Below are 57,671 nucleotides of genomic sequence, written 5' to 3' on the forward strand. Positions count from 1 at the left end.
TCCATAAGAAGGCGAAATTAAATCTTGTGCATTAATTGTACAACATACTAGAAGAAGTGCTAGTAATAAAAAAGGGTTTTTAATCATTGTTTTGGGTTTTTAGTTTTGCTTACTCTTACGATTTTCAGCTTCCTCGCTTATCTTAAAAGAGAAAAAAAATTAGCTCATCTCCTATATTTACTGGCTTTTTAGGCTATTTTTATAAATCATTTTCTTACCGTAAACTTAGCTATAAAAACGACATTTGCAAATGTTAATTTATTTTTTTTACAAGAAAATTTTCAAATAAAATCGTTAACCATTTCATAATAATTATTTCATTTTTCAGGAACTCTCTAATCGTAAATTATAGACTTTTTTCAAAAAAAAAAGAGTCGATAATTTACAATCATCGACTCCTAAATTTTTAAGACTTTATTTTTTATTTATTACGCTTACATTCTCTCGGGAACTTCGATTCCTAGTAAAGTAAAAGCACTCTTTATTACCTCAGCCACTTTTTGAGAAAGCTGTACTCTGAATATTTTCTTTGTTTGATCTACTTCTCCTAATATATGAACTGACTGATAGAAAGAGTTATATTCTTTTACCAAATCATATGTATAGTTGGCAATTAAAGCAGGACTATGATTTTGAGCAGCATTTTGAATTACTTCCGGAAAAAGTTCGATTTGTTTTACCAGTTCTTTTTCTTTTTCATGCAATTCTTCCGTATTGGTTTGTGCCGAAAAATCGAAATCGGCTTTACGGATAATTGACTGAATTCTCGCGTAAGTATATTGAATAAACGGACCTGTATTTCCTGCAAAATCAACAGATTCTTCCGGATTAAACAAAATACGTTTTTTAGGATCCACTTTTAAAATGTAATATTTTAAAGCTCCCAGACCAATTGTTTTATACAATTTAGCTTTTTCCTCTGCAGAATAACTATCTAGTTTGCCCAGATCTTCTGAGATTTGTTGTGCAGTATCTGTCATATCCTGCATTAAATCATCAGCATCTACAACAGTACCTTCACGGCTTTTCATTTTTCCTGATGGTAAATCAACCATTCCGTATGACAAATGATACAAACTTGAAGCCCAGTCAAAACCTAATTTTTTCAGGATCAGGAACAATACTTTAAAGTGATAATCTTGTTCGTTACCTACTGTATAAACCATTCCGCCAACATCAGGCATATCTTTTACACGCTGAATTGCAGTTCCTATATCTTGTGTCATATAAACAGCAGTTCCGTCTGAACGCAATACAATTTTACGATCCAGGCCTTCATCTGTTAAATCAATCCAAACTGAACCGTCAGGATCTTTTTCGAAAACACCACTATCCAGACCTATCTGTACAACATCTTTTCCTAATAAGTAGGTATTACTTTCGTAATAGTATTTATCAAAATTAACTCCTAAATTTTTGTATGTTATTGCAAAACCATCGTAAACCCATTGGTTCATTTTTTTCCATAGAGAAATAACTTCTTCATCACCGGCTTCCCATTTTTTAAGCATTTCTTGTGCTTCAATAATAATTGGGGCTTGCTTCTTAGCTTCTTCTTCGGTTTTTCCAGCTTCCATCAATTGAGAAATTTCAGCTTTATAAGCTTTATCAAACTCAACATAATATTTACCAACCAGTTTATCTCCTTTTAGACCTGAGCTTTCCGGAGTTTCACCATTTCCAAATTTCTGCCAAGCCAGCATCGATTTACAAATATGAATTCCACGGTCGTTGATAATCTGTGTTTTGTATACTTTTTTTCCTGAAGCTTTAATAATCTCAGCAACAGAATACCCTAATAAATTGTTACGAACGTGACCTAAGTGTAAAGGTTTATTAGTATTTGGCGAAGAGTATTCGACCATAATGGCTTTCTCATCAGGATTTGGAGTAAAATATCCAAATTTTTGATTTTCTCTTATTTCATTAAAGAAACTCAAATAATAACTATCGGCAATTACAATATTCAAAAAACCCGAAACAACATTGAAACGTGATACCTCAGGAAGATTCTCTACTAAATAATTTCCTATTTTATTTCCTAATTCTACGGGATTGCTTTTGATCACTTTTAGTAAAGGAAAAATAACCATAGTAATATCGCCTTCAAACTCTTTTCGAGTAGTTTGAAATTCGATTTTATCAACAGTAACATCAAATAATGCTTGTATTGCTTTTTGTATAGAAGGAGTAAGAATTTGTGATAATGACATGTAAACTTATTTTTAAAGTGAGCAAAGATACTGCTTATTCAGCAATTACAGAAAATGAAAAACATATAAAATACAACAAAACTCTTCAATATATGTAAAAAGTATTTTGTTTTGAATGTTAAAATTATCAAAAAATTAAAACGCTAATCTATTAAAAAACAGACTCTCTTAAAAAAAACATAATCTTTTTTGTTTTTTTCTGTAACATATCGGTGATAAAAGAGTCTTAATAAGAACTTTGAATTCGTTTGAAGAAAAAAAGAAACTAACAAAAAACAAAAAAACAATCATCATCAATCAAATCAAAATAATCGATACTAACATTATGAAATTAAAATTTTTTCTGTTCGCATTACTGGGGGTATTTGCAACAGCTCAGGCCCAGAACACCGGATCAGTTTCCGGAAAAATTACCGAAAAATCGAATAACGCACCTATCTCTTACGCAACAGTCTCGATCAAAGACAACGGAAAAGCAGTTACAGGAGTTAATACAGACGACAATGGAGGTTTTACCATTAAAAACTTAGCTTTAAAAAGTTATACGATCGAAATTCAATACATTGGATTCAAAAAATATACTGGTACGATTGTTTTAGGCGATAATAAAAAAACAGCTACAATTAATGTTTCCCTAGAAGAAGAAGCAACGCAACTTAAAGGAGTAAATATAGTAAGTGACCGCTCGACAATAGAACAAAAAATTGACCGAAAAGTAATTACCGTTGGTAAAGATTTAACCACGGCAGGAGCTTCTGCATCTGACATCATGAACAACATTCCATCAGTAAATGTGGATCAGGACGGAAAACTTTCGCTTCGCGGAAATGACAATGTTCGTGTATTAATTGACGGAAGACCATCAAATATTGATCCCGCTCAATTGCTAAAACAAATTCCTTCGACTTCTATCAAAAAAATTGAGTTGATCACCAATCCAAGTGCAAAATACAATCCTGAAGGAATGTCCGGAATTATCAATATCGTTTTGCATAAAAACACAAATACAGGTTTCAACGGGAGTTACAGTGGAGGAATCACCTTTGGAGAAACGGCTAAATACAATCAATCTTTAAACTTGAATTACAAAACAGGTAAAGTAAATTTCTTTGGAAACGCAGGACAAAATTTTGGAACGTATCAAAACGACGGTTTCATCAAAAGATTCGATCCTGAAGTTATTCAAAAAATCGATGTTTTGAATGATAATGATTCTTATTTATATAAAATTGGAATGGATTATTTAATCGATGATCACAATACTTTATCATTCTACACCAATCAGAATAAATCAAACGGAAAAGGTTTTGTAAATACTGCTATTGATTATAATAATGTAACTGATTCTGACGTTTCAAAAATCTTTCAAAAATCTAAATATTCGGGACCAGACCAGGTTGGTACATATAATTTAGCGTACAAACATATCTTTAAAAAAGAAGGACATACTTTAGATTTCGAAGGAAATTATAGCGACAATAAAGAAACTCAGTATTCCTCTTTTGATACTCAAACCATAAATACTGACAATACTCAAAACAATGTTATTTATGATGACTTTATAAAAGGAACACGTAAACTGACTACTCTAAACGTTGATTACGTAAATCCTTTAAACGAGAAAACAACTCTTGAAGCTGGTGCAGAAGCAAGAATCACTAAAACTGACAATGATTATATTACAGGAAATCCGCTTGCAACAATACCTGTTTCTAATTATACTTATGACACTGATATTTATTCGGCTTATGTAACATTTGGTCAAAAATTTAAAAAATTCAGTTACCAATTAGGAGCACGTTTTGAAAGCTATAAAGTAGCAGCTAATTTAAATCATGGTCTTGAAAAATTTAATGATGATTATATTACTTTATATCCATCAGCTTATTTAACGTACAACCTGAATGAGAAAAACACATTGCAATTTAGCTATAGCCGTCGTGTAGACCGTCCAAGTTTAGAGCAAACCAAACCTATCCGTGAGTTTTCGACCCCATTAGTAACATCGATAGGAAATCCTGAATTGCGACCACAATTCACCAACTCTGTTGAAGTAAATTACACTAAAACTTTTACAAAAGGAAGTTTTACAACTGGTGTTTTCTACAGAAGTATCAACGATCAGATTAGCAGAATTTTATATCCTGATGATACAGATCCAACAGGTAACAAACAAATCTTGACTTATACCAATTATGATCATAATACTTCTTATGGATTTGAGGTTTCTTTTAATTACAAAATCACAAAATGGTGGGATATCGCGCCATCTATTGATTTCTCAAGCATCAATCAACAAGGAGTTGTATTCGCATACGATCCTGTAACACAAACAAGTAGTCCAATTGAAAGAAAAGTCACTGTTGCAGCATTTAATGGCCGTATGAATTCCAACTTTAAAGTAAACAAACGTTTAAGCTTTTTATTATTTGGTTTTTACAGAGGTGGAGTTGACGGACTTCAAAATAATAGTCATGAAATGTACAAAATGGACATGGGTTCACGTTATACATTGTTAGACAACAAGATGAACATAAGTTTACGTTTCAATGACGTTTTCAATACTATGAAATATTCTTTTGATGCTATGTATCCTTATGCACATGAAGGCCAATTTAAATGGGAGAGTCAAACCGTTTATTTAGGTTTAACGTATAATTTTGGTGGAGCAAAAATCAAAAACTTAGAACGTAAACAAAGAGAAGATAACACTAGTAAAGGTGGTGGCGGAATGTTTTAATCCCACTTTTAATAGTAGATTTTAATAGTTCTTGTAGAAAAGAAAAGCCTGGAGTTTGCCAACTCCAGGCTTTTTTAGTTTATATCTATTACTTATAAAAAATTGCGCAATTCTTTTATTTCTTCCGGATTTGCTGTTTGGGTATTATTTGTAATTGCAGACGAATGATAAAAAGTAGGTTCTAGTTTTTCTTGTAATAATTTAATATTCGAAGATCGTAAACCTCCGCCCGGCATAATTTCTATTCGGTTTTTAGCAAGCTTTTGAATCTGTATCAGATCATCAATTCCTTCTTCGACATTTTTTCCTCTACCGGAAGTCAGAATAGTTTGAAAACCGCAATCAATAACATCTTCAAGACCTTTTTCTATAGAATCAACAACATCAAAAGCACGGTGAAAAGTACAAGAAAGCGGACTTGCCAAATGAACTAATTCCTGATTTTGTTTTCTATTGACACTTCCGTCCGAATTTAAAATCCCAAAAACAAAACCATCAACACCTAGTTTTTTAAAGGATTTTATGTCTTGTTTCATTTCGATAAATTCCTCTTCGTTATAAACAAAATCTCCACCTCGAGGCCTGATAATAACATTCATTTTAATAGATAACTTTTCACGAGCCCGTGCAGCAAGAACAGTATTTGGTGTTGTTCCGCCAAGTTGCATATTGTCACACAATTCGATTCTGTCTGCACCACTTTCCTGTGCTATTATCGCCGATTCATAATTGAAACAGGCTATTTCCAGTTGATTTTTTTTCATTTTTATTTGAGAGATGTTTGATCATTTGTCTGACTTAACAAAAATATTAATTAAAATCGAAATCTCATCCTCAAAATAAAAGACTTGCCAATTGGAACGTTGGCTTCGACTCCGCTCAGCCTGACAAATTGGTATAAAAAAACCTGCTCCAAAAAAGAGCAGGTTTTAAAAATATAATGCAAGATGAATTAATTTACCATTTAATAATTGCGCTTGCCCAGGTAAAACCACTACCAAAAGCAGCCAGAACAACTGTGTCTCCTGATTTAATTTTTCCTTGTTCCCAAGCTTCTGTTAAGGCAATTGGAATAGATGCTGCGGTTGTATTTCCGTATTTCTGGATATTATTATGAACCTGATCATCTCTTAATTTGAATTTGTTTTGAATGAATTGTGAAATTCTCAAATTCGCCTGATGCGGAATCAACATATCTATATCTGAAACTTGTAAACCATTTGCTTCCAGACCTTCATTAATTACCTCAGCAAAACGAACTACTGCATTTTTAAATACAAATTGCCCATTCATGTACGGATAATAACTTTCGTCATTTGGGTCATTATCAGCCAGAATATCAGTTACCCAGCGTGCTCCCATTCCTGGTGCCTGCAAAGATAATTCTTCTGCGTGTTGTCCTTCTGAATGCAGGTGAGTTGATAAAATTCCTTTTGTCAAATCTTCTTCACGGCTTAAAACAGCTGCTCCTGCTCCATCTCCAAAAATAACCGAAACTCCACGACCACGAGTAGTCATATCTAATCCTGTTGAATGTACTTCAGATCCAATAACCAAAATGTTTTTATACATTCCCGTTTTAATGTATTGATCAGCAACAGAAATAGCATAAACAAAACCAGAACATTGATTTCTGACATCTAATGCTCCTACGGTTCTTAATCCTAAATCGCGTTGTACTAAAACTCCGGGTCCTGGAAAATAGTAATCCGGACTTAATGTAGCAAAAACTACAAAATCGATATCTTCTTTGGCTACGCCGGAACGTTCTATAGCAATTTTAGCTGCTTTTACTCCCATTGTAGTTGTGGTATCTTCTCCACGAATAATATGCCTGCGCTCCTGAATTCCCGTACGCTCCTGAATCCACTCATCATTGGTATCAATAATCTTAGACAAATCGTCGTTGGTCACAACATTTGAAGGAACATAATATCCTAAGCCCGTTATTTTTGAATGATACATATTCTTTTATTATTTATTAAAAAATTGGATTGCAAATCTAAGTATACTTTAAAACATTAGTGTACAAATTAGTGTTTTTTTCGTTATTAGCAATTCAATATACTTTAATTATAAGGTCAATTAGAGCTTTTTATATCGCAAAAAAACAGTTTTCAGATCAAAACACTGAAAAGTATGAAAAATAACGCATAATATGTAACAAGTTTAAAGTACTTTAGTCAAACATTACAAATACCATTTTTAAACTCCTAAAATTCAAATTATGAAATTAAAGGTTACACTCCTCTTATTTCTTAACATTGGCTTTTTTGCCTTTGCCCAAGAAAACTTAACCTATCAAAAACCTTCTAAATCTATTTTAGATTTAGCTGATTACGAAAGAGCTCCTACAGTATCTATGGATACAAAAAAAGAGAACATGTTATTGTTGTACAGAAGTACTTACAAAACATTAGACGATTTAAATCAGGAAGAACTTCGTTTGGGTGGTTTACGAATTAATCTGGTAACGAATATTTCCAGTACAGTAACTTACACTATCAATCTTAAATTAAGAAAAATTAGTGGAAAAGAAGAAATACAAGTTTCAGGTTTACCTCAAAACCCCAAAATAAGCAATATTCTATGGTCTCCAAATGATAAGAAAATTTTGTTTTCGCATACTACAAATTCAGGTGTTGAACTTTGGGTATTGGATGTAGCAACTGCAAAAGCAACAAAACTTACTGATGCAACTGTAAATGCAAACCTTGGTAATCCGTTTAGCTGGTTTTTAGACAACGAAACTATTTTGGTAAAAATGCTTCCAAAAAACAGAAAACCTTTATTAGATTCTAAAAAAGATCTACCAACCGGACCAATCATTTCCAGTACAGCAGGAGCAAAATCTCAAAATAGAACATATCCTGATATGCTGAAAAATCAGAATGATGAAATTAATTTTGAAAACATCATCACGTCTGAATTGTATAAAGTCAACCTTAACGGAACAGCTACTTTATTCAAAGATGCGGCAATGTATGCCGGAGAAAGAATTTCGCCAGATGGCAATTTTATTATGGTAACTACAATTCAAAAACCGTTTTCGTACGTTGTACCCTTAAACAGATTTCCTTCTAAAACAATTGTTTATGACTCTAAAGGAAAAGAAGTTAAAACTGTTAACGAAGTTCCGTTAAACGAAGTAATCCCAAAAGGTTTTATGGCCGTTCGCAAAGGAAAAAGAGAAATGAGCTGGAGAAATGACAAACCGGCAACATTATCTTATGTTGTAGCATTAGACGAAGGAGACCCGGCAAACAAAGTCGATTTTAGAGACGAAGTTTATCTTTGGGATGCTCCATTTGCAAACAATGCAGCTTCATTAGCCAAAATACCGCAGCGTTACAGCGATATTGTTTGGGGTAATGATACTACTGCATTTCTTACGGATGAATGGTACGATACGCGTAATACAAAAACATATTTGATCAATCCGTCAAATCCTGCACAGCAGCCAAAAGTAATTACTGATAGAAATCAGCAAGATGTTTATTCTGATCCGGGAGTTTTTGAAACTAAGAAGAATCAATACAACAAATACGTTTTAGCGATCGAGAAAGATAATGCTTTCCTTATTGGTGAAGGATATACTAAAGAAGGACAATTTCCTTTTATTTCTGAATTCAATTTGAAAACATTACAATCAAAACGCATTTACACTTCAACTTATAAAGACAAAAAAGAAGATTTGTTAGGAATTGAAGATTTCAAAACCGGTAAAGTTTTAGTTCAGATTCAGTCTAAAAGTGAATATCCGAATTATTATTTCCGAAATATTAAAAAACAAAACAGCCTGACACCAATCACTTCTTTCAAAAATCCGTTTGAGAGCATTAAAAATGTCAGCAAAGAAGTCATCAAATACAAACGTAAAGATGGTGTTGAACTTTCAGGAACTTTATACCTGCCTGCTGGTTATGACAAAGTAAAAAAAGAGAAATTACCGTTGTTGATCTGGGCCTATCCTGCTGAATATAAAGACAGAAACAGCGCAGGACAATCGACTCAAAATTCAAATGAATTTACTTTTCCTTACTACGGATCGTTTGTATATTGGGTAACCAAAGGATATGTTGTTCTTGATGATGCGGCTTTCCCTATTATTGGTGAAGGAACAACTGAACCTAATGATAACTTTATTTCTCAATTAGTAGACAATGCTGCAGCTGCAATTGACGCTGTTGATGCTTTGGGATATATCAATCGTAAAAAAGTTGCGGTTGGAGGACATTCTTATGGCGCTTTTATGACTGCTAATTTACTAACACATTCTGATCTTTTTGCTTGCGGAATTGCCAGAAGTGGCGCGTACAACAGAACTCTGACTCCATTTGGTTTCCAGACAGAGCAACGCAATTATTGGGAAGCTCCAGAAGTTTACACCGCAATGTCTCCTTTTATGAATGCAGATAAGATGAAAACACCTATGTTATTAGTTCACGGTGAAGCTGATAATAACCCGGGAACTTTTACTTTGCAGACAGAACGCTATTATCAGGCACTAAAAGGTTTGGGAGCAACTGCCAGAATGGTAATTTTACCTAAAGAAGCACATAGTTATGTAGCAAAAGAAAATATCCTGCACTTACTTTGGGAACAAGATCAGTTTTTAGAAAAGTATTTAAAAAACTAATTCTTACTAATATCAAATTCGACAGGTTTCTAAAACCTGTCGGATTTATTATGTAAACGTTATCTGGTTTCAATTACTATAAACGATTAATCAGCATAAATGAGAAACCCCACAGATTTCTAAAATCTGTGGGGTTTCTCATTTTTATAGTTAAACCAATTCTCTAATTATAAATAATTTAATCCTAAAAATATCTCCTGATCTAAAGGCAAATCAATTTCACTTTCAAAAAATATTAGCTGTCTTTTATAAACAGTTTCGATTAGAAAATGATTTCCTCTAAAATAAGTTCTTCTTATTTTTACCTGCAAATTTGATTCTGCAACCATTTTGAACTGATGCGGATAAACTAAAGTTTTATGGGTTTGATCTTCATAAGAAAGCATCAAATGAGTAGGAACTTCATTTACTTCTCCAAAAAGTGATGCTACATATTTAGTTTCCGGATCTTCATAGATTTTTACCGGATCCCCTTTTGCAAGGACTTCTCCGTTTCGCATGACGATTGCCTCATCTGCAAATGATAGTGCATCTGTACTATCGTGTGTTGCAATAATACACGTAATCCCTTTTTGTTTTAAGTACCTGAACAAGTTTCTTCGTAAAGCATTTTTACGAAAAGCATCAATTTGGCTAAAAGGTTCATCCAGTAAAATTACTTCCGGCTCTAAAGCCAAAACTCTTACCAATGCCACTCTTTGTTGTTGACCTCCACTTAAAAATTTTGCTTTTACATTCGAGAATGCTTCCATTTCGACCATTTCCAGCAATTCCTGAACGCGAAGTTTTTTCATATTCGCAAAACCATTCGAAAGAAATTTTCCAACATTTTCAGCTACCGTTTCAAAAGGAGACAAATCAAAATCCTGGGCCAGATATTTCATATAAGGCATTCCGGGAATCAAATTGTACTTAGGACCTAAAATTGGCTTTTCATTATAAAAAATCTTGCCATCATCTAAGTTATACAAACCATAAATAAGTTTAAGGAGCGTACTTTTTCCGCAGCCGCTTTCGCCAATAATAGCAATATTTTCGCCTTTATTTATGGTAAAAGAAACGTTTTTTATAACAGGGCTGTCGGTATACGTAAAAGAGATATTTTGAATGTCGAGCATGGGTTGTATTTGAAAGCACAAATTTACAATGTTTAATTTCTAAAGTCAAAAAAAAGCTGCTTCAATTATGAAACAGCTTTTAAGAAATTTTATTGCGTTTGAAACTTATTTTCCAGCTTCAGATTTTGCATCATTTACCATTTTGTCATTTGCAGTAATAGAAAATTCTACACGACGGTTTTGAGCTCTTCCTTCCGGAGTATCATTTGTAGCAATTGGATCAGCGATTCCTAAACCTGAAGTTTTGAAACGGCTTGATTTTAATCCTTTTGCAACTAAATAAGCTTGCACAGAAGCAGCTCTTTGTCCTGAAAGCGTCAGGTTATATTCTGGTTTTCCTGTATTATCAGTGTAACCAAAAATCTGAATATCAGTATCTCCGTATTCATTGAATACAGGCACTAATTTATCTAAATTTGCTTTTGCCTGAGGAGTCAAAGTGGATTTATTAGTATCAAAACGAACAGAATTTTCATTTAAAGTTAAATGAATACCCTCTCCTACTCTTTCTACAGATGCGCCTGGTAAAGCCTGATCGATTTCACGGGCTTGTTTATCCATTTTGTTTCCAATAAGAGCACCAGTTCCACCACCTACAGCAGCTCCAATAGCAGCTCCTAAAGCAGCATTTCCACCGCGTCCTAAATTATTTCCTAAAATACCACCAATAAGACCACCGGCAACTACTCCAATTCCGGCACCTTTTTGTGTATTATTAGCGTTTTTCACTGAATCGCAACTTGTAAAGAAACTTACTAATACAAGTAAACTACTCAAACCTAAAACTGTTATTTTTCTCATGTTTTTATCTTTTTAATATTAATTAGCTCTCTGAAATTGGTAAGTCACATCCTTAACTTGTCCACCAACATTGATGTTATCGATCAATTGAAATGAATTATCAGTCAATCCCGCTACTTTAAGTAAGTATCCGTCTCTAACTTTTTTTGCTTTTATACCAGCATCAAGAATTTTAAGTACAAACATACCCTGATTGTTAATACTCCATACAATAGGAGAATTAAATGCAGTACAACTTGGCGCTGTCAGAGCCATACTTCCCTTATTATTATTTGAAATAAAATTCCATGTACTACCAATAAAACATTTAGAATCTGCAAGATCAAAAGAGTTTACTTTGATATACTCAGAACCAGGATAAGATACATTGGTTAAAACCCAATTTCCTTTAAGAGCAACCTGGCTTGGTCGGTCAAGTTTAGTCGATAGCGTTGTTGCTTCTGTTGAAGCTGTTGTAGACGAAGCTGATTTGCACGCAAAAAACATTGTGGCAATCATGCAAATGAAAATAATTTTCTTCATTTTGTACATTATTTAAGTTAATACTTACCCATTTAACAATTATTATACCACAAAGATACAATTCATAGGAATATCTTTTGTTCCAGAATCCGATTATTTTCTTTCAAAATTAACACTTACGCCATTTTGTCACTCAAAAAACAATTGGTATTCTATTTGAAGAAATGATACTCATCACATTAAACTAAAAAATTATAAAAATATGACAACAGGTAAAATTAATGTTTCAGTAGAAAACATCTTTCCCTTAATCAAAAAGTTCTTGTATAGCGATCACGAAATTTTCTTACGTGAATTGATTTCGAACGGAACTGATGCTACTTTAAAATTAAAACACTTAATAAGCATTGGCGAAGCCAAAGTAGAATTCGGAAACCCTGTTATTGAAATCAAAATTGACAAAGAGGGAAAAAAGATTCACATTATCGACCAGGGATTAGGTATGACAGCTGATGAAGTTGAAAAATACATTAACCAGGTTGCTTTTTCAGGAGCCGAAGAGTTCCTTGATAAATACAAAGACTCTGCTAAAGATTCGGGAATCATTGGTCATTTTGGCCTGGGATTCTATTCTGCGTTTATGGTTGCAGAAAAAGTAGAAATTATTACTAAATCATACAAAGATGAGCCAGCTGCACACTGGACTTGTGACGGAAGCCCTGAATTTACTTTAGAGCCGGCTGACAAAACTTCACGTGGTACAGAAATCATCTTGCACATTGCCGAGGATTCTCTTGAATTTCTTGAAGATTCAAAAATCAGCGGATTATTAAACAAATACAACAAGTTTATGCCTATTCCGATTAAATTCGGAACAAGAAAAGAAAAAATAGAACAAAAAAAGGGAGAAGAAGTTGCTCCTGAAGATGTAGATAATATTTTTACTGAAGTTGAAGTAGATAATATCATCAACAACCCTAATCCAGCGTGGACTAAACAGCCGACTGAATTATCTGATGAAGATTACAAAAGCTTCTACAGAGAGTTGTATCCAATGCAATTTGAAGATCCGTTATTCCACATTCATTTAAATGTAGATTACCCATTTAACTTAACAGGAATTTTATATTTCCCTAAGTTAGGATCTGATATGCAAATTCAGAAAGATAAAATTCAATTGTACCAAAACCAGGTTTACGTTACCGATAACGTAGAAGGAATTGTACCTGAATTCTTGACGATGTTAAAAGGAGTTATTGATTCACCGGACATTCCTTTGAACGTTTCTCGTTCTGGATTACAGGCTGATGGTGCAGTGAAGAAAATCTCAAACTACATTACCCGTAAAGTAGCAGATAAATTAAAAACATTGTTCAGCGAAAATCGCGCGGATTTTGAAGCTAAATGGAATGACATTAAAATCGTTTTAGAATACGGAATGCTTTCTGACGATAAATTCTACGAAAAAGCCGGTGCATTTGTACTGTATCCAACGGTTGATGACACTTACTTTACTCTTGAAGAATTAAAAGAGAAACTGAAAGAAAACCAAACGGATAAAGACGGAAAATTAGTAGTTCTTTATGCTGGAAACAAAGATGCACAGCACTCTTATATTGAAACAGCAAAAGAAAAAGGATACGAAGTATTACTTTTAGATTCTCCGATTATCTCACATTTGATTCAAAAAATTGAAGGTGATAATAAAGATGTAACTTTTGTTCGTGTAGATTCTGACCATATTGATAACTTAATCAAAAAGGACGAAAACACGATTTCTAAATTATCTGATGAAGAAAAAGAAACACTAAAAACTTCATTAGAAGCTTATATCCCTAAAGCATACAGTGTTCAACTGGAAGCTATGGACAGTCAGGCGGCTCCGTTTATCATCACGCAACCAGAATTTATGCGTAGAATGAAAGAAATGAGTCAATCTGGTGGTGGCGGAATGTTTGGAATGGGAAATATGCCGGAAATGTACAATCTGATTGTAAATACCAATTCAGATTTGGCAACCAGCATTTTGAACACTGAAGACAAAACACATCAGGAACACCTGGTAAAACAAGCTTTAGACTTAGCAAAATTATCGCAAAACCTATTAAAAGGAGAAGCTTTAACTGCTTTTGTAAAAAGAAGTTTTGAGATGATTAAATAATTTTTTTTATCTAATAAATATTCTAAAATCCTGTAGGCGTTGCTTACAGGATTTTTTTTATGCTTTTACTTTATAAACAAAAGAATCTCTGTTGTAAAATGGACTGGAATTTATTTTTCGCAAAATTTAAACACGACATCATTACATTCAAACTATTTTCTTTATTTTGCAGCAAAATCTAAAAAACCAATGAAAAAATCAATTATTGCTTTTGTTACTCTCGCACTATTAGCCTCTTGTAGCAAAAAAGAATCAACCGACAGTTTGCACCTTACAGGAAATATAAAAGGATTAAAAAACGGAACTTTATACATTCAAAGAATCGTTGACACTTCTCTTGTAGCTATCGACAGCATTAAAATAGACGGAGATTCATCTTTTGAAAGTAACATAAAATTAGAGTCTCCAGAAGTACTTTATTTATATCTAGACCGCGGAGTTACTAATTCATTAGACAATAATATTTTATTTTTTGCTGAGCCCGGAAATATCAATATCGACACCAACTTAGATAACTTTATTTACGGTGCAAAAATTACCGGATCTAAAAATCAGGAATTATATAATGAATACAAAAAAATAAATTCTCGTTTTAATGACGAAAGCCTTTCTATGGTTGAGTCAAGATTTAAGGCAATAAAAAGACAAGACCAAAAAGCTATTGACAGTATAGACAAAAAACAAGAGTCTAACACTAAAAGAAAATACCTGTACGCAACAAACTTTGCGCTTAACAATAAAGATCACGAAATAGCACCTTATATTGCTTTATCGGAGATCTACGATATCAATGTAAAATTCCTTGATACAATCCAGAAATCGATGACTCCAAAAGTAGCACAGTCGCTTTACGGGAAAAAACTAACCAAGTATGTTGCCGATATTAAAAAAGAAGAACAAAAGCAATAGACAACTACATAAAACAAAAAAGTCCTGAGAATCTCAGGACTTTTTTGTTTTATAGCAAATTCCAACTTTTTAGAATTCCAAATCCCAATTAAACCAATAGTATTGATTCTATCAATTGTTTAGAATTTGGAATTTTTAAAGTTTCATTTTATCTTCCTAATAAAGCTCCAAACATAGAAAGTACAAATAGTAATCCGTACAATACGAGAATTGCAATCATAAAAATCCCAATGAATTTATAATGCGATTTTAAGTAACCAAAAGAAGCCGTTAATGCTACATTATCATTGTCTCTAAAAGCTTTTTTTCCATTTGCACCAAATTTAAAAAGATAGTAAACCGGAAAGAAATAAATTGCACCAAATATAATATATATAAAAGTTATCACTACGCCAAAAGAACTGCCATAAGCCGCCATTCCTGGTATCGAACTTCCTAGTGTAGCAAAAATTGCACTTGCAAAAATTGCAAACACCAATATTAATCCAATGCCAACGAATCCTACTATTCCTAAAAAATATGCCCATTTAACGGTTTCCTTCAAAAAATCTTTTGAAGATTGATCGAGCTGTAACTCAAATTTCTCGAAAACTGAATTTTCTTCCATGTCTAATTTATGTTTTGGTTAAGAAACAAACATAAGAAAAATATTGTTACAATTTTTATTAAACTAGCTTCCAGATTTTAAATTCCAAGTAGCTTTACAACTTAAAAAATCTTAGGATCCCTCTTTCTCTACTTTTAATATCTGTTTTTACAAAAATATTTATTTTCTTTTATGAGTTTTCATAAATATTCCGCTTCTCTTTTTTAACATGAAGTAAACATTCATAAAGCTATATCAGTTTAGCAAGCTCAATGAAAGCTAGCTGATTTTAATATTTGAATTTACTAAAGTATTATCATTGTCATTATCTATACGACCAATAATATTAAAAATAACTTCTTCTGAAAAAATTCTTAATTCCTTCTAAAGTTAAACCTAGCACTTTTGCAATTTCCGTAAGTTTATATTGGTCAATAGTATTGTTATTTACTGCAGCCCAACAATCTACTAATTATTTTTTTTAGACTTCTGCCTACAGCTCCTAATTTTGCAAATTTTATAAAAGACAAATATTATCTACATTTTTCAATTACATTAAGTAAAGTTTCCGCCAATCTGCGTAAGTAATAAAATTGATATTTCTTTTTTTTCTAGTTAATGAAATCGAAAATAAGAAATATCAATTTTATTTCAGAGCCTTCACTTTAAAGCTTTAACTACAAAAAACCTTTTGAGAAATAACTATACTTGTTTTTGGTATAATGTTGTTAAATAGTGGATCGCTTTTCAACAAAAAATAATCCCATAAATCAATTCATAATTAAAAAGTCATTTCTAATAGAAATACAATTACAAATAAGCGTGATAAAACTATATTTTTCTTCCATCAAAAAAGGTATAAATACAGTTAATTTTTAAACACTAAACAAATAGCTCTAATGAAAAATAAGAAAAACGCTTCTTTTTATCTTATTAGCAATGAAAAAAGCCTGTTTTTTAAAAGTTTTAGCCTGTTTTTGGTAACAATCTGTAGAACAACCTGTTGTAATTTTGTTTTCGCTCCAGCTTCAAAGAAATGAATCGTAATCAAAATGGTTCTATTTTTTTGAGTTTACTAAAATTTTAAATTTCACGATTTATATAGGGGAAAAATCAGAATGATCTAAACATTTTACAATTATAGTCAACTTAACAATCAGAAAACATGAGATTAAGTATAGTAATTAAAAACATAATCATCAACACCGTTTGTATATTGTATACATCTTTATTTGTTTATGCAGCAGTAAGTAAATTGCTTGACTTTGAAAACTTCCGAGTACAATTAGGACAGTCACCTTTATTAAGTGCTTTTGCAGGTTTCATTGTCTGGATAGTCCCATTAGCAGAGTTGTTCATTGCCTTACTTGTCATGCCAAAAAAATGGAGATTAATGGGGCTCTTTGCATCTTTTAGTCTTATGATTATGTTTACTGCATATATCTATATTATTCTAAACTACAGTTCTTTTATTCCGTGTTCCTGTGGAGGCATTTTGGAAAAAATGGGATGGAGGGAACATTTAATTTTTAATTCAGTTTTCATAATTCTGGCAGCAGCAGGTATTCTGATACTGGCCGGTATGATGCCAAAAACGCATCTCATTTCAAAGCCTGCTGTTCTTGCCAGTGCTTTATCAATAACTGCTTTTTTTAGTATTGGTATTGTTGCATTTCTTTTTATCCTATCAGAAGACATCATTGAGCATCGAAATAATTTTGTACGTCGTTTTCCTGGCAATGCTGTAAAAGTAGGAGAAATTGACCTTCAGTTTAGTTCTTATTATTTTGCTGGAGCCACGAAAGAAAAGATATACTTGGGGAATTATACAGCTCCTTTACGAATCACAGCATTTGACAGCACCTTGCAAAAAAGAGATGATTTTAAGGTTCATCTAAATCGAATTGATTTTCCATTCCAATCTGTTCAGGTTCGTGTTTTATCTCCCAATTTTTATCTTATCGACGGTTCGGTTCCTGTTATTTATAAAGGTCTGATAAAAGACTGGAAGGCATCTGTAAAATGGAATGGAAGCAATACTTTTTCTCATTATCAGCTCATGGATTCAATTAACTTGGCATTTCGTTCCAATTCCAATACAAAAGGCGAAAGCATACTGGGATCAGTTCAATTTGGAGACAAACCACAGGTAATTTTTAATGCAAAATTATTACAGAAACAAATAGATGGAATTTTCGATGTCGACGGAACACTCAATTACGACAAAGATCTTCAAAGGCTGATCTACATTTACCTGTATCGCAATGAATTTATTGTAACTGATAAGTATCTTAATCTGAGCTATCGCGGCAAGACAATAGATACGGTGAATAAAGCCCATATCAAAGTGACGACAGTTGCCAGCAGGCAGGAAATAAAATTGGCAGCTCCTCCTTTACTAGTCAATAAAACAAGTAGCGTATTTAAAAATTTGTTGTTTGTTAATTCAGCATTATTAGGTAAATATGAACCTGCTGAAATGTGGAAGGATGCTAGTATTATTGATATCTACGACCTTAATACCAATTTTTATAAAGGTAGTTTTTATATCTATCATATCAAAAACCAAAGACTGAAGAACTTTTTTGTTCTCAATGATAATTTCTACGGTTTTATTGGAAAGTATATGGTTCATTACAAATTAAATAAAAGGCTAACGAGTGCCTATAAAAATAAAAGTCAAAAATAAAATCTCATCATGAAAATATACTGCAGTGTCAGGGAAAAGACCGAAAACCTGTAAAAGAGTAGGTCGCTAACATATTAAATTATAAATCATGAAAACAAAATTTTCAAAACAGGTTCTACCTGTTGCGGTATTTGCTCTTGCAATAGCAAGTGCTTTTACAACCCATGCCATGAATGTGCGTTCTAAAGCAGCTACACCAATTCAAGGGTACATCAAACTGAACCCACAAGGAACATCTTGTGAACAGCGTGATATGTGTTCTACAGACAGTAACGGATTTGTTTGTACCGTAGGACTCACAGCAGGTGGCGCCCAGTTATTTGGTAAAAATTCAGCCAATCAATGTGTTGTGCCGGTTTTTAGACCATAAGACTATTGCTTGTATAATGACAATGCAGTTCCAAATGGAGCTGCATTGTTTTTTTTATCAAATGGCTATTGTTTTACAACCACTCAGGTTTTGTATCCCTTTTTAAGTAATAGTCAAACCAATCTTCAATTCGCCGGGTCAGATCTTTTTGATTTTTTTTGTCCATAAGCACATGACCTTCTCCTGGATATAGCAGCATCGTATGTATTTTTCCTAGACGTCTTAGGGCCAGGTAAAATTCAATACTCTGATAATAATGCACCTGACTATCCTGTTCGCCTGTCCATGACAACAACGGTGTGTTCACTTTATGGGCGTGGTAAATTGGCGAGTTTCTCAAATACGACGCGAAATCTTCATACAGAGATCTCCCGATCCTTAACTGCCCAAATTCATACTGCCAAAAATTAGGTTTTTCAAATCCCCATGTTGCCCAAAGATAACCACTTACATAATCGGTAATAGCAGCACCTGCCACTGCGGCTTTAAACATATTGGTTTGCGTGATGATATAATCTGTTTCATATCCACCATAAGAGTGACCTATAAGACCTATACGGGTACTATCAATAGACGATTCACTGCCAATAACGTGCTTAGTTGCTGAAACAACACAATCTACCGCTGAAGATCCCGGGTCCCCAACTTGATAAACAATATCAGGCAAAAAAACGAAGTATCCTTTTGAATTAAAATTAGCAATATTAAATCCTGTCGGGTTTTTCTGTGATGGATTTACAAAGCGATACAATTCTTTCGATTGCTTTTCGTAAACTTGCACTACCATTGGGTATTTTGCACCAGCAAGATAATCTGCAGGATAGAACAAGACACCATTTAAAATACTTCCTTTGGAATTGGTATAAGAAATTAGTTTAGAACATCCCCAATAGTATTTTGCCTGTTGTGAATTGCTTTGAAAAAGCATTTTTGCTTTTGAATCTGATTTCTCTTTAATAAGCAATCTCGGCGATAAATTGTAGTTCTCTTCCTTATAAACATAACTATCATTCTTGGCTGATGCAATAAATTCACTCGTATACATCATCTTGTCTATCAAGGGCTGCAATCCAGCTTTTTTATCCCAAAAACAATAGCCTGTATATTCTAACGCTTCGGCCTTGATCAGCAATCTGTCTTTAGATTCAAATACCCCTTTGTAACTTCCGTCATAGTTCATTTTGAAAGACTGCTGAGTTGATTGAGCAACAATTCTGTAAGTGGTTTTATCTTCACGACCCCTAGTTAATCGAAGTGCACGTCTTCCATCTATTGTGATACTCCAGATATCATACTTATCGTAAACAAAAAGAGTTTTATCACCTTGTATCCATCCCGGATTACCAAAAGGACTGGCCTGTTCTGGCCTATCGGACTCGTTATCTGAAAAGAAAACCCCCAACTCTTTAGTAAGATTTTTGTGCTGGCCACTTACTATATCATAAGCCCACCAGTCTCTGTCTTTAAAATAAACAATGTATTTTTCATATAGAGAAATAGATATTGCCGCTTCCTTACCCAACTGATTCTGCAACAAAAGTTTGCGGGTACCTGTTTCCAGATCCAAAATGTAAATATCAAGAGGAGCTTCACGGTTTGCCTGCGGTTCATATTGCTCAGGATTGTAAAGAAAAGCATATTTTTGGTCAGCGCTTAACATCAATTTCGGAAATTCATTATCTGTAATACGCTTAAAACTATTCCGCTCAGGCCACCACACTGCTACTTTTGCTGCTCTGTCCCAACCATCAATCTGTACTTTAGCAGTATAAAGATATTTATCCTTTGTACTCCAAGTCTGCACCTGTGAGAGATCCACTGGAATTACAGCTTTCTCTAGTCCAAAGAATATTCTTTTACCATCCTCAGAAATGCTGAGATAGGCAAAAGAAGATGTGATTATTTCCATATCTTCGGGAAAATGATCCTGCGCAGACGGATTAAAACTATAAAACTTATCCTCTGCTATCCTATAGTACCCAACGCAAGTACGGTATATTCTTTTACTACCTCCCAAAGGATGTAGTAAAAAAGCTACGGACTTTCCGCTTTTTTGCCAAACAATATCTGAATATTGAAAAGCGTTAGGATTATTGTTTATTATAGTAGTGGTGTTATCACGTAAATTAAAAAGCACAATTGCTGTATTGTTTTCAGATTTTGTCGTGTAGATCAAAGCGTCTGTACCTGAGTTATACCAATAGTTTTCAATATCTTTTAAGAGCAGGGATTTCTTAGTGACTACATTTTTTAGTTCCAGATCTTTTTTGCCATCTGCCCTCTTTTTTAAAAGGATGATGTCTTTTGTCCCAACTCTTAAATCATACCGGAATACCTCTGCGTTAATCTCTCGTTTTGAAGTTAACAAATCAACAATTACAAGTTCACCTTTAGAGCTCATCGCAGAAAACCAATTATCAGCGATAAACTCTCCTTTACTTGCTCCAGGAAAACTATAGGTTTTGGTTGCAGAACTATTTTTAACAAATAGGGTATCTTCGCCACTTTCATAAAAAAGAGAAAAACTTACCCATTTTGCACTTTGGCTAAGTTTGCCCACTCTAAGATTACTCCATAAAGAATAGTCCTCTTTTGTAAGCTGTTTTTTAGCATTACCTTGTGCAAACCCAAAAGACGGTGTAAAAAGAGTGACCAATATTGTACATCTGACAATCAGTGGTATTCTTCGGAATAATTTATCTATATTGTATTTCATAAAATAGAGTCTTATTTTAATAACCAGGATTTTGAGGTTTTAAATTTGGATTAAGAATTAACTCTGACTCGGGTAGCGGCAATAACTTATCTGTTGTATCCCACCCTGTCTTTAATGGCGATAGCGATTCATCTAAATGATTTGCTCTTTTTAAATCAAAAAAACGATGTCCATATTCTGTAAAGAATTCCACTCTTCTTTCTTGAAGTATAGCCTTAAGCATCTCGGACTGACTCAGAGCCGTGGTTCCTGCAAGACCTGCCGTATGTCTGATTTTATCCAAATCTTCTCTTGCCCCTGCTAGATCTCCTTGCTCAGCGCGGGCTTCACTTCGAATCAGATATTGTTCTGCCAAACGAAATACTATAGAATATTCTAATGAACCAAAAGTATTTGATCTTTGTTTGTATTTATTGGCATGATACCAAGTATCAGTACCCGTAGTAACTTTTGCTATCCAATATTCTTTGCGCTGATCACCCGGTTCAAACGCGTTTATAAGGTTTGTACTTAGAGCCACAAGTGACGGCGGTCCTGCTGTAAATATAAACGTTTCACCTTCCTGCGTGTTTTGTCCATCAACACGAGGCTTAAATTGCCAGATTGTAGTGGTGCTTTCTTTCAAAAACATGTCGCTCAAATTAGTTTGCCAAGTGTATGTCTGGGTATTGTTTAATAGGTAAGATGCGGCATTGGCTGCTTCTGCCCACTGTCTGTTGTACAGATATGCTCTAGCCAACAAAGCCATCGCTACGGATTTATTGGGACGTATACGATCACTGGAAACATACTCTTCAGGCAATAGTGTTACTGCCAATTCGAGATCTTTTATAATATAGGAATACAACTCGGCACAGGGCATCTTTTGTGCTGTTCTATTTTTCTGATATTCGGTTGTAGTTATATAAGGTACATCTCCGTAGAGATTTAAAAGATAAAAATGCAGTAGGGACCTGACAAATAATGCCTCTGCTGTTAATTGGTTTTTATCTTTAAGTCCCAAAGCACTCGAAGCACTTACTGCTTCAATAATAGCATTTGCCGCATAAATCTGATTGTAACTGCTACTCCATGAGTTAAAAACCTCTGTATTGGAAGGCAGGATTGCATTGTTGTAAAAATCTCGAGTGGTACCGGAAATATCGCCGTAATAAACTAGTTCATCGCTATAATTTCCCATCTGATTGGACAGCCCTGAAAGATTTCCACTTAAGACACCACTATCTCGCATTTTGGCATAAATACTCACCATAGCAGCATTGGCAGTAGCCCTGTCTTCAAAAACCCCACTCTGGGTGAGCTGGGATGACGGAAGATCCACTTCAACAAAGTTGTCACAGCCCTGTGTAAGAATCATACCTAATATAAGCAATACAACAAGAAAGTTATTAAATGAGATCTCTATTACACTCTCTTGGATAAATAGAAAAATTGATTTCTTTTCCATAATATTTGAATTAAAGGATTAAAAAGTAAACTGAAGCCCTGTTGTAAAAACTTTCAATGGAGGAAGGGCTGTAGTAAATCTGGACTCTGGGTCAGCACCCTTAAAGGAAGTAAACGTAAAGAGATTTTGTCCCTGAAATACCAGTCTACATTTTACACCTTTAAGCACCTGCTCAGAGATGCTATACGATAAAGACAAATTCTTAAGTCGAACATAAGAGGCATCTGTTATCATAGCATCACTGGCATAATATTTATAAAATGCATCAACTGCCTGGCTATTAACTCCAGTTGAATACTTTTGATGGCTAGCAATATCTCCAGGATTTTGCCAGTGGTTCATCACCGTTACCGGTTGATTGGTCATAGTGCCAGGTAGGCCTGTACCATATGATCCGCTATAGTTTAGCTGCTTGACAAATTGAAATAGAAAATCCAACTGCCATTTTTTGTAGGTAATTGTATTTTGAAGACCTCCGAAATATTTCGGATTCAGATCACATATTACCTGTTTATCTTCAACGGCTGTAATTAAACCGTCAGCATTGTAATCTTCAAAACTGGTAAACACCTGTTTGTGCATTGATTCCAGTATAATGATATACTTTTTTAATATTTAGTGGCTCCCCAATTACAAACTGATTTTGATAAGTTGATCCTTCAAGATCTGGAAAAGAGAGTAATTTATTGCGAGCAATAGTCAAATTAAAATTACTTGTCCAATTGAAGAATTGTCTTTGAAAATTGACTGTTCTAAGAGTAAGTTCAATTCCCCTATTTTCAACGGTAGCTTCTAAGTTTGCCTGGATGGAATTAAATCCGGTTGTTGCCGGAAGCGGAATGCCAACCAATTGATTTGAAGATCTATTACTGTACCATCCCACCGTTATAAAAATACGGTCTTTAAAAAATCCCGTTTCGATTGCCAACTCCAATTTTTTATTGATTTCCCATCCAAAATTGGGATTAAACAATCGTATTGGTTCCAGACCGATAACACCTCCATAATTATTTCCTGTAGCCCCATAAGTGTTTAAAAATTGATAGTCCCCAATCTGGTCATTTCCAGTCGTGCCATAACTCGCTCTAAATTTTCCAAAGCTTAGAGAATCAAAATTTTCTTTTATAAACTTTTCATTTGAAAACAGCCATGCAGTACCTATGGCACCAAAGGTGGCAAATTGCCTACCTGGACCGAATCTGCTTGAACCATCCCTGCGTCCTGTAAAATTTAAAATGTAACGTTCATTCCATGAAAAATTGACTCTTCCAAAAAAGGCTTGATATCTATAAACCGATTCACTATGCACCAAATCAAAGACATTAAAAGCGGAAGAAAGATTATAAATCAAGCTGTTGCTACTGAATCCATTAGCTTCTTGTACGAGTTGATTAGCGTTTTGCTGTTGAAAAGTCGAGCCTATTAGAATTTCCGCTTTCCCTTTTCCTATTTTTTTAGACCATGATAATTGGGGTTCTATAATCCAGGATTTTCTTGTGGTATTATTGACATATATCGATGAAAATTCGCTTCCAACTTCGTAAGCAGGGTCATATATTGTAGAGGGCTGTGTACGACTGTCATTAAAACGAGTATCAATAAAGCCAAAACTGGTTTTGGCTATTAAACCAGGAGTGATTTTATAGGATAACAAGCCATTAGCAAAAAGATCGTTAGTTCTCGAAATGTACTCCCCTTCCAAACTACTAATGGGATTATTCCATGTACTGTTTTCCCAGTTTAGATTACCTTTCTGATCATATAAGGCCGGAGCATTAGGTGCTAAAAGAATTCCTTGTTGGGTAATATCCATGCCCGGCTGATTATTCTGTTGCGCGGTATATCCCATAGAAAAATTGACCTGGAATTTTTTATTCTCGGATTCATGGTTCATATTTGCAAGCAGATTACCTTTTCTGTAATTGTAATCTCCGGGAAATACAGTTGTTTCTTTATGGAAATTACCATTTAAGAGAAATTGTGTACCGGAAGAACCTCCTGATAACGATGCCTGTACATCGTTAATTTCTGAAGTGCCACCTATAAGTACTTTCTGCCAGTTGGTATAACGATTTTGATCCCATGTACCGTTTACATCATAATCTGTTGGACCATATGCTATACCATCATTTATAAATGCTTGTCTTCGCATTTGCAGGTAATGCTCTGTATTCATCAAATCCATGAGCCGGGTTACTTTTGCTAGTCCTCCAGATACATTTGCTGTGAATTGTGTTTTTCCTGCTTTACCCTTTTTGGTTGTTATAAGTACAACACCATTAGCTCCTCGAGAACCATATATAGCCGTCGCATCAGCATCTTTGAGAACTTCTATGCCTTCAATATCACCTGGATTAATACTATTTAATGGACTCGTTGATCCTTGAAGTACAATACCTGTGAGATCAGAACCTCCGGAATCCGAAGAATATGGAACACCATCAATAATATAAAGAGGTCTGTTTCCATTAGAACGCAAACTGTTTTGCCCTCTTATCTGAATATCAAAATTACCTCCAGATACTCCTGTATTTTGAGTTATACTCACCCCTGCCATTCTTCCCTGCATAGCAGCAAGTACATTTGTTACAGGTTGTTTTTCAATATCCTTTGAGCTTATTTTTGAAATACTTCCTGTACGCTGACTTTCTTTTACAGAATAATAGCCTGCATTGATTTTGACTTCCTGAAGTGCCGTCGCATCTTCCTGCATCTGAACATTAATTGTTAAATGTCGAGTAACTGGAATCTCTATGGTTTTGTAACCGATGTAAGTAAAAATTAGAATATCAGAAAATGATACCGTTATATTATATTTACCGTCAAAATCTGTAACGACAGTATTTCTTTGGTTTTTTATAGAAATAATCACCCCTGAAAGGGGGACTACACCATCAGTCACGATACCCGTGACCCGAATTTGTTGTTGCTGTTGTACAGGAGAGAATTGCAAGGTATTCCTTGCTAGGGCTGGCGTGCAAAAGAGATAAAACCCGAAAATAAACGGATACCAAAGTAGCACCAACCCTTTGCTCAATGAAAAAATTTTCATAATTTTGGGATTAGTTAATTTGAAACGAAAGTTTTTATTAATCAGCTCAGCTCTCTATACTTGTTTGATCGCCAGTTAGAGGGCTTTTTTGCTCAAATAAAGCTGGATATATGTGCAGTTTTAAAGCCTGCAATCGGTCTAATCTACTAATTCAAAATAAAGCTAAGACGTTACAGGCAGTAAATATTGCTTCAATTTTTTAATTCATAGTAATGGTTTTAGTTAGACACTATTTAAATACGGAACTATGAAAAATGAAGAAGATTAGCTAAGAATATAAGTGAATTTAACAGGCCTAGAATAAGAAATGGCGCAGAACTCATCTTACTGCCTTTGAGGTACTGGTATACCGAGGAACAATAAGTGAGCCCACGCCAATAGACGTGAGCATCTTACTTATCCTCTCGTTCCTAATTAAAAATTACCAGTTTTCAAAAGCGAGATTCAAAGCGAATGCTTCAAATATTTTTATGTGAAGATCGCAAATATATAGTTAATTGCAACAAATATAACAAAAAAAAGCAATCGTGGTATTTTATTACCACGATTTTTTAATTAAAATTAATCAAATTGCCTTAATATAAAGCGATAATGATTAGTAAAAACAAAAAAATTGAATTCTTAGCGCAATTTGGTAAGCGTTTGGGCGAAATAAAAAGAGAAAAAGGCATGTCCTATAGAGACATTGATGAAAATTGCGATCTCGATTTTAGTTTTATTAGTAAAATTCAAAAGGGAAAAGAAAATATTACTTTAGAAACGATACTCAACTTATCGATTGGTTTAAAAATACAACCAAAAGAACTATTTGATTTTTTAGTCAATTTAGAAATTGACGATAATAAAAAATAGGATCACCAGATTCCACAAATAAATATTAATGCTCCGTTTTCTTATTGATCCCTTTTGTGATTATGCAATCAGGTATTAAAAACTTTAATATTTTTCCAACTAGAAGTCAATTTAGAGGAGTGCGTAAAGTAGATTTCTTCTTATTCAGATTATCTAATCTTTTTGGCTAATCCCCAAGCTTTGCGTTTGATCCTCCGTTTGATCCCCGATCTGCACCTGATCCAAAACAATTTCAATTTATTCCAAAAAAAAACCACCACTAAAAAGTGATGGTTTTACGTTGAGCCGGCGGAGGGACTCGAACCCACGACCTGCTGATTACAAATCAGCTGCTCTAGCCAACTGAGCTACGCTGGCGACTCATTACGAATGCAAATATAAAGTGGATTTTTGTATTTTCCAAAATAAATTTACGGCTTATTTTATTAAAAAACCACCACTAAAAGTGATGGTTTTATTTTGAGCCGGCGGAGGGACTCGAACCCACGACCTGCTGATTACAAATCAGCTGCTCTAGCCAACTGAGCTACGCTGGCGACTCATTACGGGTGCAAATATAAAGCGGTTTTTCGTTTTACCAAAATAAATTTGCACTTTTTTATACTTTTTTTTGCTTACAATTCGTTGATTTTAGCAATCAATTGATTAGCAGTTTCTTCCAATTCAACATTGATTTGTTTGAAGTGTGCTTTTTTGTTTTCAACATTCTTAGCATTCACTTTTGTGATCAAAGTATCAAATGCAGCGATAGCCTGATCGATCAAAGCATTCGTTTCTGGAGTAGGATTTCCCGAAGTAGACATTTCGAATAAGTAAATTGCCTCAATAATATCTCCTAATACGAAGTTGATGTCTTTCTTTAAATTTTTAACGTTTGCCATTTTATTTTTATTTTAATTTGCGACTGCAAAAATACACATAATCTTTCTATTAAGTGCTATGAAATGTAAATTTCTAAAATAGAAGCTTTTCCGCTTAAAATAAATGCATTTATCTCAGCCGGAACTAAAACGGTATCTCCTTTTATATACGATTGTTTGAAACCATCAAATTCAATTTCAAAACTTCCCTCGATACACATATAAACAGTAAAAGTTTCGCCTGACTTAGAAACCTCAACTTTACCTTCTAACGGAATAAAGTTAGTGGTAAAATAAGGACAATCAACCACTAGGTTAGAAGTGTTCGCTTTTGTCTCGTATTTCTTTTGCGTCTCTACCTTATTATAGTTAATAGCATCGAGCGCCAGGTCTACATGAAGTTCTCTTGTATTTCCCTGAGCATCTTTTCTGTCAAAATCATACAAACGATACGTAATATCTGATGTTTGCTGAATCTCGGCCACTACTAATCCTGCCCCAATAGCATGAACCGTTCCCGTTTCTAAAAAGAAAACATCGCCTGCTTTTGCTTTTACATCATCTAAAATCGAAACAAGTGTTTTATCATTCAAATGTTTCAGATATTCTTCCTTGCTTGAATTTTCCTTAAAACCTACAATGATTCTTGCATCAGCATCGGCCTGCATTACATACCACATTTCGGTTTTACCAAAAGAGTTATGACGTTCTTTTGCCAATTTATCATTTGGATGTACTTGTATCGACAGATCTTCACGGGCATCTAAATATTTAAAAAGCAACGGAAACTGTTTTCCAAAACGACTGTAAACTTTTGTTCCCAGAATTTCATTTGGCATTTCATCAATGAGTTCCATCAATGATTTACCTTTCAGCAATCCGTTTGACACAACACTTACATCACCTTCTACCGTAGACAATTCCCAGCTTTCGCCAGTTATCTTAGAAGAGATTGGTTTATTCAAAATTGTCTTTAGTTTTTCTCCGCCCCAGATTCTATCTTTCAAGATGGGTTCAAATTGTAATGGGTATGATTTTGGTTTCATGTTTTTTAAGGCTAGTTTCTTAAATCAACAGCAGATTGCTACTATTTTCTAATATTACAATACTAATTCTTTGACTGTTTCAAGTGCTTTCGGAATATGTTTTCCTGCATTCATACTGTCAAAAATCAAGATAACAACCCCATTTTTATCAATTACATACGTTACCCTTCCTGGCAAAAGACCAAATAAAGTGTCGCGAACGCCAAAAATGTGTCGTAATTTTTTGTCTTCATCAGACAAGAGTATAAAAGGCAATTGATGTTTGTTCGCAAATGTCTCATGCGATTTTACACTATCGCTGCTTATACCAATAACCTCAGCACCAAGATCCTTAAAATCTTCGTATTGATCTCTAAAACTACAAGCTTCAGTAGTACATCCGGGTGTATTATCTTTTGGGTAAAAATAAATCACCAGAGGTTTTCGCCCCAAAACACTTTGGCTTTCAAAAACTTCTCCATGACTATCTTTTGCAGTAAAATTCGGAACTATATCTCCTATTTTTAGTGACATTTATTATTCTCCTTTATAAGTTACAAAATTGCGGTCCGTTTCATTCAGAACGATTTCTAAGTCGAAATCTGCCTGAATTCTTTTTCTAATTTTATTCCATATCACAACAGCAATATTTTCGGCTGTTGGATTCAAATCTTGAAATTCCGGAACATCCAGATTCAAATTTTTGTGATCGAACGGAATTTCCACTTCTTGGTGTATAATATCCGCCAATACTTTCACATCTACAACAAAACCAGTTTCGGGGTCAATTTTTCCTGTAACACTAACTGTTAAACCATAATTATGACCATGAAAATTGGGATTATTACATTTTCCAAAAACAGCATTGTTCTTTTCGAATGTCCAATCTTTTCTGTGCAATCGATGTGCAGCATTAAAATGTGCTTTTCTTGATATGGTTACTTTCATTTGGGTGGTTGGTTAGTCTGGTTAAAGTTTGTGATCTTCTAAATAATGATCAAATTCATCAAAAATTATTTTAAACCACACGGTATAAATTTCAGGATTTTTCTCAATGTCAGCTTTTACATCTTCGATTTTCATCCATTTCCAATCTTCTACTTCTTCAGGATTTATGGCCGGATCATCATTATAGTATCCTATCATAACATGATCTAACTCATGCTCTGTTAAACCGTTATCAAAAGGTGCTTTATAAATAAAATGAAAAAGCTCTTTCAAATCTGCTTTAAAACCCATTTCTTCAAACAATCTTCTGCTCCCTGCTTCGACATTTGTCTCTCCTTCGCGCTGATGGCTACAACATGTATTAGTCCAGAGTAAAGGCGAATGGTATTTGTGATGAGCACGTTGCTGCAGCATTATCTCATTTTTATCATTTAAAATAAAAACTGAAAAAGCGCGATGTAAAACTGCTTTTTCATGTGCTTCTAGTTTTGGCATTAAGCCAATTTGCTCATCGTTTTGATTTACTAATATTACGTTTTCTTCTATCATAGGGCTTATTGATCAAACAAAAATACGAAAAAAGAAATGGCTTGAAAATCTCACACGAGATTGTGAAAAGTTTAACGAGCCTGATATTTTGCAAAAATCTGAATAACAACAAAATACATCTAATTAAAACTCAAAAATCCTTTAAAAATGAGACTTAAAACTAAAACAATATATTTTACGTACATAATAAAAGTTAAAACATACTTAAAAAAATCTGAATTGTAAAGCAGACGACATTTCAGGGCGAAATGTAGTCGTATCTTTGAAAAACAGAATTAAAGCACATAGAAATAATGAAAACAAAAACCCAAATTATCAGCCTTTGCTTTTTAATTCCGCTCTTTATTTTACAGGCATGCGGACAAAACGCAAAAAAACAAAATACAAAAACAGTAGTTATGGAAAACAAAATCACTAAACCCGGAAATCCTTATTACTCTAATACAGATACAACAAAACTCAATGTGAGTAATGATGAATGGAAAAAAGTACTCCCGGAAGATGTTTATGACGTAATGCGAAATGCAGATACAGAAAGGCCTTTTACAGGCAAATACTGGAATACGGATGAAAAAGGCACTTATTACTGTGCTTCATGCGGAAACTTACTTTTTCGTTCCGGTGCCAAATTTTCGAGCAGCTGTGGATGGCCAAGTTTTTTTGAGCAAGAAAACAAAAACAGCGTAGTTTATAAAAAAGATAACTCTCTTGGAATGGAAAGACTCGAAGCATTATGCGGTCGTTGCGGCGGACATTTAGGTCATTTATTCGATGACGGACCCGCGCCAACCGGAAAACGATATTGCATGAATTCGATTGCACTTGACTTTGTTCCTGACAATAAATAAAATTAAGATGAAAAATATAGCCCTTATTTGTATTTTGGCACTATACCTAAACGGATTTGCACAAAGCAATAAAACAAAAACCACCTCAAATTTAGAAACTATCACCCTTGGCGGAGGCTGTTACTGGTGCGTTGAAGCAGTGTACGAAAATCTCGAGGGAGTAAAATCTGTAGTTTCCGGTTTCTCCGGAGGAAAAGTCGCCAACCCAACTTATGAAGAAGTTTGCACAGGCACAACCGGTCATGCCGAAGTAGTCCAGATAACTTTTGATAAAAATGTGACCGATATTAATGAAATATTTAAAATTTTCTTTACTGTTCACGATCCTACAACGCTAAACCGACAAGGTGCAGATGTAGGAACTCAATATCGTTCTGTAATTTTTTATAAAAATGCAGAACAAAAAAATGCCGCAGAAAGTATTATTGCTGAATTGAATAAAGCAAAAGTATACAACAGCCCGATTGTAACAAAAGTAGAACCTTTTAAAGCATTTTATAAAGCCGAAGATTACCATCAGAATTATTATGCAAACAATAAAAACCAACCGTATTGCAAAATGGTCATTCAGCCAAAAATCGAGAAGTTTGAGAAAGTATTCAAAGACAAGCTAAAAAAGAAATAATAGACTTTTATATTGGTTAATAATAGTTGCCGTTCATGAAAATGAACGGTTTTTTTGTGTTTTTTTTTGCCACGAATTACACCAATTTAAACAAATTAAAATTAAAGATCAGTAAGAAAAAAAATTAGTGAGAATTAGCGAAATTCGTAGCAAGCCATTTTTTATAATAATACCTTTTTATATCACGAAAGAATTTTACCTTACTTTGCATTATCAAAACAATTCAAAATGAAAGCACTTACCTTTTCTTCTTTCGGAAATTCTGATGTTTTAGAATATATCGAAATTCCAAATCCTGAATTAAAAAGCGATGAAATTCTGGTAGAAATGAAAGCCATTGGTTTAAATTTTGCCGATGTTTACAGACGAAAAGGAAACTATCACCTTAAAGGAAACCCACCTTTTATTGCAGGTTATGAAGGTGCAGGAATCATAGTCGACACTAACAATCATCCCGAATATAAAATTGGAGATCGTGTGGCTTTTGCCGATGTTCCTTTTGCGAACGCAGAACTGGTTGCGGTAAACATAAATCATGTACTTCCTTTACCGCAAGCCATTACTTTCCAAACTGCTGCCTCTATCTTATTGCAGGGTTTAACAGCTCATTATTTAGCAACCGACAGTCACAAAACCACAAAAGGCGAAACGGTATTAATTCATGCTGTTGCCGGCGGATTGGGGCAATTCCTGACTCAAATCAGCAAATCATTAGGCGCAAATGTCATTGGCTTAACCTCATCTCCAGACAAAGCAAAAGTCGCCATCGAACAAGGAGCCGATCATGTTTTTTTATATAATGAAGATTGGAAATCAGATGTTTTTAAAGTGATTCCAAATGGTGTTGATGTGGTTTACGATAGTATCGGAAGCACGTTAATGGATAGTTTTGAAGTCACTAAAGAATGCGGACAGGTTGTTTTCTTCGGAATGGCAGGCGGAGATCCTGAACCTGTAGACCCGAGAATGCTAATGGACACTTCAAAAACCTTAACCGGTGGAGATTTGTGGAGTTACTTAAATTCTAAAGAAGAAAGAATCAAAAGAGCCAATCAATTATTTACCTGGATCATCGAAGAAAAAATCAAGCTTTCTGAACCAACTTCTTTTAAACTATCCGAAGGAAAACTAGCGCACGATTATCTGGAAAGCCGAAAAAGTACGGGGAAAATTATTTTGATTCCGTAAATAATAAATCAAACCTGAAACATTTAAACAGTTTTCAGTACCAGTCTCAGTTTTCAGTCTCAACTGGATCTTATCATTTCGACGAAGGAGAAATCACATTAGAAGCTCCACAATCAAAATCGCCAATCTTTGTCGATTTACGAGTGTGATTTGCTTCGCCTGTTCGCTATCGCTTGGGTCTCCTTCGTCGAAATGGCAAGATTGAGTAAAAAATAATATAAAATCTGTTTTTATCCGCGTTTTCGCGAAGCGAATCCATTTTATCTGCGTACCTTCCCTATAATCCCTTTGCAATCTCAGAGCAAACGAAATACGCATACTTTGCGTATCCAGATAGCCATCGGGATTGCGACCTTTGCGGCAAAATTCAATCCAATTCTACAATTGATCAACCTCAATTTTAGTCAATTCAGATAATTCCAAAATTCTGGGAACATCCTTTTTATTGGCCACAAAAAACAAATAGTTATCTCCATGAGTATCGTAACTCATTAATTCAAAACCTCGTTTCTCTAAAGCTGACTGAATGTAAGGAAACAAATCATGACTATAGGTTTCTTCCGGATAATCGAAATTAAGATCTTCGCCTATCATTTCTGAGATAAAATATTCAGCATCTTCAGGATCAAATTTCCAGTCGCTGTTCCAGGCATCGATACTTTCGAAGAAATCCCATTGTTCTTGCACTATCTCATGATATTCTGTATGACCTTTTTTAAAATTCTTCAAAAGTTTCTTAGATTGCTTTTGAACCAATTTTTCGTCGACATCGCCTCTTGAAACTAATTTTATAAATTCTTCAAAAGTCCCCTGCGTAACCTCAACCTCTTCAGGTAATAAATTTTCCTGCGAAGGAAGCTCAATACTTTCTGGTAATTCGATATTTAGATATTGACAAATTCCCTGTAAAATCCTTTCAAACTCTTTGAAACCTATTTTCTGAATATCATTTTTTGGTTCGTTTATATCTATAGATTCTGTATCCAGTATTCCTCTAGTATAATCAAGGAAATAACTATTGTTGTATAACATCTTAAAATCATTAGTTTCTAAACTATTGGTACAACAAAAAAAGATAACAAAATTATGCAAAACGTGCTTCAGGTATTTTTTCGTTTCGGGAGTTGGCTCTGTATAAAATTGAATATGAATATAGTCGTACTCTAATTCCTGAAGCATTTGCTCCTCTGAAACAGGCCCTATATTAATCCTTTTATAGATTTCGTTTAAAACTTCGTAAGCATTTTTAAAACCGCTTTTCTTTATCTCAGCTCTTCCTTCGTCATGATCAAAAGAACTTGGAAAAGAATACAGACTTACAGAAATCGTATCATGAACTCCTTTCATTTTAAACTCAAAACTATTTTTCTCATTATACAACTGAGAATAAACTTTATCTATAACATCAAAAGAAACAATCGATTTTGGGTCATTATTTCTGCCAAACAAATTCAAAAAAAAGTCTTTCATTTAACCGTATATTATTTGATTCTAAAAATTAGAATATTTAAAACTTTGATCCATTTTTTCAAAAGGAATGTTTTTATCTAACAGCGATTTGAGTTCAAGATCTGTCAATAAACCCCTTGCAGGCTCTTTCATTCTGGGAAGTACAATTTCGTAATCTATGATTTCACGAGTTAAAATATCTTCAAGAATATTGATTTGTTGGCTCGTTAAATACTTTTTGTGAGACTTAAATACTGATGCTATATCACTTCTAAATTCTTCATCACTGATTTCATTATAAATATCCTGATTAGACATATCTGTCAATAACATTTTAAAAATAAAATCCTGCAGGTTTCCTGCCAGATAATCCGCCTCATTTGAATCATGCCAAAGATAAACGATAGGATATTCACCATCATTTTCTTCATTCAGGAAAAAACAATAATGATCTGCTGCACCACTTTTTGCAAAAGCAATAAATTTAAATTGTTTATCAATGTTCCGATAATCTTCAGGATCAGACAAATCTCCTATTTCTTCGTCTACAGATTTCAAATTCAATAATTCAAAATCATAAGAGTGCAAAAGCAAAGGCGGATTTTCTTTTAATGTTGGATAAACTTCGGCATACCATTTAGGTCCGTATTCTCCAATATTAAGCATCCCGTCAACATCTAATTGTTTGTATAAATGTGGAAATTGAAATCCGTATTTTATTTCTATGTCTTGTAGTGTCATTTTTAAAAATTGTGGAATAATACTATAACCTGAATATCAAATATAGTATTATTTTTACCACAAAAAAAGGCTAACTATTTCAAAGTTTCTGCAATCATTAGCGCACATTTTTCACCATCTATTGCCGCAGATATAATTCCGCCAGCATACCCTGCTCCTTCTCCACACGGATACAATCCTTTTATTTGCAAATGCTCATAAGTTATTGGATCTCTGGGAATACGAACCGGTGATGAAGTTCTGCTTTCCGGTGCATGCAAAATTGCTTCATTAGTCAAATAACCACGCATAGATTTTCCGAATTCCTTAAATCCTTCACGCAGAATCTGTGATAAAAACCCAGGAAAAACCTGTCCCATTTCTACCGAAGTCGTTCCCGGAACGTAAGATGTTTTAGGAATATCTGCCGAAACTTTGTTTTGGGTAAAATCGATCATTCGTTGTGCAGGAACTTTTTGAGTCTCTCCAGCCAAATGCCACGCTTTTTGTTCGATACTTTTTTGGAATTCCATTCCGGCCAAAGCACCAAATTTTTCAAAAGGTTTAAAATCTTCTAATTTCAACTCGATTACAATTCCTGAATTTGCCGTAACCTGATCACGCTTCGATGGCGACCAGCCGTTTGTCACTACTTCTCCAGGACTTGTCGCGCAAGGTGCAATTACACCGCCTGGACACATACAGAACGAATACATTCCGCGACCGTTTACTTGTTTTACGATAGAATATGGTGCGGGTGGTAAATGTTCTCCGCGGTAATCACAACTGTATTGAATACCATCGATTAATTCCTGTGAGTGTTCTGCGCGAACTCCCAAAGCAAAAGGTTTGGCTTCGATAAAAATTTTCTTCTTATCTAATAATTCAAAAATATCTCGCGCCGAATGTCCGGTTGCCAAGATCAGTTTATTAGACAAAATCTTATCTCCGTTTTGAGTTACAATTCCCTCAACTTCGTTATTTTTAACTAAGATATCCGTCACTCGGGTGTCAAATAAAACCTGACCTCCAAATTCGATTATTTTATTTCGAATATCTTCTATGATTTTTGGCAATTTATTAGTCCCGATATGTGGATGCGCTTCTACCAAAATATCTTCAGAAGCTCCAAAAGCAACTAAAAGTTCCAGGATTCTGGTTACATCTCCACGTTTTTTAGAACGCGTATATAATTTACCATCTGAATAAGTTCCTGCTCCGCCTTCACCAAAACAATAATTAGAATCTTCGTTAACCAGATGATCTACATTTATTGCTTTTAGGTCACGTCTACGCCCACGAACATCTTTCCCACGTTCGATAACGATTGGTTTTAAACCTAATTCTATTAATTGCAAAGCAGCAAAAAGTCCGGCCGGACCAGCCCCAACAACAATTACTTCCTGAGCCGAAGAAACGTCCTTATATATAGGTAGCTCTATTTTAGTTTCCTGAAAGGGTTCGCCTTGCAGATAAATGATTACTTTCAGATTGATTTTTATCGCTTTTTGGCGCGCATCAATTGATCGTTTTAAAATAGTGATATGTTGAATTTCCTTAGGAGAAACTTTTATTTGTTTAGACAAATAGTCTTTTAGCAACAATTCGTTTGCAGCTATTTCCGGAGTTACCTGAAGTAAAAGTTCTCTTGGCATTTTGTTTTATTTATTCAATTAGCTTTTCTATTTATGAAAAGAATATACAAAAATAGTATTTTGAACTGACTTTATATAATTAACCGCAAAGTGCGCAAAGATTTTTTAAAGGTATGGTTTTATAAAAACACAAAGTTCGTAAAGCTTTATGTTGATCTAGCTTTGCGAAATTCGTGTCTTAAACACCACCTTAAAAAAAAAAATTGCGCTTAATTCTACAATAAGTTATTAATCCTGTTAAGAAAGACTTTGTACCTTTGTACTCTCAACCTTTGTACCTTAAAAAAATGTCTAGAAAAATAAAATTGATTTGGGATTTTCGTGGTCCGGCTTCGGCAAAAACAGCTGAGCATCATGAAATTCATTTAAAAGAATATATCGCCATAGAAAAGCTTCCTTTAAATATTACAGGATTTAAAATCATAAACGACATGCACGCCACAGCATTTATGGTTGTAACCGATGAAAATATGATTCCGGTAAGAGATGCTTTGAAACCGCATCGAGGGGAAATATTTGAAGAGTAAGTCAGTCGCAGTTTTCAGTCTCAGTAAAACTATTTTTATTTCAGTCTCAGTTTTCATTCTCAGCAAAAACTAAAAACTAAAAACTGAGACTGTAAACTTTTTTAATTCGCTACTTCACTGATAAATTTAATACGCATCAAACGCAATTCATCAATATCATAATCGCCATCAAATTCTTTAAGGGCGTCTTCGATTTTATCCGATTCTGATTCCATGAAATAATCATGAATTTCTTCCTGCTGATCTTCATCAAGCATATCATCGACCCAATATTTGATATTCAGTTTTGTTCCGGCGTAGACAATTTGCTCCATCTCTTTTATTAAAGCATCCATCGAAAGTCCTTTTGCAGATGCAATATCACTTAATGGTAATTTTCTGTCTATATTCTGGATGATGTATAATTTATTTACTGAATTAACTCCGGTAGATTTCACCACCAGATCATCAGGACGAGTAATATCATTATCCTCGACATAACGGTTTATCAAAGTAATAAACTCATTACCGTATTTCTTGGCTTTTCCTTCTCCAACACCATGAATATTATATAGCTCGGTTAAAGTAATTGGATATTTTAAAGCCATATCTTCAAGAGAAGGATCCTGAAAAACAACAAAAGGAGGAACTCCTAATTTTTTGGCGACTTTTTTACGTAATTCACGCAACATTCCCATTAAAACTTCATCAGCAGTTCCTGATGATTTTGATGCTGTTACGATTGCTTCATCTTCGGATTCATTGTATTCATGATCTTCAGACATCATAAATGAAACTGGTTTTTTGATAAAGTCCAAACCTTCTTTAGTGATTTTCACCACACCATAAGTCTCAATATCTTTAGAGAGATAACCCGCAACAAGAACTTGTCTCAATAATGCCATCCAATATTTCTCATCATGATCTGAACCTGATCCAAAAAAGGATTGTGTATCTGTTTTATGCGCTTTAATTACGGCATTAACTCTACCTATTAAAGTAAAGACAATTTCTTTTGATTTGTAAATATGCTTGGTATCGCGAACAATTTCAAGCAATTTAACCGCCTGATCTTTCGCCTCAACTTTAGTTTTAGGATTACGAACGTTGTCATCCATATCTGCACCTTCACCGGTTTCGCTATCAAATTCTTCTCCAAAATAATGCAATAAGAATTTCCTGCGCGACATTGAGGTTTCAGCATAAGCAACAACTTCCTGCAATAAAGCAAAACCTATTTCTTGTTCCGCAACTGGTTTTCCGGACATAAATTTCTCCAGCTTTTCTACATCTTTATAAGAGTAATATGCCAGACAATGTCCTTCTCCTCCATCACGTCCCGCGCGACCGGTTTCCTGATAATAACTTTCGAGCGATTTTGGAATATCATGATGAATTACAAAACGAACATCGGGTTTGTCAATTCCCATACCGAAAGCGATTGTTGCCACAACCACATCTACGTCTTCCATCAAAAACATATCCTGATGTTTGGCTCGGGTTTTAGCATCTAAACCTGCATGGTAAGGAACGGCACTGATTCCGTTCACTTGTAAAACTTCGGCAATCGCCTCTACTTTTTTACGGCTTAAGCAGTAAATAATTCCGGATTTCCCTTTATGCTGTTTGATAAACCGAATAATATCCGATTCTATATTTTTAGTTTTTGTACGAACTTCGTAGTATAAGTTGGGTCTGTTGAATGATGCTTTGAAAGTATTGGCATCAGACATATCCAGGTTTTTAAGAATATCTTCCTGAACTTTTGGGGTTGCAGTTGCAGTAAGCCCAATAATAGGCACCTGCCCTAATTGTTTGATAATATTTTTCAGGTTTCTGTATTCCGGCCTGAAATCATGACCCCATTCTGAAATACAATGTGCTTCATCGATAGCCACAAACGAAATAGGCACACTTTGCAAAAAAGCCACATACTCTTCCTTAGTCAGAGATTCCGGCGCCACATACAAAAGCTTGGTCAAACCAGAAGTAATGTCTTTTTTTACCTGCGCAATTTCTGTTTTAGTAAGGGAGGAATTTAGCACATGCGCAATTCCGTTTTCTGAAGAAAGACTTCTAATAGCATCAACCTGATTTTTCATCAAAGCAATCAAAGGCGAGACAACGATAGCTGTTCCGTCCTGGATTAAAGCGGGTAATTGATAACAAAGAGACTTTCCTCCACCAGTAGGCATAATTACAAAAGTATTCTTTTGACTTAAAATACTTGTAATGACTTGCTCCTGCAAGCCCTTAAATTGGCTAAAGCCGAAATACTTCTTTAATTCCTTGTGTATTTCAATTTCGTTTGAATTCATTCTTTATATTAAGGGTATTTTGTATAAATTTGCAACACATAAAGATACAACTTTCTTTTATACATACAAATTTAAAATATCCAGTTTTGATCACAAAAGAAAATATATTGGCGATTGCCAAGAAAACCATACTCTCTGAAAGTGAAGCAATTACAAAGTTAATTGATTTTTTGGACGAAAATTTTTACGAAGCTGTCCAGCGTATTTACGAAACTAAAGGTCGTCTGATCGTTACCGGAATCGGAAAAAGCGCGATAATTGCTCAAAAAATGGTAGCCACTTTTAACTCTACCGGAACGCCATCTATGTTCCTGCATGCGTCAGAAGCCATTCATGGTGATTTAGGAATGATACAAAACGAAGATATCATTATCTGCATTTCAAAAAGTGGCAACAGTCCCGAAATAAAAGTTTTGGTTCCGTTATTAAAACGCTTCGGAAACACCTTAATCGCAATAACAGGAAACACAACTTCATTTCTGGCAAAAGGCTCTGACTACGTGTTGAATACAACCGTTGAAATGGAAGCCTGCCCAATAAATTTAGCACCAACAAACAGCACCACGGCACAACTTGTAATGGGCGACGCGCTGGCAGTTTGTTTGATGGAAATGCGTGATTTTAAACCGGAAGATTTTGCTGTTTATCATCCGGGCGGAGCTTTAGGCAAAAAATTATTGCTTCGTGTAAAAGATATGATTGAACATTCGTTAAAACCAATGGTAACGCCGGATACCTCAGTTAAAAAAGTTATTTTTGAGATCTCTGAAAAACGATTAGGTGTAACAGCTGTTATCGAAAATGATAAAATTATCGGAATTATTACTGACGGAGACATCCGAAGAATGCTAAATGACGTAGATACTATTGCTGACTTAACTGCAAAAGATATTATGTCAAGAAATCCTAAATCAGTATCCTCAGAAACTATGGCGGTTGACGCCTTAAATATTTTAGAAGATTTTTCGATTACGCAACTGATTGTTGCAGATAATGGTGAGTACAAAGGAGTATTACATTTACATGACATTTTAAAAGAAGGAATCGTATAATGGCAAAAAAGAACCTTGGCGAGATGTCGTTTTTAGACCATCTTGAAGAATTAAGATGGTTATTAGTGAGAAGCACCATTGCAATATGCATCATGGCATTTTTTACTTATTTTATCAGTGATTATTTATTCGATCAGATTATTTTAGGCCCAATCCGACCAACATTTTTTACTTATGTATGGTTTTGTGATTTATCTCATGCACTGGGTTTCGCTGACAGTATCTGTATTACTGAACTGAATTTTATCATTCAGAATACAGAAATGGAAGGACAGGTAAACATTTTTGTCTGGATGTGCCTTTTAGCCGGTTTCATCCTTAGTTTCCCTTACATTTTATGGGAACTTTGGAAATTTATCAGCCCCGCTTTATACGAGAAAGAAAGAAAAAATGCCAAATTATTTATATTCACTTCTTCCCTGCTTTTCTTTTTAGGAGTGTTATTTGGCTATTATGTCGTGATTCCGATGTCTGTCAATTTCGTTGCCACTTTCTCTGTAAGTGATGTGGTAAAAAATCAATTTACACTTGATTCTTATATGGGAATGGTAAAAACAAGTATTCTCGCGAGTGGATTGTTTTTTGAATTACCAATTATTATTTATTTCTTAACCAAATTAGGATTAGTTACTCCTGATTTCTTAAGAAAATACTGGAAATATGCTGTAGTAATTATATTAATTGTTGCCGCTATTGTAACTCCTCCGGATGTAGTTAGTCAAACTATCGTAGCAATACCAATGTTGATTATCTACGAAGTGAGTATCCTGATTTCAAGGATTGTCTATAAAAATAAACTGAAAGAAAATGTCTGATATCATACAAGAATTTAACGATTATCGTTCTAAAATGAACGAAAAATTACTGGCTGACAACAACAAAATTGTAAAGCGAATTTTTAATCTTGACACGAATGCTTACGCTCCCGGAGCTCTTGACGTAAAAACAAAAGAGCTTTTAGGATTAGTTGCATCTGCAGTTTTACGTTGTGATGATTGTGTAAAATATCACTTGGAAACCAGCCATAAAGAAGGTGTTACGAAAGAAGAAATGATGGAAGCAATGGGAATCGCAACTCTGGTTGGAGGAACTATTGTGGTACCTCATTTACGCAGAGCTTACGAATTCTGGGAAGCTCTTGAGGAAGCTGAAACTAAATAATTGTTAATAGGTTTATTTGTTGAATCGTTTATTCGTTAATTTGTGGCGAATAAACGATTCAAACGTTTAAACGATTAAACTAAAAAAATGAAATTAAGAGCCGATAATTTAATCAAAACCTACAAAGGCCGCAGCGTCGTAAAAGGAATTTCCGTAGAGGTTAATCAAGGAGAAATTGTTGGACTTTTGGGACCCAATGGTGCCGGAAAAACAACTTCTTTCTACATGATCGTAGGATTGGTAAAACCAAATTCAGGAAATATCTATCTGGACGATCTGGATATCACCGATTATCCGATGTACAAACGTGCGCAACAGGGAATTGGCTATTTAGCTCAGGAAGCTTCTGTTTTTAGAAAACTAAGTATCGAAGATAATATCCTTAGTGTTTTGCAATTGACAAAACTTTCTAAAGAAGAGCAAATTGCAAAAATGGAAAGTTTAATTGAAGAGTTCAGCTTAGAACATATTCGCACTAACAGGGGTGATTTACTTTCAGGCGGAGAGCGTCGCCGTACTGAAATTGCACGTGCTTTGGCAACAGATCCTAAATTTATTTTATTAGATGAGCCTTTTGCAGGAGTTGACCCTGTTGCAGTTGAGGACATTCAGAGAATTGTGGCACAATTGAAAAATAAAAATATCGGAATCTTAATTACGGATCACAACGTTCAGGAAACCTTAGCAATTACCGACAAAACCTACTTAATGTTTGAAGGAGGAATTTTGAAAGCCGGAATTCCGGAAGAATTAGTTGAAGATGAAATGGTGCGCCGTGTCTATCTTGGTCAAAACTTTGAACTTCGTAAAAAGAAACTTGAATTCTAAATCAGTATACAGTCGCAGTTTTTAGTTTACAGTTTTCTGAAATTGAAAATAGTGACTGAAAATTACAAAAAAATGATACCACAAAAACCAACTCAACAAGATTACAATAATTGGCATAATGACCCAAACAACTGGCATTTGGGAATGTTTTATCACAACAAACAAGACAAAAGAATGTTTGTTCCTAAGAAATTAAAATGGGCCGGTTTCACTATTAATTTTGCAAATCAGAAAGCGATCCTCATTACAATTGCATTTCTTTTTTTCCTATATACGCTTACACAGCTTAAATAAAAAAGTTTTCAGTCTCAGTTACGGTCTCAGCAAAAACTGTAAACTGAGACTGAATAGTAAATTAATCCACTGTTATAAACTGCAACTGCTGCAGATCACCGTTGTAAATATTCACATCTACACGATGTTTGATTCCCGGCAATGATGCTTTTTCTGTAAATTGCCAAAAAAGCCAATCGTCTTCGATCTTTTCCCTATAGAAATTGTAATTGGCAATCCAAAACAAGTATTCCCCAAACTCTTCTTTCAGAAAATCACTATAATAACGCTCTCCGGAATAAATTATAGGACGCACCTGATAATGCGCTTCAACTTTATTTAACCAGCGTTTGAGGCCTTTTTTCAAACTATCCAAAGGTTGGTTCTTAGGCAATCTTTCAATATCTAAAACCGGAGGTAAATCGCCTTTATGCAATTTTACTGTTTTAATAAAAAGATTGGCCTGCTCGATAGAATTTTCGTTTGGCCGGTAATAATGGTAGGCTCCACGAATGATTTTGTGTTCTTTTGCTCCTTCCCAATTTTTTTTAAATTGTCTGTCCACTCTGTCATTTCCTGCAGTCGCACGGATAAATACAAATTTTACAGGATATTTTTCATCCAGGACTTCCACTTCATCCCATTGCACTTTTCCCTGAAATTCAGATACGTCAATGCCTATTACTTTTCCTTTATGATTTTCGAGAACCCGGATATTACGAACGTCTGAAAGATGTTTATCAACCGCATCTTCATCTAAAACTTTGTTCGATTTAAAACCCAAATAATACGCCAGTCCATCACGATAATGATACACCGCAGCAAAGAACAGTAATACAAAAAAAGAATAAATAATGAAACGAATTACTCTTGCTAAAATCGATTTCTGAGGTTTCGCTTTTCGGGAATATGGAGTTCGTCTTGTCGTTTTTCTTGCCATTAAAATAAGACTACTTTTTCAAAAATATATTATTCACAACTGATAACAACACGTAAAAAATGATAATTAACGGAATTGCAATATATTGAAGCGTAATTAACAATAATAATGAAACCAGTAAAAACACAATCTGAAGGACATTATCTTTTACCGTAAATTTCTTGATTTTTAAAGCAAATAAAGGAATTTCAGCATTTAAGATATAAGCGCTACATACTGTTATACCCAATAAAACCCAATGATTGCTCAAAATTTCGAAAATCACTAAAGAATCTGAAAATTGTAAAACCAAAGGAAGGCTCAGAATAAACAAAGCATTTGCCGGCGTTGGCAGTCCAATAAAAGAATCTGTCTGACGCGTGTCAATATTAAAATTGGCCAGTCGATAGCAAGAACCCAAGGTTACAATAAATCCTAAAAAAGGAATAATAGAAGATGCCATCAGATCATTAGGATTGGCACTTTTCAAAAACATAGTATACATAATATAACCCGGTACAACACCACTGGTTACCATATCTGCCAAAGAATCCAATTGCAAACCAAGCGGGCTGGAAACTTTAAACAATCTGGCAAAGAAACCATCAAAAAAATCAAAAAAGATTCCTAAGCAAACCATGTAAAAAGCCATTAAATAATCAGCTTGTGAAACAAAAACAACAGCGATACAACCACAAAACAAATTGATTAATGTGATTAAATTAGGAATGTGCTTTTTAATATTCATGGTCTATAGTTTTATTTTTTTGCAACGACAAATTTCGCATAATTATATGAACAATTCATACTATTCTCTAAAATAATCAAAGTAAAATCAAAATGAATTCATCAGAAAGATTGTGTGATTTTGACAAAACTATTTTACAGTAAGGAGTTTTTGGTTTTAAATTTCGACTTTCAGAATATTTATTAAAAGGAAGAAGTTTGATGACCAAAATATTATATTTTTGGTAAAAATTAAAACACACTCGGGTTTGCTAAAAAATAACCACCGAAGTACGTTTTTGCATTTTTATTATTTTTCAAATTGTATATCACAATACGGACAAAAAGTTCCGAAAATATATTTAGTTATCTTTAGATAAAAATTACAAAACCATAAACTTCTTAAAATTTTAAATCATGAAAAATGTCATTTTCAAAAAAACAGTTTTTAGTTTACTATTATTACTAGGTTTTATTGGTTTTAGCCAAAGCTTGCCTTTATCGAAAGAGGCAAAAATAAGCGTAATTACATGCGGATTAGGCAATGAAACCTATTCGTATTTTGGTCATACTGCTGTACGCGTTGCAGATCCCGGAAACAATATTGATATCGTTTACAATTATGGGAATTTTGATTTTAGGACACCCAATTTTGTTGCCAAATTTGCAAAAGGAGATTTACAATATTTTGTAAGTGTGCGTTCGTTCTCTGATTTTATAAATGATTATACCACTGAAAAAAGAAGCGTTTTCGAACAGGAACTTCTTATTTCCAAAGATCTAAAACAAAAACTTTTTGACAATTTAAATGCTACTTTAGCTCCTGAAAACCGCTATTATACTTATAAATTTATTGATAAAAACTGTACTTCAATGGTGGCAGATATTATCAATAAATCACTAGACGGGGAAGTCATCACCAAAAAAGGCGATACAGACCAAACATACCGTTCGATTTTATTTCCTTATTTCAATGGCCATTTTTACGATCAGTTGGGGACAAGTATTATTTTTGGAACAAAAGTAGATCAGCCCGGCACTAAGATTTTCCTGCCGTTTGAATTAAAAAATAGCTTAGAGAAAACTACTTATCAAAACCACCCTTTGGCTGCTAAGAGTAAAACCTTATTAAGTTTCGAAAAAGAAACTCCTAGATCATGGTGGAACAACGTTTATACTTACCTCATCATATTAGGTTTTGTAGTTCTGGCGCACAACAAAATAGTAGACAAAATCTATCTTTTGATTTTATCTTTTATCGGAATCTTGTTTGTTGCAGTTGGATTTTATTCCCTTCACCAGGAACTGGCAATGAATTATAATGTGCTTTTATTTAGTCCATTATTGTTGATTTTGATTTTCTTCTCTCTTATAAAAAACAAAAGATGGACGTATCGCTTTGCCGTTTTACATCTGTTATTCTTAATCTTTTACACCATTTTCCTGATCAACAAAGCACATTTTCTGATTGTTTTACCAATGATCATTACCAGTGGATTTGTTCTGGTAAGAGTGGCGATTCGAAATAAAAAACGTATTCCGATAATTATCTAAACCGCTTATGGCTTTGGCAGAATAAACTTTTAAAAATCACCAATTGGTGTAATCGTTTTAACACATAGAAACATAGCTTTTTTTTGTAACTAAAAATAAGGCGTTTCACTTGTTTAAAATACACAAAGTACACTATGCGAAAGAAAGATGTTTCTTTTTTTCGCATTCTCTTTTACACACATTACCTATGTTTCTATGTGTTTAATCAAATATTTATTAGTATCGTATTAAACAACCTATCAGCTGAATACAACTAATAAACACGGATTAGTACTGATTTTCTAAGATTAAAAAGTTTATTTTTTTCCAAAAAAGTCAGCCAATATTCGTGCTGTAAAAATTCTAGCTCCGGCATCATTCATATGCCCACAAGAAGAAAAGTATTTATCTTCCTGCACTACGTTTTCATAATTATGAATTTCAGGATATGCTTTTTTTACTTTATCAAAATAATTCATTCCTTTTACATTCTCGCACATCGGCGTCATTACGGCGATAAAATTAATATTATTCGCTTTGCAGATATTTTTGATTTCTTCGTAATACTTATTCTTCGGCAACGGATTGAGATTAACAATATTATTTTTCATATTGCCGTTCTTATGCTTCACCAGAGGATAATATCCCAAATTGTCTAAAGCATTTGTCGACTCGCCTTTTATGATCTTATAAACCTCTCTAAAACCTATTTTAGAATCGTATTTTATATATCTGTAGAATGGCAGATAATACAATTCATTAAAATTATCCTGAGCCGAGAAATGTTTTTCTATCACTTTTGAACTATGAATGTACGGTAAAAATTTTGCCGCAACTCCATCAGATTCCTTATCGTTAGAAAGATTCAAATCAGCTTCCAGAATAACGTTCTTAATTTCATATTTTTTTTCGATCATTAGCTTAAGCATTAATGATGCTTCAAACAAGTGCCCTCCACTCATTCCGTAATTAAATGTTTTCAAACCTTTGTCTTCGAACATTTGCGATACAAAATGATTATTTGCACGTGATGATCCCAGGATAACTACATCAAACTTTTTTGCTTTAGAATTAAAGACCGTTTCAATTTTTCCTCTGTTTTTAGACTGCAAAAAAACATACGTATACATACCATCCAATGCAACAGCAATCAAAAGTGTGATGATTAAAATTCGAAGCGCATAAAATAAAAACTGTTTCATTAAAACTGAAAATATATAAATTCTTTATAATCCGAAAAGGTCCCAAGAGCTATAATAGCTGCAATTGCCAAAGCTACTTTTAGCATGCTTCTTTTACCTGAAAGAGGTTCTACTTTGGTTCTGTTATTCCACTCCACTAAAACAAACAAACCAATTACAAGCAGTAATTCATAACTGTAACGTTCATTATCCAGATATTGAAAACTAAAATCCCGGTTCACAATCATGCGTTTTAAATACAAAACAGCATCTGTAATTGTCCTGGCCCGAAAAAACACCCAGGCAATACAGGTTATTGAGAAGGTTATCAAAATATTAAAAATCACTTTTACACAATCAAAATTCCAGGATACCTTAATTACGTCAATATTATTCCGATTACTATTTGATAACAGTAACGGTAAAAAATAAATTGCATTTATAAATCCCCAGGCCAAATACGTCCAATTGGCACCATGCCAAAACCCGCTTACTATAAAAATGATAAACGTATTTCTAATTTTCATCCAGATCCCTCCTTTACTTCCGCCTAAGGGAATATACAAATAATCGCGGAACCAGGACGAAAGCGAAATGTGCCAGCGTCGCCAAAACTCCGCAATATCTCTTGAAAAATAAGGGTAATTGAAATTACGCAGTAAGTCTAACCCAAACAATTTTGACACTCCTAACGCGATATCTGAATATCCTGAAAAATCGCCATAAATTTGAAAAGCAAAATAGATTGCCCCAAGAATCAATGAAAACGAGTTCATAGTGGTATAGTTATCAAAAATAGCGTTAGCATAAGTCGCGCACGTATCAGCAATAACCACTTTTTTGACCAATCCCCAGATGATCTGATAAACTCCTTCTTTAGCCGTTTGATAATTAAATACTCTTTTTACTTTTACCTGGGGCAACAAATGTGTCGCTCTTTCTATTGGTCCTGCAACCAGCAGTGGAAAGTAACTCACAAATAAGGAATAATCTACAAAGTTATATTCGGCTTTTATACGCTTTAAATAAATATCGATGACATACGACAATCCATGAAACGTATAAAACGAAATTCCGACCGGAAGAATGACATTTAACAATATAGGACTGGCTTGTATCCCAACCGAGTTTAATAATTCTGAAAAAGAAGCAGCAAAAAAATTGTAATATTTAAAAATCCCAAGAAAACCTAAATTGGTTAATACACTCAGCCAAAACCAAAATTTCCGACTTCTGTCTGATTTACCTTTTTCAATCTGAATTCCGGTATAATAATCAAGAAAAGTAGAAAAGACCAATAAGAACAAAAATCGCCAATCCCAACAAGAATAGAAGTAGTAGCTGGCAACGATTAACAAAGCATTTTGGGTGCTTTTTGTTTTATTAAAAACAAACCAATACAGAAAGAATACGATTGGCAAAAAAACAGCAAATGCTAAAGAATTAAAAAACATATTTTACTTTAAAAAATGGAATTTGAAGTTGCAAAGAAAAGAATAATTCTTTACAAATAATTCTTTTATCGCTATGTGAGCAGCTTTAATTATTTGTCTCCTATACAGAGATACTACTTTAAGAACTACACTAACAACCTCCTTTAAGATTTAATCTAAAAAACAAAAAAGGCGTTTTCCTAAAAAAACACCTTTTAATATCATTTGAATCTAAAATTCAATTTACAATAAGAAACTACTTATCCAGAACTTCAAAAGCAGAATTCATACTTTTAAATTCAGGAACAATTTTTTTCATTTTGGTTACAATATCGTCATTATCATAGAAATCAGCGATACCAATAAGCTCATCAATTTCAATATGCAAATTTTCATATTCGTCTTGTATTTCCTGAGCAATCATAATTTTATTATGATAGGTTGGTAATGTTTTTGACGTATCATTCAATAACTCCTCATAAAGTTTCTCTCCGGGTCTCAATCCAACAATCTTAATCTTGATCTCCTTATCAGGAATAAATCCTGCCAGTTTAATCATTTTCTTGGCCAGATCGATAATTTTCACTGGTTTACCCATATCAAAAATATAAATCTCGCCTCCGTTACCCATGGCACCAGCTTCTAAAACCAATTGACATGCTTCCGGAATGGTCATGAAATAACGAATAATATCCTGATGGGTTATAGTAACAGGTCCGCCTTCAGCGATTTGCTTTGTAAATAAAGGCACTACTGATCCGTTTGAACCTAAAACATTTCCAAAACGGGTTGTGATAAATTTAGTAGAACCTTCTACATTCTCTCTTTGATTTTTCAAAAATAAAGATTGCACATATTTCTCTGCTATTCGCTTACTGGCTCCCATAACGTTACTAGGATTAACCGCTTTATCAGTAGATACCATTACAAATTTCTTTACATGGTATTTACAGGATAAATCAGCCAGATTCTTAGTTCCCTTAATATTGGTCTGGATAGCCTGAGATGGATTCTCTTCCATCAAAGGAACATGTTTGTATGCTGCAGCGTGAAAAACGACATGCGGACTGTAGTTTTTGAAAACTTTTTCTAAAGCTTTTTTGCTTCTTACATCGGCAATTACAGCAATAATTTTTGCCTCTGAACCTAAGGCTAGTGTTTCTAAACACAAGTTATGAAGCGGCGTCTCGGCATGGTCTAATATAATCACCATTTTAGGATTGAACCCTAAAACCTGTCTTACGATTTCACTGCCTATTGATCCGGCAGCTCCGGTAATAAGAACCGTTTTATCTTTTAATTGTTTCGAAATCGATTTACTGTCCAGGACTATCGGTTTTCTTTCCAGTAAATCTTCAATCTGAATGTTTTTTACTTTTTGAGAAATTTCTTTTTGGTTCTCCCAGTCTGAAATAAGCGGTACTGTATATACCCTATAATTGAATTCTAAACATTGATCAACAATAATCAATTGTTCTTCTTTAGACAAACTTTTATCAGCAATAATAACACCTTCTGCAGCTACAGAGCGCATTAAGGCAGGCAATTTTTTTCTTAAAATCAGAATAGGCAAATCTAACATTCGCTTTGACGCATTCTGGTTATTTTTATCTACAAATCCAACAATTTTAAAACGGGAAGGAGTTTCGAATTTCAATGCATTGGCAACGGAAATCGCATTAGCATCTGTTCCGTAAATTACTGTTCTGATTAACTTAGAATTGGTTTTCTCAGAAAAATATAATTCAAAAGTTTGCTTTACTATCACACGATACAAAAACAAACCACAAAATGATAATACTAAATTAATGAAAAGGGCAGTATTTAAAAAGGCTTTATGTCCGGTATACAATTCAAAAACTAAATTGAAAAATAAAAAAAACACCAAAACCGACATTTGAGAAAACAGCAATTTTATCGCATCAATATAGGAAGAGTGCCGAATAATACCTGAATAAGTCCTGAACAACCAAAAGAAAAATACGTTTATAACAATTAGACTAGCAACAAAATAAAACTGATGAGACGTAATAATATACCCCAATGCAGTTCCTTCAAACAGCATATAAGTAAATGTAAACGAAAAAATCAGCACCATTACATCTATTGCAATGATGATCCATCTAGGCAGATAGCTCAGATTATTAATGCTCGTTCTTAGATTTCTTGGTGAGAGAAAATTATGCAACAAAGAGGCTATTTTGGTTTGTTTATCTGTATCCAATTTGGTATAGTTTAATTTTGTAAACTTTGTCTGTCTTACAAAAGTACAAATTAAAGGTTTTAAAAAATTATTTCCTGATCTAAATTAGATTTTAACACCCTTTTTCTTTTGTTTCAAAAATTCCAGCAAATAAGTACCATATCCGGATTTCACCAAAGGCAAAGCTAGTGCTTCAAACTGAGTATCATTTATAAATCCTTGTCTCCAGGCAATTTCCTCAATACAGCCCACTTTTAGTCCTTGTCTTTCTTCCAGAACCTGAACAAATTGTCCTGCCTGCATTAAACTATTAAAAGTCCCGGTATCCAGCCAGGCAGTTCCTCGGCTTAAAATACCCACTTTTAAAGCTTCTTTTTCCAGATATACTTTATTCACATCCGTAATTTCATATTCACCACGGGCACTTGGTTTGATATTTTTGGCAATCTCAACCACCGAATTATCATAAAAATACAATCCCGGAACTGCAAAACTGGATTTTGGTTTCTCAGGTTTTTCTTCGATAGAAATGGCTTTAAAATTTTCGTCAAACTCCACTACTCCATAACGTTCCGGATCTGAAACATGATAAGCAAAAACAACTCCTCCGTTTGGTTTTGTGTTTGATTTTAAAAGTTCCTGCATATTAGATCCAAAAAAGATATTATCGCCTAATATCAAAGCTACATCATCATCGCCAATAAACTCCTCCCCAATAACAAAAGCCTGAGCCAAACCGTTAGGAATTGCCTGTTCTGCATAGCTAAATTTACAACCTAGAGATGAACCATCCCCTAATAGTTTTTTAAAATTTGGTAAATCATGTGGAGTGGAGATAATCAATATTTCATTAATACCTGACATCATCAACGTAGACAACGGGTAATAAATCATTGGTTTATCGTACACCGGCATCATTTGTTTGCTCATCGCAAGCGTCAATGGATGTAAACGTGTACCAGAACCTCCGGCTAAAATAATTCCTTTCATTTGGTTAGATTTTTGGATTTTTAGATTTTTGGATTTTTGGATCTCATTATGTTTATTTGCAAATAAAAACACCTCATCCTTAACCCTAAAATCATTTATGACATTAAATATTTTTTCAAACTTTCTTTATACTCCGGAACATCAATTGCGTATACCTTTTTAATTTTACTTTTATCCAATAAAGAAAAAGAAGGACGTTTTGCAGGAGTTGGATAGGATGCTGATGGTATCCCGCCCACATTACAACTGTATTCTCCCAATTCTTTTATACTCAACGCAAATTCATACCAGCTTATTTCACCTTCATTTGAATAATTGTAAATTCCTGGAATCCATTGCGGAAATTCTAAAATAGCAATCATGGCCTGAGCAAAATCAGCTGCATAGGTAGGCGATCCAATTTGGTCGTTTACCACATTAATAGCCTCTCTTTCCTGCATTAATCGTTGCATCGTTTTTACAAAATTATTTCCAAATTTGCTATAGACCCAGGAAGTCCTTATAATAATTGAATCTGGGTTTTCTTTCAAACAAGCAATTTCACCCGCTCTTTTACTCGCTCCATACACATTGATTGGATTCGTTTCTTCCTCTTCATTTAAGGCGATTGAAGAAGTACCATCAAAAACATAATCAGTAGAAATATGGATTAATTTCACGTTATTCTCCTGACTATATTTTGCAATTAATTCTACTGCTCTATGATTTATTATAAAAGCCAGTTCTTTTTCAGTTTCGGCTTTATCGACTGCTGTATAGGCACCACAATTGAAAATTACATCTGGTTGAATCTGATTTAATTGAACTTTAAGAACATCTAAATTATCTAAAGTAATTTGAGTTCTGTCAGCAAAAATCCATTCGTATTGCGCATAATTTGCTGATAAAACCGCTAATTCAGAACCCAACTGCCCGTTTGCTCCTGTTACAAGAATCTTTTTCATTAAAACAAACTATTACAACTGTCAATAAAAGGAAGTACTTGATCTTTTTCAGAAACAATGGCATCTTTGAGATCCATTCCCCAATCGATATTCAATGATGGATCATCAAATTTAATTCCACCTTCAGAAGCTTTATTATAAAACTGATCACATTTATACATCACTGACGCCGTTTCACTAATAACTGAGAAACCATGAGCGAAGCCTTGCGGTACTAATAATTGTTTTTTATTTTCTGCAGATAATAAAACACTAAATGCTTTTCCGTACGTCGGAGACTCTTTTCTTAAATCAACCGCAACGTCTATAATTTCTCCTTCTAAAACACGTACCAATTTCGTCTGAGCAAAAGGAGGATTTTGGTAATGCAACCCTCTTAAAGTTCCTTTTTTTGAAAATGATTGATTGTCCTGCACGAAATCTATATCAATTCCTAAACCTTCAAATTTAGTTTTACTGTACGATTCAAAAAAATAACCTCTCTCATCACCAAATACAGTTGGTTCTACAACTACTAAATCTTTTATAAACGTTTCTTCAATTTTCATATTAAAATATAATTATTATTTTATTTGTTAAAGAAGTACATCATCACTTCTTTTATTCTGCTTTCATTTTTTTAATCTTATTAAGATGATCGATCTGCAAGATAGCTTTCTAAACTCTTACATGGTCATCAACATTTGGCTCACTTGAAATGATCCAATTTGTTTTTAAAGTTATTGAACATACTCTTGTTCAAAAATGCTTTGCCCACACAAGCATAAATAAATTCGTCTATTTTCCATTAATTTCCCAATAATCCGAAGCATACCGAATATCGTCATCCCCAACATTTACAAGCGGTAATGTTGAAAAAGAAATTAACTTTGAATCTTTTTCTAAAGATTCTATGGCATTCGCATAACCCGCGGGAATATGTACTATCTTACTATCATTAACAGAAACGAAAATGTTTTCTACTAGTAATTCTTTTGACGGATTTTCCCAATTGTCAATTTGTACAAAATAAATTTTAAAAGAACCACTTATACAATAAAAGTTTTTAGCATCTAATTTATGCCCTTGCCACGCACGAATAGGATTTTTTTCAGAATTGCTAATAATATAAAACCTTTCGATATCTGTAAACTTAAAATCATTAACATACGAAATCGTTCCACGATGATCGGAGAAATTCCCTCCCTGAATTATTTTTGGGATCATATATTTGCCTTTAATCTGTTTTTATTCAACAAGTAAAATTTTAATGTATATAGAGCAATTAAGGGCAATAATATTATTACAAACAAGATAACATCATGAACTTTTTGATATAAAAAAATTATCACAATAGAAACTATAATTTGAACTACTGCATAATATGCAGCAACCAGTCTATGCTGAATTTTGTATTCGTTACTCAAAACCTGGTAGAGATGTAAACGATGGGCTTCGAAGATATTTTGTTTTAAATACAAACGATGTATAATTGTGCAAATAGCATCCACTCCATAAACAGCTAAAAACAACAACCAGATTAAAGAATCTGTTCTTAAAATAAGCTTCAAAACCAAATAGATTACCCAAAATGCAATGGCAATACTCCCAACATCTCCCGCAAAACATTTTGCCCTTTTTCTATAATTAAAAAATAGAAAAACGAGACTGGCCATCATCGCATATTTTATAAAACTACTATCCGCAAAAAGTTGAATTTCTTGATTGATGTACAACAATGACCCCATAACTACTAAAGTGTATAGTCCTGTTATTCCATTTATGCCATCCATAAAGTTATAGGCATTAATCAATCCTATTGCGAGGATATACGAAATAGCAACTCCATAAAAAGGCATCAAGGTAAATACTCCTAAATCATAAAAAATCAGAGTAATGGCTGAAAAATGAACTAAAATTCTGACTTTGTTAGACAGACTCTGAATATCATCCCAAAAACTAACTAAACTAACCAAAGTAATCCCGGTAAAGAAAAAATAATTCGTCTGAATATTTTGTAAAAAATAAATTAAAGCAGCGAACCAAAAAATGATTCCGCCACCTCTTAAGGTAATTTCAGTATGTGAACTTCTTAAATTGGGTTTATCTATTATGTTATAACGATTGGCTACTTTAAAATAAAGTAGCATTAAAATCATTAAAATTATCCCTAGTATTGTATATTCCATTGTTTTAATTAATCCCTTTTATCCAAATATTTGGTTCACTGCTCACAAATAAGCAAGATAGCCAACCTTTCAATGACATTCGCTCATATAAATCCTTGTTAACATCTATGTAATCTGACTCAAAGAACTCTTTATTCAGCTGAACATCCTCTCTATCTATAATTAAAATATTATTAGGATTGTAAAACATATAATTTTTAACTTCATTATTTGTAGTAATCATTTTTCTTCTTGAGCCAATAGTTTCAAAAGTACGCATGGTAAGTCCTTTTTGCCCAGGATGATTGATATCTAAAACAACTCTTGATTTTTGATACAACTTAAATAGATCTTCTGCATTTAAACTTTCAAAACTTAATTTATTATAATCGAATTCTTTAAAAGTCTTATCGAACATTTTTTTATAGAAATAAACAAATCTTCCTTGCATATAATAATAGCAATATGACTTCAGTTTGCGTTTATCACACCAATCTGCAATACTATTGCTTATTTTATATCTATCAGAATGAGCAGTTCCCAAAAAAAGTAAATCATTATCTATTTCTAATTCCGGAATTGAATCAATGTCTTTGTAAAAATCTAAATAAAAAAGAGGTCTGAATTCTAATCCATAATTAACAGCATCATCCGGATCAAAAGAAAATTTCCTATGAAAATATTTCAAAATACTAAGAGCATTTTTATTATTAAAAAAAGAATCCCAAGTATAAAAAATGCATTGACAGTTGGGGTGTGTTTGCTGAAATTCTTTTAAAAAGAACTCAGGTACAACTTCCCCTTTATTTACAAATAAAAAATCATACTTTTTATTCCTTATTTCAAGCAATATTTTATTGTAATACTTATTTATTTTGATTTGAAGTAAATTTCTTTTTAGTCTGATAATCCCCTTGGTAAAATTATTGTTTGAAGGTCTTTCATCATAATAATTCACGTTTGCGCCCAATTGTTCCAACTTTTTGATAATCTCTTTTTCGAGATTAAACGTTTGAACAGAAAAGAATAAAATATTTTTATCTTTAAGAACTTCCTCAATTATCATTTCAGGAGACCTTTCTTCTTCATTTCTTCTAATGATTTACTTAATCTATCCTCTTGAATTTCTTGTTGTAATACCCAAGCAGAAAATCTCTGAATTCCTTCTTTAAAATAAACTGTAGGTTCAAACCCTAAACGGGATTTAATTTTAGTTAAATCTGCATAATTATGACGTATATCACCTAATCTAAATCTTCCGGTTACAGTTACAGGGACATCAATATTATAAGCTTTTATCAATGAATTCGCCACTTCAAGAACATCTGTAGCAACTCCAGTTCCTACATTAAATACATGTCCGTTGGCTTCTTCTTTTTCAATTCCAAGGATTGTAGCTGCCACAACATCATCTATAAAAACAAAATCTCTTGTTTCTTTCCCATCTTCAAAAATCTGAATTGGATTATTATTTCTAATCTGAGTTGAGAAAATAGACAAAATTCCTGTATACGGGTTAGATAGTGATTGTCCGGGTCCATATACATTTTGATATCTGAAACCTACAGGAGCAATTCCTATTGTTGGACAAACTGTCATAATCATTTGCTCTTGATTTTGCTTGGTAATTCCATAAACAGATGAAGGATGAATTTTAGAATCCTCATCAGTCGCTAACAATTCAAGTTCTTGATTATTAGAAAAGGTAAGTTCAAAATTACCCGCTAACATATCACTTTCTTTCCTATGTGTTGGGTATACAATTCCTAATTCAGGATGTTTATATTTTCCTTCGCCATAAATAGATCTAGAAGAAGCAATTACAATTTTTTCAACAGAATTTTTGCTATTTGCTAAAATATCAAGCATAATTGCGGTACCCTGAATATTCACTTCTGTATATTTCTCAATACAATACATTGATTGACCAGTTCCTGTTTCAGCAGCAAAATGTACTACAACATTTTGATTTTCCAAGGCTTTAGTCCAATCTTCTCGTGAAGTAACAGTGCCATTAATGAACGTAACTTTATCTTTTATACTTTTAAATAATGGAGAAGTAATTTGAGGTTTTTCTCCGTGTATCTGCTTTGAAAGATTATCCAAAACTGTAATTTTATGTCCCTTTTCTATAAGCTTTAATGCTAGGTTACTCCCTATAAATCCAGCTCCCCCGGTAATTAATATATTTTTCATCTTTGAATTTATTTATTTAAAAATGCTCCCTTAGCATCCGTTTTTTCCCAATTTTTAGTTTTTATATTATATCTTTTCACAATTTTTGCCGGCGAACCAACTATTACGCAATAATCCGGATAAACACCCCTAACAACTGCATTTGCTCCAACTACACATTGATTTCCAAGAATAGTTCCAGCTTGAATACAAGCACCAAAGCCAATGAAACAATTTTTTCCTATAATTGTCTCTTTAATTAAATACGATTGGTCTAAAATATTTTTTCCAATCTCAGTATAATCATGATCAATATTAGTTATAAAACTATTTGCTAGTATTACTGTAGATTCACCAATAATGAGATTAGATCCAGAAGTAATATGAACATTTTGAGCAATTCTTACGTCAGATTGAATCTCTAAACTAGAGTTTTTACCATGCACCTCCAATCTGACATGTGGATAAATTCTCACTTTATTTCCAATATGAATTTTAGAAATCCCATACAAAAAAGTAGGCTTCCCCAAGTAACTTAAAAGCCCTAAATTTTTAAAAAATGGCTTATATAGCAAAGCCCTAACAAGCCAAAATAGTCGATACATTATCTTATTTTTAAAACTAAAATCCGTTTAATATACTTTAATTTTGAAAAAACAG

General features: G+C 33.7%; 52 protein-coding genes and 2 tRNA genes (2 of these 54 only partly in view). 17 read left to right on the forward strand and 37 right to left on the reverse strand.

The features are described 5' to 3' along the window. Together QLQ94_RS01375 and argS are read right to left on the reverse strand one after the other, a co-directional pair. Positions 1 to 87, reverse strand: partial view of a hypothetical protein gene (locus QLQ94_RS01375; RefSeq protein WP_271334686.1) — the 5' portion only. Its footprint begins 624 nt before the window's first position; only the first 87 of its 711 coding nucleotides appear in the window; its start codon is at positions 85 to 87; the stop codon falls past the left edge of the window. A gap of 347 nt (positions 88 to 434) precedes the next feature. Further along, positions 435 to 2,213 (reverse strand): arginine--tRNA ligase, encoded by a 1,779-nt coding sequence (argS, locus tag QLQ94_RS01380; protein WP_427402762.1) that lies wholly within the window; start codon positions 2,211 to 2,213, stop codon positions 435 to 437. Between the two features lie 325 nt (positions 2,214 to 2,538). On the opposite strand from argS, the gene QLQ94_RS01385 reads away from it, so the two are divergent. Beyond that, positions 2,539 to 4,953 (forward strand): TonB-dependent receptor, encoded by a 2,415-nt coding sequence (locus QLQ94_RS01385; RefSeq protein ID WP_482498916.1) that lies wholly within the window; start codon positions 2,539 to 2,541, stop codon positions 4,951 to 4,953. A gap of 92 nt (positions 4,954 to 5,045) precedes the next feature. Here the strand turns inward: QLQ94_RS01385 and QLQ94_RS01390 are convergent, their stop codons facing one another. Together QLQ94_RS01390 and QLQ94_RS01395 are read right to left on the reverse strand one after the other, a co-directional pair. Next, positions 5,046 to 5,717: a copper homeostasis protein CutC gene (locus QLQ94_RS01390; protein WP_482498918.1), complete on the reverse strand. Its 672-nt coding sequence runs from the start codon at positions 5,715 to 5,717 to the stop codon at positions 5,046 to 5,048. A 193-nt stretch (positions 5,718 to 5,910) separates the two neighbouring features. Then, on the reverse strand, positions 5,911 to 6,918 hold the full coding sequence (locus QLQ94_RS01395; RefSeq protein WP_271334682.1) for a 3-oxoacyl-ACP synthase III family protein: 1,008 nt from the start codon (positions 6,916 to 6,918) through the stop codon (positions 5,911 to 5,913). 262 nt (positions 6,919 to 7,180) lie between these two features. On the opposite strand from QLQ94_RS01395, the gene QLQ94_RS01400 reads away from it, so the two are divergent. Further along, the gene (locus tag QLQ94_RS01400) at positions 7,181 to 9,592 is read left to right on the forward strand and encodes an alpha/beta hydrolase family protein (protein ID WP_482498920.1); all 2,412 of its coding nucleotides are present in this window, start codon (positions 7,181 to 7,183) and stop codon (positions 9,590 to 9,592) included. A 167-nt stretch (positions 9,593 to 9,759) separates the two neighbouring features. Here the strand turns inward: QLQ94_RS01400 and QLQ94_RS01405 are convergent, their stop codons facing one another. From QLQ94_RS01405 to QLQ94_RS01415, 3 genes are all read right to left on the reverse strand, one after another. Continuing rightward, positions 9,760 to 10,710: an ABC transporter ATP-binding protein gene (locus QLQ94_RS01405; protein WP_427401815.1), complete on the reverse strand. Its 951-nt coding sequence runs from the start codon at positions 10,708 to 10,710 to the stop codon at positions 9,760 to 9,762. Between the two features lie 105 nt (positions 10,711 to 10,815). Next, positions 10,816 to 11,511, reverse strand: coding sequence for a YiaD family glycine zipper/OmpA-like lipoprotein (locus QLQ94_RS01410; protein WP_271334679.1), 696 nt, complete (start codon positions 11,509 to 11,511; stop codon positions 10,816 to 10,818). Between the two features lie 18 nt (positions 11,512 to 11,529). After that, entirely contained in the window at positions 11,530 to 12,033 is a 504-nt protein-coding gene (locus tag QLQ94_RS01415) for a lipocalin family protein (RefSeq protein WP_271334678.1), read from the reverse strand. A gap of 202 nt (positions 12,034 to 12,235) precedes the next feature. Between QLQ94_RS01415 and htpG the strand changes: the two genes are divergently transcribed. Together htpG and QLQ94_RS01425 are read left to right on the forward strand one after the other, a co-directional pair. Beyond that, positions 12,236 to 14,134: a molecular chaperone HtpG gene (gene htpG / locus QLQ94_RS01420; protein WP_482498923.1), complete on the forward strand. Its 1,899-nt coding sequence runs from the start codon at positions 12,236 to 12,238 to the stop codon at positions 14,132 to 14,134. A 189-nt stretch (positions 14,135 to 14,323) separates the two neighbouring features. Further along, positions 14,324 to 15,043 (forward strand): DUF4369 domain-containing protein, encoded by a 720-nt coding sequence (locus QLQ94_RS01425; protein WP_271334676.1) that lies wholly within the window; start codon positions 14,324 to 14,326, stop codon positions 15,041 to 15,043. 148 nt (positions 15,044 to 15,191) lie between these two features. Here the strand turns inward: QLQ94_RS01425 and QLQ94_RS01430 are convergent, their stop codons facing one another. Continuing rightward, positions 15,192 to 15,650, reverse strand: a complete 459-nt coding sequence (locus tag QLQ94_RS01430) for a hypothetical protein (RefSeq protein ID WP_271334675.1) — start codon at positions 15,648 to 15,650, stop codon at positions 15,192 to 15,194. Between the two features lie 1,144 nt (positions 15,651 to 16,794). On the opposite strand from QLQ94_RS01430, the gene QLQ94_RS01435 reads away from it, so the two are divergent. Then, positions 16,795 to 18,318: a DoxX family protein gene (locus QLQ94_RS01435; protein WP_482498925.1), complete on the forward strand. Its 1,524-nt coding sequence runs from the start codon at positions 16,795 to 16,797 to the stop codon at positions 18,316 to 18,318. Between the two features lie 88 nt (positions 18,319 to 18,406). Beyond that, complete coding sequence (locus QLQ94_RS01440) at positions 18,407 to 18,688, forward strand: DUF6520 family protein (protein ID WP_072960865.1); 282 nt, start codon at positions 18,407 to 18,409, stop codon at positions 18,686 to 18,688. A 73-nt stretch (positions 18,689 to 18,761) separates the two neighbouring features. Here the strand turns inward: QLQ94_RS01440 and QLQ94_RS01445 are convergent, their stop codons facing one another. The 4 genes from QLQ94_RS01445 to QLQ94_RS01460 form a co-directional block, all read right to left on the reverse strand. After that, entirely contained in the window at positions 18,762 to 21,404 is a 2,643-nt protein-coding gene (locus QLQ94_RS01445) for a S9 family peptidase (protein WP_482498927.1), read from the reverse strand. A 16-nt stretch (positions 21,405 to 21,420) separates the two neighbouring features. After that, positions 21,421 to 22,725 carry a RagB/SusD family nutrient uptake outer membrane protein gene (locus tag QLQ94_RS01450; protein ID WP_482498929.1) on the reverse strand — a complete coding sequence of 435 codons (1,305 nt, stop codon included), beginning with the start codon at positions 22,723 to 22,725 and terminating at the stop codon, positions 21,421 to 21,423. Between the two features lie 144 nt (positions 22,726 to 22,869). After that, positions 22,870 to 23,433 carry a hypothetical protein gene (locus QLQ94_RS01455; protein ID WP_482498930.1) on the reverse strand — a complete coding sequence of 188 codons (564 nt, stop codon included), beginning with the start codon at positions 23,431 to 23,433 and terminating at the stop codon, positions 22,870 to 22,872. Beyond that, complete coding sequence (locus tag QLQ94_RS01460) at positions 23,405 to 25,903, reverse strand: SusC/RagA family TonB-linked outer membrane protein (RefSeq protein WP_482498932.1); 2,499 nt, start codon at positions 25,901 to 25,903, stop codon at positions 23,405 to 23,407. Before QLQ94_RS01460 ends, QLQ94_RS01455 begins: the two co-directional genes overlap by 29 nt. Before the next feature lie 591 nt (positions 25,904 to 26,494). Here QLQ94_RS01460 and QLQ94_RS01465 point away from each other — a divergent pair. Continuing rightward, positions 26,495 to 26,755, forward strand: coding sequence for a helix-turn-helix domain-containing protein (locus QLQ94_RS01465; RefSeq protein ID WP_427401807.1), 261 nt, complete (start codon positions 26,495 to 26,497; stop codon positions 26,753 to 26,755). 283 nt (positions 26,756 to 27,038) lie between these two features. Here QLQ94_RS01465 and QLQ94_RS01470 read toward each other — a convergent pair. From QLQ94_RS01470 to idi, 7 genes are all read right to left on the reverse strand, one after another. Further along, positions 27,039 to 27,112, reverse strand: a tRNA-Thr gene (locus QLQ94_RS01470). 105 nt (positions 27,113 to 27,217) lie between these two features. Further along, positions 27,218 to 27,291 (reverse strand) — tRNA-Thr (locus tag QLQ94_RS01475). A gap of 78 nt (positions 27,292 to 27,369) precedes the next feature. Continuing rightward, a complete protein-coding gene (locus QLQ94_RS01480; RefSeq protein WP_055093243.1) occupies positions 27,370 to 27,636 on the reverse strand; it encodes a hypothetical protein in 267 nt (88 codons plus the stop codon). A gap of 56 nt (positions 27,637 to 27,692) precedes the next feature. Next, entirely contained in the window at positions 27,693 to 28,661 is a 969-nt protein-coding gene (locus QLQ94_RS01485; RefSeq protein WP_482498934.1) for a type I phosphomannose isomerase catalytic subunit, read from the reverse strand. Positions 28,662 to 28,715: 54 nt separating this feature from the next. Beyond that, positions 28,716 to 29,174, reverse strand: coding sequence for a peroxiredoxin (locus QLQ94_RS01490; RefSeq protein WP_271334673.1), 459 nt, complete (start codon positions 29,172 to 29,174; stop codon positions 28,716 to 28,718). Between the two features lie 3 nt (positions 29,175 to 29,177). Continuing rightward, positions 29,178 to 29,588, reverse strand: a complete 411-nt coding sequence (locus QLQ94_RS01495; protein ID WP_482498936.1) for a 6-carboxytetrahydropterin synthase — start codon at positions 29,586 to 29,588, stop codon at positions 29,178 to 29,180. Positions 29,589 to 29,609: 21 nt separating this feature from the next. After that, positions 29,610 to 30,137: an isopentenyl-diphosphate Delta-isomerase gene (gene idi / locus QLQ94_RS01500; RefSeq protein ID WP_482498938.1), complete on the reverse strand. Its 528-nt coding sequence runs from the start codon at positions 30,135 to 30,137 to the stop codon at positions 29,610 to 29,612. Between the two features lie 293 nt (positions 30,138 to 30,430). Here idi and msrB point away from each other — a divergent pair, with 293 nt between their 5' ends. From msrB to QLQ94_RS01515, 3 genes are all read left to right on the forward strand, one after another. Beyond that, positions 30,431 to 30,985 carry a peptide-methionine (R)-S-oxide reductase MsrB gene (msrB, locus tag QLQ94_RS01505; RefSeq protein WP_482498940.1) on the forward strand — a complete coding sequence of 185 codons (555 nt, stop codon included), beginning with the start codon at positions 30,431 to 30,433 and terminating at the stop codon, positions 30,983 to 30,985. Positions 30,986 to 30,992: 7 nt separating this feature from the next. Next, the gene (gene msrA, locus QLQ94_RS01510) at positions 30,993 to 31,610 is read left to right on the forward strand and encodes a peptide-methionine (S)-S-oxide reductase MsrA (RefSeq protein ID WP_482498942.1); all 618 of its coding nucleotides are present in this window, start codon (positions 30,993 to 30,995) and stop codon (positions 31,608 to 31,610) included. A gap of 228 nt (positions 31,611 to 31,838) precedes the next feature. After that, positions 31,839 to 32,798 (forward strand): quinone oxidoreductase family protein, encoded by a 960-nt coding sequence (locus tag QLQ94_RS01515; RefSeq protein ID WP_482498944.1) that lies wholly within the window; start codon positions 31,839 to 31,841, stop codon positions 32,796 to 32,798. A gap of 378 nt (positions 32,799 to 33,176) precedes the next feature. Here the strand turns inward: QLQ94_RS01515 and QLQ94_RS01520 are convergent, their stop codons facing one another. From QLQ94_RS01520 to QLQ94_RS01530, 3 genes are all read right to left on the reverse strand, one after another. Then, positions 33,177 to 34,268, reverse strand: a complete 1,092-nt coding sequence (locus tag QLQ94_RS01520; RefSeq protein ID WP_482498946.1) for a DUF6630 family protein — start codon at positions 34,266 to 34,268, stop codon at positions 33,177 to 33,179. Positions 34,269 to 34,289: 21 nt separating this feature from the next. After that, positions 34,290 to 34,988: an SMI1/KNR4 family protein gene (locus tag QLQ94_RS01525; protein ID WP_271334666.1), complete on the reverse strand. Its 699-nt coding sequence runs from the start codon at positions 34,986 to 34,988 to the stop codon at positions 34,290 to 34,292. Positions 34,989 to 35,062: 74 nt separating this feature from the next. Further along, complete coding sequence (locus QLQ94_RS01530) at positions 35,063 to 36,622, reverse strand: NAD(P)/FAD-dependent oxidoreductase (protein ID WP_482498948.1); 1,560 nt, start codon at positions 36,620 to 36,622, stop codon at positions 35,063 to 35,065. A gap of 287 nt (positions 36,623 to 36,909) precedes the next feature. On the opposite strand from QLQ94_RS01530, the gene QLQ94_RS01535 reads away from it, so the two are divergent. Then, positions 36,910 to 37,149, forward strand: a complete 240-nt coding sequence (locus tag QLQ94_RS01535) for a hypothetical protein (RefSeq protein ID WP_482498950.1) — start codon at positions 36,910 to 36,912, stop codon at positions 37,147 to 37,149. 101 nt (positions 37,150 to 37,250) lie between these two features. Here the strand turns inward: QLQ94_RS01535 and recQ are convergent, their stop codons facing one another. Continuing rightward, entirely contained in the window at positions 37,251 to 39,446 is a 2,196-nt protein-coding gene (gene recQ / locus QLQ94_RS01540) for a DNA helicase RecQ (protein ID WP_482498952.1), read from the reverse strand. 86 nt (positions 39,447 to 39,532) lie between these two features. Between recQ and QLQ94_RS01545 the strand changes: the two genes are divergently transcribed. The 5 genes from QLQ94_RS01545 (at position 39,533) to QLQ94_RS01565 (ending at position 42,781) form a co-directional block, all read left to right on the forward strand. Beyond that, the gene (locus QLQ94_RS01545; protein ID WP_072960929.1) at positions 39,533 to 40,498 is read left to right on the forward strand and encodes a KpsF/GutQ family sugar-phosphate isomerase; all 966 of its coding nucleotides are present in this window, start codon (positions 39,533 to 39,535) and stop codon (positions 40,496 to 40,498) included. Continuing rightward, a complete protein-coding gene (gene tatC, locus QLQ94_RS01550) occupies positions 40,498 to 41,313 on the forward strand; it encodes a twin-arginine translocase subunit TatC (protein WP_072960806.1) in 816 nt (271 codons plus the stop codon). Before QLQ94_RS01545 ends, tatC begins: the two co-directional genes overlap by 1 nt. Beyond that, positions 41,306 to 41,659 carry a carboxymuconolactone decarboxylase family protein gene (locus QLQ94_RS01555; RefSeq protein ID WP_072960803.1) on the forward strand — a complete coding sequence of 118 codons (354 nt, stop codon included), beginning with the start codon at positions 41,306 to 41,308 and terminating at the stop codon, positions 41,657 to 41,659. The genes tatC and QLQ94_RS01555 overlap by 8 nt, the downstream gene beginning before the upstream one ends. An 87-nt stretch (positions 41,660 to 41,746) precedes the next feature. Continuing rightward, positions 41,747 to 42,487 (forward strand): LPS export ABC transporter ATP-binding protein, encoded by a 741-nt coding sequence (gene lptB, locus QLQ94_RS01560; RefSeq protein ID WP_056255108.1) that lies wholly within the window; start codon positions 41,747 to 41,749, stop codon positions 42,485 to 42,487. Positions 42,488 to 42,559: 72 nt separating this feature from the next. Beyond that, entirely contained in the window at positions 42,560 to 42,781 is a 222-nt protein-coding gene (locus QLQ94_RS01565) for a DUF5808 domain-containing protein (RefSeq protein ID WP_072960800.1), read from the forward strand. Positions 42,782 to 42,842: 61 nt separating this feature from the next. Here QLQ94_RS01565 and QLQ94_RS01570 read toward each other — a convergent pair whose 3' ends face one another. Both QLQ94_RS01570 and QLQ94_RS01575 read right to left on the reverse strand, forming a co-directional pair. After that, positions 42,843 to 43,700, reverse strand: coding sequence for a glycoside hydrolase family 25 protein (locus tag QLQ94_RS01570; protein ID WP_393053172.1), 858 nt, complete (start codon positions 43,698 to 43,700; stop codon positions 42,843 to 42,845). 10 nt (positions 43,701 to 43,710) lie between these two features. Further along, positions 43,711 to 44,427: a CDP-alcohol phosphatidyltransferase family protein gene (locus QLQ94_RS01575; protein ID WP_131426091.1), complete on the reverse strand. Its 717-nt coding sequence runs from the start codon at positions 44,425 to 44,427 to the stop codon at positions 43,711 to 43,713. Positions 44,428 to 44,822: 395 nt separating this feature from the next. Between QLQ94_RS01575 and QLQ94_RS01580 the strand changes: the two genes are divergently transcribed. Next, positions 44,823 to 45,959 (forward strand): lipoprotein N-acyltransferase Lnb domain-containing protein, encoded by a 1,137-nt coding sequence (locus QLQ94_RS01580; protein WP_482498956.1) that lies wholly within the window; start codon positions 44,823 to 44,825, stop codon positions 45,957 to 45,959. Positions 45,960 to 46,255: 296 nt separating this feature from the next. On the opposite strand, the gene QLQ94_RS01585 is transcribed toward QLQ94_RS01580, so the two are convergent. The 12 genes from QLQ94_RS01585 to QLQ94_RS01640 all read right to left on the reverse strand — a co-directional run. Further along, entirely contained in the window at positions 46,256 to 47,140 is an 885-nt protein-coding gene (locus tag QLQ94_RS01585; RefSeq protein ID WP_482498957.1) for a hypothetical protein, read from the reverse strand. After that, the gene (locus QLQ94_RS01590) at positions 47,140 to 48,573 is read right to left on the reverse strand and encodes an MBOAT family O-acyltransferase (RefSeq protein WP_482498959.1); all 1,434 of its coding nucleotides are present in this window, start codon (positions 48,571 to 48,573) and stop codon (positions 47,140 to 47,142) included. Before QLQ94_RS01590 ends, QLQ94_RS01585 begins: the two co-directional genes overlap by 1 nt. A gap of 235 nt (positions 48,574 to 48,808) precedes the next feature. Next, positions 48,809 to 50,776: a polysaccharide biosynthesis protein gene (locus QLQ94_RS01595; protein WP_482498961.1), complete on the reverse strand. Its 1,968-nt coding sequence runs from the start codon at positions 50,774 to 50,776 to the stop codon at positions 48,809 to 48,811. An 84-nt stretch (positions 50,777 to 50,860) separates the two neighbouring features. Beyond that, positions 50,861 to 51,745, reverse strand: a complete 885-nt coding sequence (rfbA, locus tag QLQ94_RS01600; protein ID WP_482498963.1) for a glucose-1-phosphate thymidylyltransferase RfbA — start codon at positions 51,743 to 51,745, stop codon at positions 50,861 to 50,863. 95 nt (positions 51,746 to 51,840) lie between these two features. Then, complete coding sequence (gene rfbD, locus QLQ94_RS01605; protein ID WP_482498964.1) at positions 51,841 to 52,689, reverse strand: dTDP-4-dehydrorhamnose reductase; 849 nt, start codon at positions 52,687 to 52,689, stop codon at positions 51,841 to 51,843. Next, positions 52,689 to 53,237: a dTDP-4-dehydrorhamnose 3,5-epimerase gene (rfbC, locus tag QLQ94_RS01610; RefSeq protein ID WP_482498966.1), complete on the reverse strand. Its 549-nt coding sequence runs from the start codon at positions 53,235 to 53,237 to the stop codon at positions 52,689 to 52,691. The genes rfbD and rfbC overlap by 1 nt, the downstream gene beginning before the upstream one ends. A gap of 229 nt (positions 53,238 to 53,466) precedes the next feature. Further along, positions 53,467 to 53,895 (reverse strand): WxcM-like domain-containing protein, encoded by a 429-nt coding sequence (locus QLQ94_RS01615; RefSeq protein WP_482498968.1) that lies wholly within the window; start codon positions 53,893 to 53,895, stop codon positions 53,467 to 53,469. Continuing rightward, on the reverse strand, positions 53,892 to 54,857 hold the full coding sequence (locus QLQ94_RS01620; protein ID WP_482498969.1) for an MraY family glycosyltransferase: 966 nt from the start codon (positions 54,855 to 54,857) through the stop codon (positions 53,892 to 53,894). The genes QLQ94_RS01615 and QLQ94_RS01620 overlap by 4 nt, the downstream gene beginning before the upstream one ends. Positions 54,858 to 54,861: 4 nt before the next feature. Beyond that, positions 54,862 to 55,902: a WaaS/CpsH family glycosyltransferase gene (locus tag QLQ94_RS01625; RefSeq protein WP_482498970.1), complete on the reverse strand. Its 1,041-nt coding sequence runs from the start codon at positions 55,900 to 55,902 to the stop codon at positions 54,862 to 54,864. After that, positions 55,899 to 57,032: an NAD-dependent epimerase/dehydratase family protein gene (locus QLQ94_RS01630; protein WP_482498972.1), complete on the reverse strand. Its 1,134-nt coding sequence runs from the start codon at positions 57,030 to 57,032 to the stop codon at positions 55,899 to 55,901. The genes QLQ94_RS01625 and QLQ94_RS01630 overlap by 4 nt, the downstream gene beginning before the upstream one ends. Before the next feature lie 8 nt (positions 57,033 to 57,040). Beyond that, complete coding sequence (locus QLQ94_RS01635; RefSeq protein WP_482498974.1) at positions 57,041 to 57,616, reverse strand: DapH/DapD/GlmU-related protein; 576 nt, start codon at positions 57,614 to 57,616, stop codon at positions 57,041 to 57,043. Next, positions 57,616 to 57,671: the end of a glycosyltransferase family 2 protein gene (locus QLQ94_RS01640; protein ID WP_482498976.1), read on the reverse strand. It continues 736 nt past the right edge of the window; only the last 56 of its 792 coding nucleotides appear in the window; the start codon falls outside the window, past its right edge — the gene reads right to left on this strand; the stop codon is at positions 57,616 to 57,618. The genes QLQ94_RS01635 and QLQ94_RS01640 overlap by 1 nt, the downstream gene beginning before the upstream one ends.

The organism is Flavobacterium sp. B114r, assembly GCF_056824125.1.

Bases quoted from the DNA above. Each gene is read 5' to 3' on its own strand.
- argS (WP_427402762.1), bottom strand. From the start codon at position 2,213: ATGTCATTATCACAAATTCTTACTCCTTCTATACAAAAAGCAATACAA.
- QLQ94_RS01385 (WP_482498916.1), top strand. From the start codon at position 2,539: ATGAAATTAAAATTTTTTCTGTTCGCATTACTGGGGGTATTTGCAACA.
- QLQ94_RS01390 (WP_482498918.1), bottom strand. From the start codon at position 5,717: ATGAAAAAAAATCAACTGGAAATAGCCTGTTTCAATTATGAATCGGCG.
- QLQ94_RS01395 (WP_271334682.1), bottom strand. From the start codon at position 6,918: ATGTATCATTCAAAAATAACGGGCTTAGGATATTATGTTCCTTCAAAT.
- QLQ94_RS01400 (WP_482498920.1), top strand. From the start codon at position 7,181: ATGAAATTAAAGGTTACACTCCTCTTATTTCTTAACATTGGCTTTTTT.
- QLQ94_RS01405 (WP_427401815.1), bottom strand. From the start codon at position 10,710: ATGCTCGACATTCAAAATATCTCTTTTACGTATACCGACAGCCCTGTT.
- QLQ94_RS01410 (WP_271334679.1), bottom strand. From the start codon at position 11,511: ATGAGAAAAATAACAGTTTTAGGTTTGAGTAGTTTACTTGTATTAGTA.
- QLQ94_RS01415 (WP_271334678.1), bottom strand. From the start codon at position 12,033: ATGAAGAAAATTATTTTCATTTGCATGATTGCCACAATGTTTTTTGCG.
- htpG (WP_482498923.1), top strand. From the start codon at position 12,236: ATGACAACAGGTAAAATTAATGTTTCAGTAGAAAACATCTTTCCCTTA.
- QLQ94_RS01425 (WP_271334676.1), top strand. From the start codon at position 14,324: ATGAAAAAATCAATTATTGCTTTTGTTACTCTCGCACTATTAGCCTCT.
- QLQ94_RS01430 (WP_271334675.1), bottom strand. From the start codon at position 15,650: ATGGAAGAAAATTCAGTTTTCGAGAAATTTGAGTTACAGCTCGATCAA.
- QLQ94_RS01435 (WP_482498925.1), top strand. From the start codon at position 16,795: ATGAGATTAAGTATAGTAATTAAAAACATAATCATCAACACCGTTTGT.
- QLQ94_RS01440 (WP_072960865.1), top strand. From the start codon at position 18,407: ATGAAAACAAAATTTTCAAAACAGGTTCTACCTGTTGCGGTATTTGCT.
- QLQ94_RS01445 (WP_482498927.1), bottom strand. From the start codon at position 21,404: ATGAAATACAATATAGATAAATTATTCCGAAGAATACCACTGATTGTC.
- QLQ94_RS01455 (WP_482498930.1), bottom strand. From the start codon at position 23,433: ATGCACAAACAGGTGTTTACCAGTTTTGAAGATTACAATGCTGACGGT.
- QLQ94_RS01460 (WP_482498932.1), bottom strand. From the start codon at position 25,903: ATGAAAATTTTTTCATTGAGCAAAGGGTTGGTGCTACTTTGGTATCCG.
- QLQ94_RS01465 (WP_427401807.1), top strand. From the start codon at position 26,495: ATGATTAGTAAAAACAAAAAAATTGAATTCTTAGCGCAATTTGGTAAG.
- QLQ94_RS01480 (WP_055093243.1), bottom strand. From the start codon at position 27,636: ATGGCAAACGTTAAAAATTTAAAGAAAGACATCAACTTCGTATTAGGA.
- QLQ94_RS01485 (WP_482498934.1), bottom strand. From the start codon at position 28,661: ATGAAACCAAAATCATACCCATTACAATTTGAACCCATCTTGAAAGAT.
- QLQ94_RS01490 (WP_271334673.1), bottom strand. From the start codon at position 29,174: ATGTCACTAAAAATAGGAGATATAGTTCCGAATTTTACTGCAAAAGAT.
- QLQ94_RS01495 (WP_482498936.1), bottom strand. From the start codon at position 29,588: ATGAAAGTAACCATATCAAGAAAAGCACATTTTAATGCTGCACATCGA.
- idi (WP_482498938.1), bottom strand. From the start codon at position 30,137: ATGATAGAAGAAAACGTAATATTAGTAAATCAAAACGATGAGCAAATT.
- msrB (WP_482498940.1), top strand. From the start codon at position 30,431: ATGAAAACAAAAACCCAAATTATCAGCCTTTGCTTTTTAATTCCGCTC.
- msrA (WP_482498942.1), top strand. From the start codon at position 30,993: ATGAAAAATATAGCCCTTATTTGTATTTTGGCACTATACCTAAACGGA.
- QLQ94_RS01515 (WP_482498944.1), top strand. From the start codon at position 31,839: ATGAAAGCACTTACCTTTTCTTCTTTCGGAAATTCTGATGTTTTAGAA.
- QLQ94_RS01520 (WP_482498946.1), bottom strand. From the start codon at position 34,268: ATGAAAGACTTTTTTTTGAATTTGTTTGGCAGAAATAATGACCCAAAA.
- QLQ94_RS01525 (WP_271334666.1), bottom strand. From the start codon at position 34,988: ATGACACTACAAGACATAGAAATAAAATACGGATTTCAATTTCCACAT.
- QLQ94_RS01530 (WP_482498948.1), bottom strand. From the start codon at position 36,622: ATGCCAAGAGAACTTTTACTTCAGGTAACTCCGGAAATAGCTGCAAAC.
- QLQ94_RS01535 (WP_482498950.1), top strand. From the start codon at position 36,910: ATGTCTAGAAAAATAAAATTGATTTGGGATTTTCGTGGTCCGGCTTCG.
- recQ (WP_482498952.1), bottom strand. From the start codon at position 39,446: ATGAATTCAAACGAAATTGAAATACACAAGGAATTAAAGAAGTATTTC.
- tatC (WP_072960806.1), top strand. From the start codon at position 40,498: ATGGCAAAAAAGAACCTTGGCGAGATGTCGTTTTTAGACCATCTTGAA.
- QLQ94_RS01555 (WP_072960803.1), top strand. From the start codon at position 41,306: ATGTCTGATATCATACAAGAATTTAACGATTATCGTTCTAAAATGAAC.
- lptB (WP_056255108.1), top strand. From the start codon at position 41,747: ATGAAATTAAGAGCCGATAATTTAATCAAAACCTACAAAGGCCGCAGC.
- QLQ94_RS01565 (WP_072960800.1), top strand. From the start codon at position 42,560: ATGATACCACAAAAACCAACTCAACAAGATTACAATAATTGGCATAAT.
- QLQ94_RS01570 (WP_393053172.1), bottom strand. From the start codon at position 43,700: ATGGCAAGAAAAACGACAAGACGAACTCCATATTCCCGAAAAGCGAAA.
- QLQ94_RS01575 (WP_131426091.1), bottom strand. From the start codon at position 44,427: ATGAATATTAAAAAGCACATTCCTAATTTAATCACATTAATCAATTTG.
- QLQ94_RS01580 (WP_482498956.1), top strand. From the start codon at position 44,823: ATGAAAAATGTCATTTTCAAAAAAACAGTTTTTAGTTTACTATTATTA.
- QLQ94_RS01585 (WP_482498957.1), bottom strand. From the start codon at position 47,140: ATGAAACAGTTTTTATTTTATGCGCTTCGAATTTTAATCATCACACTT.
- QLQ94_RS01590 (WP_482498959.1), bottom strand. From the start codon at position 48,573: ATGTTTTTTAATTCTTTAGCATTTGCTGTTTTTTTGCCAATCGTATTC.
- rfbA (WP_482498963.1), bottom strand. From the start codon at position 51,745: ATGAAAGGAATTATTTTAGCCGGAGGTTCTGGTACACGTTTACATCCA.
- rfbD (WP_482498964.1), bottom strand. From the start codon at position 52,689: ATGAAAAAGATTCTTGTAACAGGAGCAAACGGGCAGTTGGGTTCTGAA.
- rfbC (WP_482498966.1), bottom strand. From the start codon at position 53,237: ATGAAAATTGAAGAAACGTTTATAAAAGATTTAGTAGTTGTAGAACCA.
- QLQ94_RS01615 (WP_482498968.1), bottom strand. From the start codon at position 53,895: ATGATCCCAAAAATAATTCAGGGAGGGAATTTCTCCGATCATCGTGGA.
- QLQ94_RS01620 (WP_482498969.1), bottom strand. From the start codon at position 54,857: ATGGAATATACAATACTAGGGATAATTTTAATGATTTTAATGCTACTT.
- QLQ94_RS01625 (WP_482498970.1), bottom strand. From the start codon at position 55,902: ATGATAATTGAGGAAGTTCTTAAAGATAAAAATATTTTATTCTTTTCT.
- QLQ94_RS01630 (WP_482498972.1), bottom strand. From the start codon at position 57,032: ATGAAAAATATATTAATTACCGGGGGAGCTGGATTTATAGGGAGTAAC.
- QLQ94_RS01635 (WP_482498974.1), bottom strand. From the start codon at position 57,616: ATGTATCGACTATTTTGGCTTGTTAGGGCTTTGCTATATAAGCCATTT.